The 57,671-nt window shown below is 60.1% G+C and carries 49 protein-coding genes, 2 tRNA genes and 1 pseudogene; 18 read left to right on the top strand and 34 right to left on the bottom strand.

Going from position 1 to position 57,671, the window contains the following annotated elements:
• Positions 1–202 precede the first annotated feature (202 nt).
• The 5 genes from QWU43_RS06705 to QWU43_RS06685 all read right to left on the bottom strand — a co-directional run bounded on the left by QWU43_RS06705 (position 203) and on the right by QWU43_RS06685 (position 4,326).
• Positions 203–580: a hypothetical protein gene (locus tag QWU43_RS06705; protein ID WP_370917450.1), complete on the bottom strand. Its 378-nt coding sequence runs from the start codon at positions 578–580 to the stop codon at positions 203–205.
• A complete protein-coding gene (locus QWU43_RS06700) occupies positions 577–1,476 on the bottom strand; it encodes an ATP-binding cassette domain-containing protein (protein ID WP_370917449.1) in 900 nt (299 codons plus the stop codon). The genes QWU43_RS06705 and QWU43_RS06700 overlap by 4 nt, the downstream gene beginning before the upstream one ends.
• Complete coding sequence (locus tag QWU43_RS06695) at positions 1,473–2,051, bottom strand: hypothetical protein (protein WP_370917448.1); 579 nt, start codon at positions 2,049–2,051, stop codon at positions 1,473–1,475. The genes QWU43_RS06700 and QWU43_RS06695 overlap by 4 nt, the downstream gene beginning before the upstream one ends.
• An 869-nt stretch (positions 2,052–2,920) precedes the next feature.
• Positions 2,921–2,996: transfer RNA gene (locus tag QWU43_RS06690), tRNA-Thr, on the bottom strand.
• Positions 2,997–3,069: 73 nt separating this feature from the next.
• Positions 3,070–4,326 carry a DNA polymerase III subunit delta' gene (locus QWU43_RS06685; protein WP_370917626.1) on the bottom strand — a complete coding sequence of 419 codons (1,257 nt, stop codon included), beginning with the start codon at positions 4,324–4,326 and terminating at the stop codon, positions 3,070–3,072.
• Positions 4,327–4,427: 101 nt separating this feature from the next.
• On the opposite strand from QWU43_RS06685, the gene QWU43_RS06680 reads away from it, so the two are divergent.
• Positions 4,428–5,957: an adenylate/guanylate cyclase domain-containing protein gene (locus tag QWU43_RS06680; RefSeq protein ID WP_370914656.1), complete on the top strand. Its 1,530-nt coding sequence runs from the start codon at positions 4,428–4,430 to the stop codon at positions 5,955–5,957.
• A gap of 11 nt (positions 5,958–5,968) precedes the next feature.
• Here QWU43_RS06680 and QWU43_RS06675 read toward each other — a convergent pair whose 3' ends face one another.
• The 3 genes from QWU43_RS06675 to QWU43_RS06665 form a co-directional block, all read right to left on the bottom strand.
• Entirely contained in the window at positions 5,969–6,949 is a 981-nt protein-coding gene (locus QWU43_RS06675; RefSeq protein ID WP_370917447.1) for a transglycosylase domain-containing protein, read from the bottom strand.
• Positions 6,950–7,090: 141 nt separating this feature from the next.
• Positions 7,091–10,030 (bottom strand): type I DNA topoisomerase, encoded by a 2,940-nt coding sequence (gene topA / locus QWU43_RS06670; protein ID WP_370917446.1) that lies wholly within the window; start codon positions 10,028–10,030, stop codon positions 7,091–7,093.
• Between the two features lie 386 nt (positions 10,031–10,416).
• Positions 10,417–10,620: a cold-shock protein gene (locus tag QWU43_RS06665; protein ID WP_370917445.1), complete on the bottom strand. Its 204-nt coding sequence runs from the start codon at positions 10,618–10,620 to the stop codon at positions 10,417–10,419.
• Between the two features lie 277 nt (positions 10,621–10,897).
• Here QWU43_RS06665 and QWU43_RS06660 point away from each other — a divergent pair, with 277 nt between their 5' ends.
• Complete coding sequence (locus QWU43_RS06660; protein WP_370917444.1) at positions 10,898–13,291, top strand: DEAD/DEAH box helicase; 2,394 nt, start codon at positions 10,898–10,900, stop codon at positions 13,289–13,291.
• A gap of 2 nt (positions 13,292–13,293) precedes the next feature.
• Here QWU43_RS06660 and QWU43_RS06655 read toward each other — a convergent pair whose 3' ends face one another.
• The 7 genes from QWU43_RS06655 to ssd form a co-directional block, all read right to left on the bottom strand.
• Positions 13,294–13,611 carry an Rv3654c family TadE-like protein gene (locus QWU43_RS06655; protein ID WP_370914661.1) on the bottom strand — a complete coding sequence of 106 codons (318 nt, stop codon included), beginning with the start codon at positions 13,609–13,611 and terminating at the stop codon, positions 13,294–13,296.
• A complete protein-coding gene (locus QWU43_RS06650; RefSeq protein ID WP_370917443.1) occupies positions 13,598–13,921 on the bottom strand; it encodes a hypothetical protein in 324 nt (107 codons plus the stop codon). Before QWU43_RS06650 ends, QWU43_RS06655 begins: the two co-directional genes overlap by 14 nt.
• A complete protein-coding gene (locus tag QWU43_RS06645) occupies positions 13,921–14,103 on the bottom strand; it encodes a DUF4244 domain-containing protein (RefSeq protein ID WP_370914913.1) in 183 nt (60 codons plus the stop codon). Before QWU43_RS06645 ends, QWU43_RS06650 begins: the two co-directional genes overlap by 1 nt.
• Positions 14,104–14,256: 153 nt before the next feature.
• Positions 14,257–14,835 (bottom strand): type II secretion system F family protein, encoded by a 579-nt coding sequence (locus tag QWU43_RS06640; RefSeq protein WP_370914663.1) that lies wholly within the window; start codon positions 14,833–14,835, stop codon positions 14,257–14,259.
• Positions 14,832–15,542, bottom strand: coding sequence for a type II secretion system F family protein (locus QWU43_RS06635; RefSeq protein ID WP_370917442.1), 711 nt, complete (start codon positions 15,540–15,542; stop codon positions 14,832–14,834). Before QWU43_RS06635 ends, QWU43_RS06640 begins: the two co-directional genes overlap by 4 nt.
• Before the next feature lie 77 nt (positions 15,543–15,619).
• Positions 15,620–16,774 carry a TadA family conjugal transfer-associated ATPase gene (locus QWU43_RS06630; protein WP_370914665.1) on the bottom strand — a complete coding sequence of 385 codons (1,155 nt, stop codon included), beginning with the start codon at positions 16,772–16,774 and terminating at the stop codon, positions 15,620–15,622.
• Complete coding sequence (gene ssd, locus QWU43_RS06625; RefSeq protein WP_370917441.1) at positions 16,774–17,823, bottom strand: septum site-determining protein Ssd; 1,050 nt, start codon at positions 17,821–17,823, stop codon at positions 16,774–16,776. Before ssd ends, QWU43_RS06630 begins: the two co-directional genes overlap by 1 nt.
• Positions 17,824–18,278: 455 nt before the next feature.
• Here ssd and QWU43_RS06620 point away from each other — a divergent pair, with 455 nt between their 5' ends.
• The gene (locus tag QWU43_RS06620; RefSeq protein ID WP_370914914.1) at positions 18,279–19,103 is read left to right on the top strand and encodes an HAD family hydrolase; all 825 of its coding nucleotides are present in this window, start codon (positions 18,279–18,281) and stop codon (positions 19,101–19,103) included.
• A gap of 36 nt (positions 19,104–19,139) precedes the next feature.
• Here QWU43_RS06620 and QWU43_RS06615 read toward each other — a convergent pair whose 3' ends face one another.
• A complete protein-coding gene (locus QWU43_RS06615; RefSeq protein ID WP_370917440.1) occupies positions 19,140–19,952 on the bottom strand; it encodes a hypothetical protein in 813 nt (270 codons plus the stop codon).
• A gap of 109 nt (positions 19,953–20,061) precedes the next feature.
• On the opposite strand from QWU43_RS06615, the gene QWU43_RS06610 reads away from it, so the two are divergent.
• Both QWU43_RS06610 and QWU43_RS06605 read left to right on the top strand, forming a co-directional pair.
• On the top strand, positions 20,062–20,571 hold the full coding sequence (locus QWU43_RS06610; RefSeq protein WP_370914668.1) for a phage holin family protein: 510 nt from the start codon (positions 20,062–20,064) through the stop codon (positions 20,569–20,571).
• A 101-nt stretch (positions 20,572–20,672) separates the two neighbouring features.
• Positions 20,673–21,599, top strand: coding sequence for an alpha/beta fold hydrolase (locus QWU43_RS06605; RefSeq protein ID WP_370917439.1), 927 nt, complete (start codon positions 20,673–20,675; stop codon positions 21,597–21,599).
• A 9-nt stretch (positions 21,600–21,608) separates the two neighbouring features.
• Here the strand turns inward: QWU43_RS06605 and QWU43_RS06600 are convergent.
• The 4 genes and pseudogenes from QWU43_RS06600 to nth all read right to left on the bottom strand — a co-directional run bounded on the left by QWU43_RS06600 (position 21,609) and on the right by nth (position 25,031).
• Positions 21,609–22,806: pseudogene (locus QWU43_RS06600) on the bottom strand (MarP family serine protease).
• 70 nt (positions 22,807–22,876) lie between these two features.
• Positions 22,877–23,641 carry a CoA pyrophosphatase gene (locus QWU43_RS06595; protein ID WP_370917438.1) on the bottom strand — a complete coding sequence of 255 codons (765 nt, stop codon included), beginning with the start codon at positions 23,639–23,641 and terminating at the stop codon, positions 22,877–22,879.
• Positions 23,638–24,234 carry a TlpA family protein disulfide reductase gene (locus tag QWU43_RS06590; RefSeq protein WP_370917437.1) on the bottom strand — a complete coding sequence of 199 codons (597 nt, stop codon included), beginning with the start codon at positions 24,232–24,234 and terminating at the stop codon, positions 23,638–23,640. Before QWU43_RS06590 ends, QWU43_RS06595 begins: the two co-directional genes overlap by 4 nt.
• Positions 24,231–25,031, bottom strand: coding sequence for an endonuclease III (gene nth / locus QWU43_RS06585; protein WP_370917436.1), 801 nt, complete (start codon positions 25,029–25,031; stop codon positions 24,231–24,233). The genes QWU43_RS06590 and nth overlap by 4 nt, the downstream gene beginning before the upstream one ends.
• A 116-nt stretch (positions 25,032–25,147) precedes the next feature.
• Here nth and QWU43_RS06580 point away from each other — a divergent pair, with 116 nt between their 5' ends.
• The 3 genes from QWU43_RS06580 (at position 25,148) to QWU43_RS06570 (ending at position 29,973) form a co-directional block, all read left to right on the top strand.
• Positions 25,148–25,273: a hypothetical protein gene (locus QWU43_RS06580; RefSeq protein ID WP_370914674.1), complete on the top strand. Its 126-nt coding sequence runs from the start codon at positions 25,148–25,150 to the stop codon at positions 25,271–25,273.
• A 274-nt stretch (positions 25,274–25,547) separates the two neighbouring features.
• Positions 25,548–26,231 carry a CRP-like cAMP-activated global transcriptional regulator GlxR gene (glxR, locus tag QWU43_RS06575; RefSeq protein WP_370914675.1) on the top strand — a complete coding sequence of 228 codons (684 nt, stop codon included), beginning with the start codon at positions 25,548–25,550 and terminating at the stop codon, positions 26,229–26,231.
• A gap of 556 nt (positions 26,232–26,787) precedes the next feature.
• On the top strand, positions 26,788–29,973 hold the full coding sequence (locus QWU43_RS06570; protein WP_370917435.1) for a leucine-rich repeat domain-containing protein: 3,186 nt from the start codon (positions 26,788–26,790) through the stop codon (positions 29,971–29,973).
• Between the two features lie 143 nt (positions 29,974–30,116).
• On the opposite strand, the gene QWU43_RS06565 is transcribed toward QWU43_RS06570, so the two are convergent.
• The 4 genes from QWU43_RS06565 to QWU43_RS06550 all read right to left on the bottom strand — a co-directional run bounded on the left by QWU43_RS06565 (position 30,117) and on the right by QWU43_RS06550 (position 32,108).
• On the bottom strand, positions 30,117–30,932 hold the full coding sequence (locus tag QWU43_RS06565; RefSeq protein WP_198735066.1) for an MBL fold metallo-hydrolase: 816 nt from the start codon (positions 30,930–30,932) through the stop codon (positions 30,117–30,119).
• A gap of 39 nt (positions 30,933–30,971) precedes the next feature.
• Positions 30,972–31,430 (bottom strand): RidA family protein, encoded by a 459-nt coding sequence (locus QWU43_RS06560; RefSeq protein WP_370917434.1) that lies wholly within the window; start codon positions 31,428–31,430, stop codon positions 30,972–30,974.
• Between the two features lies 1 nt (position 31,431).
• Complete coding sequence (locus QWU43_RS06555) at positions 31,432–31,593, bottom strand: hypothetical protein (RefSeq protein WP_370914678.1); 162 nt, start codon at positions 31,591–31,593, stop codon at positions 31,432–31,434.
• 155 nt (positions 31,594–31,748) lie between these two features.
• Positions 31,749–32,108, bottom strand: coding sequence for a WhiB family transcriptional regulator (locus QWU43_RS06550; RefSeq protein WP_370917433.1), 360 nt, complete (start codon positions 32,106–32,108; stop codon positions 31,749–31,751).
• A 136-nt stretch (positions 32,109–32,244) separates the two neighbouring features.
• On the opposite strand from QWU43_RS06550, the gene QWU43_RS06545 reads away from it, so the two are divergent.
• Positions 32,245–34,638: a transglycosylase domain-containing protein gene (locus QWU43_RS06545; RefSeq protein ID WP_370917432.1), complete on the top strand. Its 2,394-nt coding sequence runs from the start codon at positions 32,245–32,247 to the stop codon at positions 34,636–34,638.
• Positions 34,639–34,644: 6 nt separating this feature from the next.
• On the opposite strand, the gene QWU43_RS06540 is transcribed toward QWU43_RS06545, so the two are convergent.
• Positions 34,645–35,115: a GatB/YqeY domain-containing protein gene (locus QWU43_RS06540; RefSeq protein ID WP_370914681.1), complete on the bottom strand. Its 471-nt coding sequence runs from the start codon at positions 35,113–35,115 to the stop codon at positions 34,645–34,647.
• 29 nt (positions 35,116–35,144) lie between these two features.
• Between QWU43_RS06540 and QWU43_RS06535 the strand changes: the two genes are divergently transcribed.
• Both QWU43_RS06535 and QWU43_RS06530 read left to right on the top strand, forming a co-directional pair.
• Complete coding sequence (locus tag QWU43_RS06535) at positions 35,145–36,056, top strand: metallophosphoesterase (RefSeq protein ID WP_370917625.1); 912 nt, start codon at positions 35,145–35,147, stop codon at positions 36,054–36,056.
• Between the two features lie 90 nt (positions 36,057–36,146).
• Positions 36,147–36,223, top strand: a tRNA-Pro gene (locus tag QWU43_RS06530).
• A 99-nt stretch (positions 36,224–36,322) separates the two neighbouring features.
• Here QWU43_RS06530 and QWU43_RS06525 read toward each other — a convergent pair.
• Complete coding sequence (locus QWU43_RS06525; RefSeq protein ID WP_370917431.1) at positions 36,323–37,927, bottom strand: hypothetical protein; 1,605 nt, start codon at positions 37,925–37,927, stop codon at positions 36,323–36,325.
• Between the two features lie 243 nt (positions 37,928–38,170).
• On the opposite strand from QWU43_RS06525, the gene QWU43_RS06520 reads away from it, so the two are divergent.
• Genes QWU43_RS06520 through QWU43_RS06495 form a run of 6 tightly spaced genes read left to right on the top strand, consistent with a single transcriptional unit; the run spans position 38,171 to position 44,166 of the window.
• Positions 38,171–41,137 (top strand): DUF4040 family protein, encoded by a 2,967-nt coding sequence (locus QWU43_RS06520; RefSeq protein ID WP_370917430.1) that lies wholly within the window; start codon positions 38,171–38,173, stop codon positions 41,135–41,137.
• The gene (locus QWU43_RS06515) at positions 41,134–41,553 is read left to right on the top strand and encodes a cation:proton antiporter subunit C (protein WP_370914684.1); all 420 of its coding nucleotides are present in this window, start codon (positions 41,134–41,136) and stop codon (positions 41,551–41,553) included. Before QWU43_RS06520 ends, QWU43_RS06515 begins: the two co-directional genes overlap by 4 nt.
• A gap of 3 nt (positions 41,554–41,556) precedes the next feature.
• Complete coding sequence (locus tag QWU43_RS06510; protein ID WP_370914685.1) at positions 41,557–43,125, top strand: monovalent cation/H+ antiporter subunit D family protein; 1,569 nt, start codon at positions 41,557–41,559, stop codon at positions 43,123–43,125.
• On the top strand, positions 43,125–43,511 hold the full coding sequence (locus tag QWU43_RS06505; RefSeq protein ID WP_370914686.1) for a monovalent cation/H+ antiporter subunit E: 387 nt from the start codon (positions 43,125–43,127) through the stop codon (positions 43,509–43,511). Before QWU43_RS06510 ends, QWU43_RS06505 begins: the two co-directional genes overlap by 1 nt.
• Complete coding sequence (locus tag QWU43_RS06500; protein WP_370914687.1) at positions 43,511–43,780, top strand: cation:proton antiporter; 270 nt, start codon at positions 43,511–43,513, stop codon at positions 43,778–43,780. The genes QWU43_RS06505 and QWU43_RS06500 overlap by 1 nt, the downstream gene beginning before the upstream one ends.
• Complete coding sequence (locus QWU43_RS06495) at positions 43,780–44,166, top strand: Na+/H+ antiporter subunit G (RefSeq protein WP_370914688.1); 387 nt, start codon at positions 43,780–43,782, stop codon at positions 44,164–44,166. Before QWU43_RS06500 ends, QWU43_RS06495 begins: the two co-directional genes overlap by 1 nt.
• Before the next feature lie 61 nt (positions 44,167–44,227).
• Here QWU43_RS06495 and QWU43_RS06490 read toward each other — a convergent pair whose 3' ends face one another.
• Positions 44,228–44,803 carry a DM13 domain-containing protein gene (locus tag QWU43_RS06490; RefSeq protein ID WP_370917429.1) on the bottom strand — a complete coding sequence of 192 codons (576 nt, stop codon included), beginning with the start codon at positions 44,801–44,803 and terminating at the stop codon, positions 44,228–44,230.
• Between the two features lie 118 nt (positions 44,804–44,921).
• A complete protein-coding gene (locus tag QWU43_RS06485; protein WP_370914690.1) occupies positions 44,922–46,484 on the bottom strand; it encodes a catalase in 1,563 nt (520 codons plus the stop codon).
• 228 nt (positions 46,485–46,712) lie between these two features.
• Between QWU43_RS06485 and QWU43_RS06480 the strand changes: the two genes are divergently transcribed.
• On the top strand, positions 46,713–47,306 hold the full coding sequence (locus tag QWU43_RS06480) for an RNA polymerase sigma factor (protein WP_370917428.1): 594 nt from the start codon (positions 46,713–46,715) through the stop codon (positions 47,304–47,306).
• Positions 47,307–47,442: 136 nt separating this feature from the next.
• Here the strand turns inward: QWU43_RS06480 and QWU43_RS06475 are convergent, their stop codons facing one another.
• The 6 genes from QWU43_RS06475 to QWU43_RS06450 form a co-directional block, all read right to left on the bottom strand.
• Positions 47,443–48,393, bottom strand: coding sequence for a class C sortase (locus QWU43_RS06475; RefSeq protein ID WP_370917427.1), 951 nt, complete (start codon positions 48,391–48,393; stop codon positions 47,443–47,445).
• Between the two features lie 94 nt (positions 48,394–48,487).
• Positions 48,488–50,245 carry a SpaH/EbpB family LPXTG-anchored major pilin gene (locus QWU43_RS06470; protein ID WP_370917426.1) on the bottom strand — a complete coding sequence of 586 codons (1,758 nt, stop codon included), beginning with the start codon at positions 50,243–50,245 and terminating at the stop codon, positions 48,488–48,490.
• A gap of 140 nt (positions 50,246–50,385) precedes the next feature.
• Complete coding sequence (locus tag QWU43_RS06465) at positions 50,386–50,907, bottom strand: SpaA isopeptide-forming pilin-related protein (RefSeq protein WP_370917425.1); 522 nt, start codon at positions 50,905–50,907, stop codon at positions 50,386–50,388.
• Complete coding sequence (locus QWU43_RS06460) at positions 50,879–55,255, bottom strand: hypothetical protein (RefSeq protein WP_370917424.1); 4,377 nt, start codon at positions 55,253–55,255, stop codon at positions 50,879–50,881. The genes QWU43_RS06465 and QWU43_RS06460 overlap by 29 nt, the downstream gene beginning before the upstream one ends.
• 75 nt (positions 55,256–55,330) lie before the next feature.
• Complete coding sequence (locus QWU43_RS06455; protein ID WP_370917423.1) at positions 55,331–56,143, bottom strand: pilin N-terminal domain-containing protein; 813 nt, start codon at positions 56,141–56,143, stop codon at positions 55,331–55,333.
• Positions 56,140–57,099 (bottom strand): class C sortase, encoded by a 960-nt coding sequence (locus tag QWU43_RS06450; protein WP_370917422.1) that lies wholly within the window; start codon positions 57,097–57,099, stop codon positions 56,140–56,142. Before QWU43_RS06450 ends, QWU43_RS06455 begins: the two co-directional genes overlap by 4 nt.
• Positions 57,100–57,671 lie beyond the last annotated feature (572 nt).

The following is a 57,671-nucleotide window of genomic DNA, read 5'->3' as shown; positions in this document are numbered from 1 at the left end:
ACCTACGTGCATTTCTGACCTTGATGCCATAAGTCGCTCAGTAAGCCACGAAGGCGGACAAGAAAGCGAAGACGAGACGACCGACTGGAAACAAGCAGCTACAAAACGACCCATCTACTCAAAAAAGTCTTATTGTTCATCTCGCGGCATCTGACCTAAAAACAAAGCGCTCATTTTTCACCGAATAACCCCAAGCCATGAGTTATTTTCCGTCAAAATCACACGTGCCAAAGGCAACCGATCGCAGTGGCCCCACACTGCCACTTGCACGGTCCTCTATCGGAGTTAGACCATCGTTCGCACCAACGGCATTAAGGGCATATTCTGTACCGTCGGGTAACTCTGCCCTCAGGATGACAACGTCTCCGTCCGGCTTACACGACACTGAAATATCCGAAATATCGTCAAAAGGCCAAGAGTGGCCGAGATCTTCCTTCGTCACTTTCATCGGGTTTGCAGTTGCTTTGAATAATGGGCCATCAGTCGGAAAATCTTCTTGATGGAATGCGCCACAAGCTGTTACCTGCGACGCCAGCACACCACAGAGGCACGTTCCCAAAAGCACTCTTACAAATTTCATGATATTTCACCTTTCATCTTGAGTAAGTAGACATCATCTAAAGTGGGGGTGGCGTCGACGAAGCCGGGCGCCGGATTGTTACCAACGACACGATAACGGGTCCCATCTATTCCCGGTTCCTCAGCAACGATCTCATATTCGCTACCAAGAGCTCGGGATGACGATAGAGGGGGCGTGATCCAGACGTGCCCTGTAGCCTTCCTCACTACGTCTGAAAGAATTCCACTATCAATGATAGTTCCCGATTGCATAAACATTACGTGATCACAGGTACTAGATACGTCATCGAGGATATGCGTTGATAGCAGGACAGTGCGGTTAGCAGCAAACCGTGCCAAAAGCCTCCGGAACCGCAATCGTTCTTCGGGGTCCAGTCCGGCGGTAGGCTCATCCACAACGAGTACACTTGGATCGCCTATGAGAGCTTGCGCAATACCAAGCCTTCGGGTCATCCCTCCAGACAGCGACCCTGCCCTCTGGTTTCTTGAATCTAGTAGTGAAACTTCCTCCAGAAGGGATTCAAGATAAGATTCGGACTTCCCGAGATCGTTTCGGTTTTTGATGTGACACATATATCGCAGTGATTCGATCACGGTTAGGTGTTTGCTGAATCCTATATTTTGTGGAAGATAACCTAGCACTGATTTGAAACGAGCACTGCCTTTCTTATCGTCAATTCGATCATCACCGTACGTGAGATAACCAGAGCTGGGCATGTAGATTCCACACAGTAAACGCATAAGGGTAGTTTTCCCTGCCCCGTTAGGTCCCAAAAGACCAACGATTCCATGAGGAATCACTGCGCTGATGTTATGGATAACTTCGCCCCGATCCGGGAAACTTTTAGAAACTTCGTGAAGGGCAATCATCCGATCAGAAACTTTGCTATTACTCATTTAAGAACCTTCCCCTTGATCAGCGTTGACGCCGCTCCAAACAGCAAGATATGGACGAATAACGTCATTATTACTACCGCGAGTAAAACTAACGAGGAACCACCCATATATGAGCCTTCGAATATCGGAGTGACAGCAAAGAGGCGAGTGCAGTACTGGTCACCCAAGAGGCTGAAAACGCTACCATTTAGAGTTGGTATGCCAAATGAATTTGGTACAAAAATCAAATATCCCCAAAAAGCTATACCGGCTATGAGACCGAGGGATTTCGGCAATAGAGAACTAATGAAGAAAGCCATCAGCACAGCCGAATTGAGGCCGAAAAGCCCAATCAAAACAATTGCACCTGCAGTGATCGCCACATCTGCCGTGCCGGAAATCAGTTGCCCCCCTGTAAGCAGGGCACAAAATACCACAGGCCAAAAAATGACATTAATCATGACCGCAAGGAAACGCGCACCAAGAGTTATGAAATATGGAGTAGGTGCCGCGAGTTCAATTTCAGTCGAATCGAAGCTTCCCGCAGTTTTTGCCAATAAAGCACCATTGACGATTCCCAAGAATCCACCCAACATAACAAATGTCTGTAGGTATCGTACAGCGAATCGCGGGTCCGTTAATGGGTAAGAACGTGGCGAGGTCAATGCGATTGCCACCGCAATAAGCGCAACTGCGAAAAAACATATACTAAGGACTCTTTGCCGGTTCAACTTCCGGAGCTCAAGTAGAAGCAAGAACCTTAGACTTGATATAATTCGCATTTATTCCTCCATTCCGACTAAAAGTTTTCCGTCTTCGAGACGTCGGAATGCTATGAAAGCAAGGAAAAACAGCAATACGAGTGGGGTGATACGAGCAATCAGAAACGATAAGATATAGGGGTCAACAACGAATGTTAACCCTATCCAGGAAATGACAACTGCAAGAAGGGCTACCTTTGGCGGCTGAGCTAGGAGAATCGCGAGAAGCCCACAAAGAGCCACGATGACTACGCCTAAGACGTAAGAAACAAGGGTGCTAATACCATCATTACGGGGCCAACCCTTGAATAGCGATAGCACGGAATACATCAAGATAATCATGATGATTCCGACTGTCAGGAGAGACGCAAAGCGCCTGGTTAATTCCCCCTTCAACCCTCTCACACTAGTCGCTATAATTTCCGCAGACTCTATCCTGCTAGCTCCACCGACAGTAAGTATGCCTATGATAAGTGGAAGGAAGGATACGAGCGCGAGAGTCACCATAAAGGCGATGGATCGAGACCCTGCGGAATAAAACGTAGTCGTGATGATAGAGCAAAGCAGCACAACAGCAACTTCTAGAGCGATAGCTGTTCGTACTGGCTTTAAGTCTAGAAAGAATGCATGCAATGGAATCACCTTCGCTCTCTAACACAACGCGCGCGATAAAATAGCGTAGAAAACAAAAGCGCCACAAGGGGTGGAGCCGCCTGCGAGAATCGAACTCGCGACCTTTTCATTACGAGTGAAATGCTCTACCGACTGAGCTAAGGCGGCATGGTACTGGTACCGATCACTTACTTTAGCGCATGAACGGTGCTGACACGAAAGCCCAGTGCAAGGCCTCTTTTCAGGACACTCCGCATGCTTTGCGGAGCCGTCCGACGAGCGCGTCCATGGCCACGACGGGCCGTACACTCTGTCCGAGGGATTCCCGGCAGAGGGTAATTGCGTCGAGGCACGCCACCAGAGCTTCAGCGGTGTTGCGTTCCGCGAGTTTGTCGACGATTTCCGCCATGTCCGGATGAATGCGTTGCACCTCCTGCGCCCCGGATGAGGTGAGCAGGGCGTCCCTGTAGAGTCCCGCGAGATCCACTAGGGAGAGGTCGAGGGCGTCCCGCAGGTAGCGGGTGCGGCGCCGTTTCTGTTTCTCCTCCAGGTCTTTGATCTCCGTGCGGGTGCCGCGCAGGGCTTTCACCGTTCCCTTGCCCTTCGCCCCCATTCCGAGCGCGACGGCCAGTTTCTCGGTCTCCCTCTCGTCGAGGGCATCGAGGGTTTCCCCGGCTTCCGTCTCGATGGTGCGGATGAGGTTGGTCACCTCCCGGAATGCGAGGTCACCCTCGTACACCAGTCTGGCGAGCCCCAGCACTTGTGCACGTCGTTGCTGCGCCGCAGTGCTGCGCACAAGATTCCTCGCACGCCCGATGTGCCCGGCCGATGCTGCGGCGGCGAGGTTCGCGTCCCCTTCCGCGACTCCGAGTTCACGGACGAGAATGCGGGCGACGTCGGGGATCGCTGGTGTCGGGATGTAGACGTGTCGGCACCGCGAGCGCAGCGTGATGGCGATGTCCCGGGGGTCCGTCGACGGGGCGCATAGGATGATCACCGTCCGTTCCGGGGGCTCCTCCACCGTTTTCAGTAGTGCGTTGGCCGCCGCGTCACTCAACCGGTCAGCATCCTCGATGACCACGACCCTCCAGTCGGCGGTGGTGGGGCGTTTGGAGGCGTCCCGGATCACGTCGCGCATCCGACTGACACTGATGCTCAGCTCGTGTGGCACCACGTGGATGACGTCGGCGTGTGTCCCGGCGAGCGCCGTTCGGCAGGCGGTGCATCTCCCGCATCCCGTACTATTCGAATCTCCGCACACGAGGGCTGCCGCGAAGGCGAGGGCGGCCACCGAACGACCGGAGCCTGGAGGCCCGGTGAACAACCATGAGTGGGTCATGCCCGCTTCCGTGGCTCCGGTCGATTCTGTGTCGTCCCTGCCTCTCCGCGCTGCGCGGGTGCGTGCCGACGCCGCTGCGGACGTTAGCGTGCGGCGGACGGCCGGGGAACCCGCGACCCGATCAAAGACATCGTTTCCGTCCCGGTCCGGTCCGGTCACCGGGACGTCGGCAGGGTTCTGGGGGGCCTTCGGCGTGCTCACTCCCCCAGCTTATAAGCAACGCCACGCACGTGTCCGGCGGGCCGGATAAGGTGAAGGTCATGAGTCGTGTCGCACAAATCATCAGGTGGCTGTGGGGTACCTCGTGGCCACTGTATGCCGCGACGGTGCTCGGCTCGAATGTACTCGGCGCCGTGGGTGTCATGCTATTTCTGAAGTTCCTCGTTCCGCTGCCCGCCACATCCGAGGTGACGCACCGCGCGGAGTATCTCCCGGTACTCGCTGTCGGGTACCTCTTGTTCGCCATCGTCGTGGGCGTCATCGCGACGGCAGCGCTGTTCCTTCCGGTACTCCGCTGGCAGCGGCACCCGGAGGCGCATGACCCGAATATGGTGCGCAATCTGGTCATGCGAATACCGGTGTACCAGTCCGCGCTCGCGGGGGCCGTGTGGATGATCGGTATCGGCATCATCACCACCGTCGCGGGGGTGGAGGAGTCTCCCAGACACGCTCTGGTCGTGGGGCTGACGAGTTTCCTCGGAGGATCAGTCATCGTCCTGCTGACCTATCTTGAAGCGGCGCGGCTCGTCCGCCCGGTCGCGGTGATTGCTCTCGCCCGCCGTTTCGAGGACTCCACTCTGGAACCTCCGGTACAGCGACGTCTCCAGCTCACCTGGTTATCCACGACCGGCATCCCGGCCATCGGCATTCTTCTGCTCATCGCTGGACAGAAGAGCGGTTATTTCACGGCGGATCCCGAAGACATTCTGCCCGCCGTGATCGCGCTCGCGCTCGCGGCCCTCGTGACGGGATTCGCGGCTACAGCGCTCGTGATCATGAGCGTCGTTGACCCTATCCGTGAACTACAGGACGCGATCAACAAGGTTCGACGAGGGGAGACCTCCACCCAGGTAGACATTTACGACGGTTCCGAAATCGGGGTGCTCCAGGCCGGGTTCAACGAGATGATGCGCGGTCTCCGGGAGCGTCAACGTGTCCGTGAGCTCTTCGGCCGTTACGTCGGTACGGAGGTCGCGCACAGGGCTATGGAGGAACGCCCAACCCTCGGGGGCGAGGATCGAAAGGTGGCGGTTCTGTTCGTCGATGTCATCGGCTCAACGGGATTCGCGGTGAATCACACCCCTGAGGAGGTCGTGGCGGCACTCAACCAGTTCTTCGAGCACGTCGTGGATGTGGTGCACCGGCACAAGGGCATCATCAACAAGTTCCAGGGGGACGCAGCTCTCGCTGTCTTCGGTGCGCCGCTTCAACTCGCCGACGCCACCGGGCATGCTCTCGCAGCCGCCCGTGAGCTACGTCAGGAGCTCAAAGGCATGGAGTTATCCTGCGGCATCGGTGTCTCTGCAGGACACGTCGTTGCCGGGCACATCGGTGGGCATGACCGTTTCGAGTACACCGTCATCGGGGACGCCGTGAATCAGGCCGCGAGGCTGACTGAACTGGCCAAGAACACCCCTGGGCAGGTGCTCACCTCCGCCGCCACCCTGCGTGACGCGAACGAGGCCGAGCGCGCCCGGTGGACGCTGCTGAAGTCCGTGGAACTGCGGGGGCGCCATGAGTTGACCCAACTGGCACGCCCTATCCGCGCGACACTCGCCGAGCGGGCATAGCTCCGTGTCCGTCAGGGCCACCGGGATCTGAATCCCGGGTCCTCCCGCGACAGCCGGGCACGGATGCCCTCCGGCATCACCGAACATGACGTCGGGGAGGGCCTGGAATCCGAGTGATCACCGGCCGAGTCGTGGATTCCGATGCTCTCCATGACGTTTTCCCACCCTCCCCATGCTCGGAGGCGCTGCGGGATGTCAACGTTCAATGCACCGTTGATGTGGTAAGCGGCGCTGGGATATTCGGCGGTGGCGGGGTGTGACACCCCGCCACCCTGCAGCCGGACGACGTCCTTGGGGTTCGGTAGCATTCCGGCGAGCTGGGCGGCTTCGGATTCAGAGACAAACCACGGTGGAGTGTCGAAGTAGTACCAGGACGCTGCGCATACCCCGTAGATACCGTCCCCGAATTCCGCATAGTTCGCGTACAGCTCGATAATCCTGGAATCGGGCAGGGAGAAGGCGAGAAACGACGCCGGGTACACCTCCACCGCCTTGCGCACTGCACTGGGTTCCGGGGAAAAGAACAGGTTTTTGGCCAATTGCTGGGGAATTGTCGAATAGGTCTCTTGTTTGGTTCCTGTCACATATGCCCGAGCCCGCCCCAGAAAATCTCCCCAGTCAAAAGCCTGAACCCGGGGACCGAGCTGATCATCCTCATGCAGGATCATGGCGGCCAGCACATTCCGACTGATGTGGTCGACCGGAACGTACTCGTATACGTAGGGTCCCTCATGGTTCCTCATGAATGCCGTCGACGGCGGCGTCCAGAAGCGGAGTGACCCGAATCCGATGGTCGAGATGAGACAGAAGAAGAGCAGCGCGGTGGCGGTCTTGAAGAGAAAACCGCGTTGCCGACGTTTCGGCGGCGTCGGGCTAAGAAAGTCGCAGGATTGTTCCCCATCCGGGGCCGGTTGAATTGTACGGCAGTGCGGGCACACCACGGGACCCGACGAATACGCCGGTATCCACCTGCTACACGTTGAGCAGAACATGCCGCGAACATCCTCCCTGCGGCTCCGGGATTGTCCCGCAGCGGTCGACCTCGAATCCGCACTGTACATGGACCATCATCAGGGCCGGGACCGCTGGCCCATGCGGATTACCGCCCGGACCCGCCGCAGTCCGATTCAGAGCTATTTCTTCTTCGTTCCCGCTTTGACCACACGCTTCGTGGTCTTCTTCACCGTTTTTTTCGCGGCTTTCTTGGTCGCTTTCTTCCGAGTCTTCTTCGCCGGGGATGGGTTCGCGGCTTCCTTGGCGCGCCGCTCGGAGAGCAGTTCACACGCCCGAACGTCAGTCATCGTCTCGGGGGTGTCTCCCTTCCGCAGCGACGCATTGGTTTCGCCGTCGGTGACATAAGGGCCGAAGCGGCCATCCTTGACCACCATCGGCTTACCCGACACATCATTGTCACCCAGTGTCTTCAATGGCGGAGCCGCCTGCGCACGACCACGACGTTTCGGTTCTGCGTAGATGCGGCGCGCCTCGTCGAGAGTGACAGTGAAGATCTGCTCTTCGTCCGCGAGCGACCGGGAATCGTTGCCCTTCTTCAGGTAGGGACCGTAACGACCGTTCTGGGCCGTGATCAGTTCACCGTCCGTTGGGTCGGTTCCGACCTCACGCGGCAGAGACAACAGCCGCAGCGCATCCTCCAGCGTCACCGTCGCCGGCTCCATGGAAGAAAAGAGTGATGCGGTTCCCGGTTTGAGGGTCTCCTCGATGATCTGGTTGACCCGCTTCTCCTTCTGGTTCGCGGCGGTTTTGGTCTCCCAATTCTTCGCCCGCTTCCCCTCGGCGGCACGCTGCGCGTCCTCGGCAGCACGCTCCTCGGCGACAACCTTCTCTGCAATCCCCAGAGCACCCTCACGTTCCGCATCCGTGACCAGTTCGGTCACGTACGGGCCGTAACGCCCCTCCTTGGCCACGATGATCCGCCCATTGGCAGGATTGACTCCCAGTTCCCGCCCACCCTGCGGCGTAGCGAAAAGCTTCTCTGCCGCTGCAAGGTTCAGTTCGTCCGGAGTCATCGAATCCGGCAAATTCGCCCGCTGATGTTCCGGGGAACCGTCCTCTGCGGTACCTACCTGCCGCTCAAGGTACGGGCCGTAGCGTCCGACCCGGACGAAGATACCCCGGCCTTCCTCGTCATCGAACAGATGCAGGGAGTTCACGCTGCGGGCATCGATGTGTTCGAGGTTGTCACCGACGAGCGCTTTCAGACCACCGAGCCGGGCCACCGTCTCCGCCATCGCGTCGGATGCCTCCACGTTGCCGAAGTAGAACCCGTTGAGCCAGTGCGTACGGTTCTCCGTCCCCGCCGCTATCTCATCAAGCTCATCCTCCATCGAGGACGTGAAATCGTAGTCCACCAGCGATGAGAACGACGCCTCCAACAGCCCGACGACCGCGAAAGCGACCCAACTGGGTACCAGCGCACTACCTCGCGGATAGACGTACCCGCGATCCTGGATCGTCTTGATGATCGACGCATACGTCGACGGACGCCCGATACCCAGATCCTCCATCTTCTTCACCAACGACGCCTCTGTGTACCTGGCGGGTGGATTGGTGGTGTGGCCTTCTGCCGTGACGTCGGAGATCGTCAGGGCATCACCCTCGTTGAGGCGCGGAAGCTGCTTCTCCGCGTTGTCCGCCACATCGCGGCCATCCGCTTGTCGGGACACCTCGACATATGCTTTGAGGAAACCAGGGAACGTGATTGTGCGCCCCGTCGCAGCGAACTCACAGGCCGACCCGTCATCAGCGTTACCCGCGATGGTCACCTTCATGGAGGTGCCCCTGGCATCGGCCATTTGGGACGCCACGGTGCGCTGCCAGATCAGTTCGTAGAGCTTGAACTCCTCGGCATCGAGCTGACTGTGCAGCTCACCCGGGGTGGCGAAGGTCTCTCCTGCCGGACGGATCGCCTCGTGCGCCTCCTGGGAGTTCTTCGCCTTACGGGTGTACTGGCGGGGAGCATCAGAGACATAGTCCCGTCCGTAGAGTTCGACAGCCTGGGTCCGGGCCGCTTCAATGCCCGACGCGGACAGCGTCGTGGAGTCGGTGCGCATGTACGTGATGTGGCCGTTCTCGTACAGCCGCTGTGCGATACGCATCGTGCGGTCCGAGGTGTAGTGGAGTTTCCGGCCGGCCTCCTGCTGCAATGTCGACGTCATGAACGGCGGGTACGGGCGGCGGGTGTACGGCTTCTCCTCGACACCCACAACAGCCATCGTCGACTGTGCGAGGCCATCCGCGAGCTGACGTGCCCGCTGTTCGTCGATGACGACGACAGAATCGGTCTTGAGAACACCTCGGTCGTTGAAGTCCCGACCCGCTGCGACACGTGCCCCATCGACAGCCGTCAGGCGTGCAGAGAAGACTCGCGGGTTGGTCGCGTCCGCGGACGGGTTACCGGTGTCGAACTCAGCCGCAATATCCCAGTAGTGCGCCGAAATGAACGCCATCCGTTCACGTTCCCGCTCGACGATCACCCGGGTTGCCACGGACTGGACACGACCGGCCGACAAGCGAGGCATGACCTTCTTCCACAGCACCGGGGAGATCTCGTAACCGTAGAGCCTGTCCAGGATGCGGCGGGCCTCCTGGGCGTCGACGAGATTGGCGTCCAGTTCGCGGGTATTTTCCGCAGCCGCAAGGATCGCGGGTTTGGTGATCTCGTTGAACACCATACGCCGGACCGGAACCTTCGGCTTCAGCACCTCGAGCAGATGCCAGGCGATGGCTTCGCCCTCACGGTCAGGGTCGGTGGCGAGGTAAAGCTCATCGACATCCTTGAGTTTGGCCTTGAGGTCCGAGACCTTCTTCTTCTTGTCCGCGCTGACCACGTACAGCGGAGCAAAGCCATGCTCGACATCCACCCCGAGACGTGCCCAAGGTTCCTTCTTATACTTCGCCGGTACATCAGCGGCACCGCGCGGCAGGTCACGGATGTGCCCGACGGATGCCTCGACGATATAGTCGCTTCCCAGATAGGGGGCGATCTTCTTCGCCTTCGTCTGCGACTCGACAATGACCAGTCGTTTCGTGCCTGACCGCTTAGCTGCTGCCACTTGGGTTACGTACCTCTCGAACAGTGGGTGTTCTTCATCTTCGACTACCGTACACAGTTGTATATGTCTCCACTGCACGGCATCACCGGGGATACTCCTCGTTCAGATGCACCTGCGGTACACCGTTCACGCCGGACAAACCCACTTTCCCGCCATACAGTTAGCACCTGGGAATTACCCCCACCCGGGTCTAGCCGCCTAAGTTTCTTTACCTTCCAAATGCACCATCACGAACCACAGTGACAGGTGGCACCCCTCACGCTGGGTATACGGATACACTCGCCACACTTCAGGAAGCCGCTAAAAATCCGCCCAGAGATGCAGAAAACCCGGCTTCCACCGCATCACTGCGGGAAATCCGGGTTTTCAAGTCAGGTGGTGAGACCTTAGAGGGCGTGAACCTGCTGGGCCTGCGGGCCCTTAGCGCCTTCACCGATCTCGAACTCGACCTGCTGGTCCTCCTCGAGGGTACGGAAACCGTTGCCCTGAATCTCGGAGTAGTGAACGAAGACATCATCGGATCCATCGGCCGGGGCAATGAAACCAAAGCCCTTTTCAGCGTTGAACCACTTCACAGTTCCCTGTGCCATACTTTTAACCTTTTTCTTAACTTTAGGATGCGGTTGAACTTCACCTGACGAAGAACACCGGGCCGTCACGGATACCTCCTGACAGGCTTCAAACAGAATCCTAAGAAACTGTTGGATGAAACCTGGGTTCCGTGACACTATCCTCTGCGTGTACCGAAGTACCCCGCATGAAAATCTGCGACCGAGTACCAGTGTGTCATGTTTGCGCGCTGAGCGATAGTCTGAATCGGAAATTAGTTTATTCTCGCAGGTCAAAAGGATTAATAAAGGGAGTGCGATGGCGGCCATCAGGTCATTAGGCGATGAAATAGGAGCAATTCTTGCTACCCGGCTCCCCGAATCGCACTGCACCTTCTCCATCACCACCCCACCACGACCCGCGCGACACGGCCATTGGCCGGAATGGGTTCACCCACCACTGCAGAGGCACCTGTCCGAGGAAGAAGACATCCAGCGCCTGTTCATCCACCAGGAGCAGTGCGCACGGCTGGCCTGGGAAGGCCGCCACGTCGTGGTCTCCACAGGCACCTCATCGGGCAAGTCCCTCGGTTATCTCCTACCGATCCTGTCCACGCTCGCCACCGACACCGTCGCATGTGCGCTCTATCTCACACCAACGAAAGCACTGGGGAGCGACCAGCTCGCCACCGCCAGCCGACTATCCCGGAACGTCGACGGACTCGGCGGCATCCATCCCGCGCCCTACGACGGCGACACCCCACACGAGGTCCGCCACCACATCCGGGACACCAGCCGCATGATCTTTACCAACCCGGACATGTGCCACACATCAATCCTGGCCAACCATGCCCGATGGGCCCGGGTTCTGCGACACCTGGCCTTCGTGGTCATCGACGAATGTCACACCTACCGGGGCATCTTCGGGGCAAATGTCGCCCTAGTCCTCCGCAGACTACGCAGGATCTGCTCCCGCTACGGCAGTTCCCCGGTGTTCATCCTCACATCGGCGACCATCGCGGACCCAGGTGGCCACGCGAGCAGACTGGTGGGCCTCCCCATGGAAACCGTGACCGATGACGGGGCACCCACGGGATCGAGGACGGTGCTGCTCTGGGAACCCGGATTCATCGCTCCTCCGGATGATACGCCCACGCCCCCATCACGACGGGCCGCGTCAGCAGAGGCCGCACTGATCATGGCGAGTTCGGTATCAGAGGGGGCACGGACCCTGACCTTCGTGCATTCCCGTCGTGGTGCGGAGGCAGTTGCCCTACGCTGTGCCGACGAACTCTCCAAAATGGGGCGTCGGGATCTGGCCGAGCGAATTGCGGCGTACCGGGCGGGATATCTCGCCGCAGACCGGCGACGACTGGAGCGGCAGTTGGACGATGGCACACTCCTGGGGGTCGCCTCCACAAATGCACTGGAACTCGGTATCGACGTCGGCGGTCTCGATGCCGTCATCACCGCAGGATTCCCCGGGACAGTCGCATCATTCCGGCAGCAGGCCGGTCGTGCCGGTAGACGCGGTCAGGAGTCCATCGTGGTATTCATCGCCAGGGATGATCCGATGGACACGTATCTGGTGCATCACCCCGAAGCTCTGCTGGGATCCCCCATCGAGCAGAGCGTCTTCGACCCGTCGAACCCCTATGTCCTACGAGGTCACCTCTACTGCGCGGCCGTGGAGTTTCCGTTGACGGAAGCGGACCTCAAGCTTTTCGAGCCACACTCCGGAGGCTCCCCGAGCTCCATACGCGACACCATCGACACGTTGACAACGGAGGGGTTTCTGCGGAAACGCCCCCGAGGATGGTTTGCGGTAGACCGCTTGACCGATGACGAAATAGGAGTACCGCAACCACACACCGCTCACGCATCAGTATCCCTTCGGGGTGGTGCAAATGGGGAGATCACCATCGTGGATTCAGAGGACGGTCGACTACTCGGGACAGTCGACGCGACACGGGCGGTGTCCCAGGTACATCCCGGCGCGGTCTATCTCCACCAGGGCGAATCCTTCGTCGTGGACGACCTGCTGCTAGATGATCACCTCGCCCTCGCCCACACGGAGATACCCGATTACACGACCTTCGCACGGAGCACCACCGATATCCGCATCACCGGGGATCCCACCGAAGGGGAACTGCACAATCCTTTCCCGGGGTTGTGGGTCGCGAACGTCGATGTGGAGGTGACGGAGCAGGTGACCGGGTATGTCATGCGGTTGATGGACGGAACAGTGCTCGATCAGGTTCCCCTCGATTATCCGGCGCAGCAATTGAAAACACGAGCGGTCGCCTACACCATCGATCCGGCGACACTGGCTGCGATGGGTCTTACCCCGGCTGATCTCCCGGGTACCCTGCACGCCGCAGAACACGCCGCGATCGGCATGCTGCCGCTGATCGCGACATGTGACCGGTGGGACATCGGGGGTGTCTCCACGGCGCTGCACCCGGATACCGGTCTCCCCACCGTCTTTGTCTATGACGGGCATCCCGGTGGCGCAGGGTTCGCGGACTGTGGCTTCACCCGTTTCCGGGAGTGGATCACAGCCACCTTCGAGGCGGTCCGTGCCTGTCCGTGCGAGGACGGATGTCCTTCGTGTGTGCAGTCCCCGAAATGCGGGAACGGTAACTCACCACTGGATAAACAGGGCGCACTGAAGCTACTCGGGGCGATGGTGACGATGCTCTCCGGGCACTGATCTCACAGGGGACCAGCCCGGGCACGCCCCGTCGCACCCGACACCGCGACAAGTACCGTGACATCCATTCCGTCGACATTGCACTCCTGGAGTTCTCCTCCCGCGTTGAGCGCTGCGGTCCCGGCAGCCGCGACGCACGGATCATCACCGAACCACAGTGCCGTCGCCGCGGTAACGGCCGAGAGATCCGCAGAGACCCATGCGCGGTGTCTGGCCAGAAGTTCACCGGTGGCATCGAACACGATCAACGCGAGCACCATGAATGCGGCGGCGGCGGTTGCGGCGATGAGTGTCGTCGATCCTCTCTCACTCTGTCGCACCGGGGTACTCCACGGGATAGAAAGCTCTGGCCGTGGCCACCCCGAACGGAGCGGGAACGGAAACTGTTGCGGTGACTGTCCCTGCATGCTCCGTGACGGCGATTCTGGTTCCAGGGCCTGGGTGGATCTCCTTTCCCACCGCGTGTGCACGGGCCACGGCACCCGCCAGATCGATTGCGGCGACATGCGCCGAAAGAGTCACGACGCCCGCTGCGATGACGGCACAGACCACGATCAGCGCACTGATGGAGATGGCGGCCTCAATGGTCACCGATCCGTGCTCGTGCGTGCGCGTCGATGTTTCCGGCATCACGCACCGGGTCCGCCGGACAGGGCATCGAGAACGATGCCACGGATCGCGTCAACGACGTCAGATCCCGTGATCACCGTGTACAGCACCGCAGCCAGCGCCGCTGCCGCGATGCTTCCCATGGCGTATTCGATCGTGCTCATGCCGTCGTCGTTGTACAGCGAATGGAAGGGCGTAGCCACCTTGCCGACCTCAGTCGGCCCGGAGTACGGGCTCTCAGATGCAACCGGGTGTGCGGAGTGCGTGGGGGGCGTGGTTTCAGGGGTCATGGTATTTTCCTCAACTTTTCTTTCTGAGATTCTGGATGATGGTGATGATGGGGTCCATGTCCGGCCTCAGCCGAGCAATTGACCGCCGAGACTGATCACGATCGGGACCAACCCGAGGAGAATGAACGCGGGCAGGAAACAGAGGGTCAGGGGCAAAGCGATAAGCACTCCCGCACGTTCCGCCGCACCTACAGCTTCATCTGCGGCATCCTCGCGTAACCGACGGGCAATGCGCTCACATCCTGCGGATACGGTCGCTCCGGATTCCCCGGAGTGTAGGGCGATACGCGCGAGTTCATCGAGCCCCCGGACTCTCGTGAGCACCTGCCAGGCATCAGCGCCGGGTGCACCGACTGCGATCAGGGCCCCCGCTGTCCGCCATGCGTCCACGGTCGTGGGACCGGCGGCGGCAGCGACTGCGGTGATGACTGTTTCGGTGGGGAGTCCGGCGGCAGTGCATGCTGCGAACAACTCAATGTCTGCGGCGACGTCGAGTGGCGAGGCCTGAGCTGGGTGATCACGAGGCTGTTTGGGTTCGTGTCCGGTCGCCACACGAATCCGGTGGAACGGGGAAGGTGGTGCGCAGAGAGCGGCGGCGGCGAGAATGAGCAACGTCGCTGCGCCCCAGAGGGCCGTATCTGTCATGGTGCACCCCCTGCAGCACGAAGAACGATGATCCTCGACGAGACAATTCCCGCGCAGGTGAGCAGCACTCCACCGAGTAACAGCAGACCTCCGGCGCCACCACCGGTCAGCAGTTCGATCGGATGCGCCCCCATCAGTATTCCCATCAGCATCCCGAAGGGAGGAAGGAGCGTGAGCACGAGGGCGCTCGCCTGTGGCCCCTGGAGCGCGGCTTGTGTGCGACTCCGGTGACGGATCCGAGCGTCGGTACGGCTCCTCGCCTGGTCAAGAAGCGTGGCCAGGGGAATCCCGTAACTTTCGGATAGTTCCCATAACCGGCCGGCGGCGGCGAGATCAGGCAGATCACCGGCCTCAGCTAGAGTCATGGCCGCTCCCGACCCCGTGGCGGCACGCCGGGCTGCGGTACACAGCACTTCCGTGATCGACGCCGGGACTTGCCCGCGCTCCCCCAAACTCTCTGATATGGATCTCACGGCATCCGGCATGGCGGTTCCGGCGTGGAGATCGGCCACGAGCCGACTGATTATGTCTGCGGTGGCATCTGCGACGCGTGCCCGCTGCCGGTATCGTCGCGCACTGAAGACCCACCAGGTGCATGTTATGACCGCAACAATCAGGGACAGGGAGACGGTCAGCGGTGTGAGAAAGACAAAGGGGACAGCGAGGACAAGGAGGAAGATACCGGGCATGACGCGGGTGGATCTCACGGGGCAACCCCGTGAGATCCGGGTTCCCGGAGCGGGTGGGCCGAACAGACAGGCGACCGCCAGAATGAGGAGCGGAATCATCGGGAAACCATCTCCCGTAGGTCAGCGAAACCAGCTAGTTCGCCCGCATCTGCATCCCAGACCGGTAACACCCTGATCGGATTGTCACGCAAGACCCCGATCTGGTGGACCCGTCGGTCACCGGCCGGGGAACGGTGTACTGACACCACCACCCGGAGTGCCGCGGTGAGCTGGGAATGCAGTGCGGTCCGCTGCAGACCTCCGAGCGCCGCGAGCGCTTCAAATCGTGCAGGCACCTCGGTCAGGCTGTTCGCGTGTACGGTTCCCGCGCCTCCATCGTGGCCGGTGTTTAGCGCGGTTAGGAGATCAACGACTTCCGCACCTCGAATCTCTCCCACGACGATCCGATCGGGACGCATTCTCAGTGCCTGCCGCAGCAGACTGGACATGGTAATCTCACCGGCCCCCTCGGTGTTCGCTGGGCGGGCCACAAGGTTGACCACATGAGGATGGGGCGGATGGAGTTCCGCTGTGTCTTCGATGCACACAATACGTTCGTGGTGGGGTACCTCGGCGAGCAGTGCTGATAGGAGCGTGGTTTTACCGGAGCCTGTCCCACCGACCACCAGCAGTGAGTGCCGGGAACGCACCACATAACGCAACAGTTCGGCGATTTCGGAGGGCATCGCTCCCCCTGCGGCAAGGGCCTCCAGGCGCATCGTTGCCTGCCGCAGTACCCGGAGGCTGATGCAGGTCCCGTTCTCGGCGGGAGGTGAAAGTAGTGCATGGACCCGGACCGCGGTACCGTCAGCCCGGTGCATCCTTCCGTCAGCGAACGGGTGGGCGTCATCGAGGCGCCTGCCGCAGAGAGCCGCGAGCCGTGTCGCCAGACGGCGGACCTCCGCGTCGGAGGTGAAGCTGCTCTCCGCACGCTGCATGCCTTCGCCACTGTCGTACCAGACTTCGTCGGGGCCATTGACCACGACATCAGTGACACCTTCCACCGAGAGCACAGGTTCGAGTGGCCCAGCGCCCGTGGAGTCGTACCGCAGTTGACGGAGCACCTCGAGTACCTCGACGTCACTGATCACGCCGGCTTCCTGCCGGATGACCTGGGCTGTGTGGCGCTGATCCAGAATGGCTCCCGCGTGACTGGATTCCTCGGCAAGGCGCCGACGTACCCGCTCCACGAGGGATTCTCTGCGTGTCATCACAGATCCCGGAATTCGGCGACGGCGGCACGAGCAACAACCGCCAGAGCCTTCGGCGGTCTCATCGGGAGCCCGTGGATCTCACATGACTTAGCCAGGCCCGCGATCTGTCCGAGTTCCGCGAGACAGTCCGTCGCCGTGAAACGTTCCATTTCCGCAACGTCGATGCCGGACCATCCCCGGTGCCGGAGCACAGTGCACACCGGTGTCTTCCGCGCCGCGAATTTCGCGGTAAGTGAAGCTGCGGCAGCCACCGCCCGAACCTCCGCCGGTACCAGGAGTATCACGAGGTCGCAGCACTCGACGGCGAGGTCGGCGCCACGGGCTCCGGCGGGTAGGTCGAGCACGGCAGTGCCGGAACCCGATCGGACGCAGGTCAGTGCCGCAGCCAGTGTTCCGGAATCCAAGGTGAAGGGGTCGGTGATCCTGCTCCGGGCGGCGGACAGGACGGTGATGCCATCAGCACTTCGGGGAAGCGCATTGCGAAGATCATCGAGTTCCACACGCCCACGCCCCAGGGTGACCTCCGGCCACCGGGCCCCGGGTGTGTCCTCCATGCAGAGCAGTAGATCCAGGCCGCCGGACTTGTCCACAGCGTCAATGAGAAGTGGACGATCGTCAGCGAGTTCGCGGGCAACCGCCGCAGCGAGAGTGCTGGTACCGGCCCCTCCAACGGCACCGAGTATCCCGAGCACTCTGCCACGGGTGTCCGTCGTGGTCTGATCCCCCAGTGCCGCCAGCAGTTCCGGTGACTGCGCGGGAAGCACGAAAGCCGCCTCCGCATGACAGCTCATCGCCGTTCTCCAGTCGACCGGCCCCGGGTCCGCTGCAAGGAGGTAAAGGTGCGGGTGGCGGGCCCCGGAACGGAAGCAACCAGCACCATCAGAATCCACGAGGACTGCGTGTGCCCGACGGGCGTGTCGGTTGACCTCCTCGGGGTCGGGCATATCGATGACCGGACGACCAGTGACAGTGGCCACGTGGATGGCCTCAGGATGGAGAACCGGGTCCGTGACCGCGACGAGGATGGGTTTGTCCGCTGTGCTCATACACCAGAGCCTCACGTATCCGATGATCCCGTCGCACGAGCGTTCCACTGTGCTGTGGAGAACCATCCCGAAACCGGAAAATTCAACAGCCTCGGTGGACTATCCCCGGGTCGTGAACATAGGGAGGACATGGGGACGGCCCGCGTATCGGGGGGGTGTTACGCGGGCCGTCGTAACCCGGTCTCGGGGGGGTGTGACCGGGGCGGGCCGCACAGTATATCGGGGCCCAGCAGTGGCAATTATGTCATAGACATTCGACAGGTTCAACAATCCCCCCGTGCATGGACTCATGCATGTAACCGCATCACGCCCTCCACCGATATACGAGCCAGAGACCGCGGCACCGAACCGCGAGGGCCGGGCCGCGAAAGGAGCACCCCATTAACCACATTGATTCACACCAGCCCCACAAGCTTCATGCCACCTGTGGGTTTTCACCGGGGAATGAAGCTACACTGGTTCCCGTGTCTGAACAGCTCCCGACCCAAGACGTCACCACTGCACCAGTGGCGGCATTCTTCGATCTGGACAAGACAGTGATCGCCAGATCATCCGCCTATGCGTATGGCCGCGAGTTCATGAACAACGGCTTGATCACCCCCGCAGAAGCCCTCAAGATGACTCTGGCGCAGTCCACGTACATGCTCGCCGGGCATTCATCCGAACAGATGGACTCCACTCGGGATCACCTGGCGTCGATGGTCGCGGGATGGGATGTCGAACAGGTCCGCGGCATCGTCGAGGAGACACTTCATTCAGTGGTGACCCCCGCGATCTACGCTGAGGCACGCGCACTCATAGAACAGCACCGAGCGCGCGGACATGACGTGATCATTATCTCCGCATCCGCCGCTGAACTGGTCGAACCGATCGCACGGGAACTGGGAGTCCACCGCATCGTCACGACGCGACTGGGTACGGAACACGGAAAATTCACGGGAGAAGTCCTCTTCTACTGTAAGGGTGCCGCCAAACGGCAGGCGCTCCTCGACCTTGCCCGCGAACACTCCTACAATCTGGACCGCAGCTTCGCCTACTCAGACTCCGCCACCGACATTCCGATGCTTGAGGCCGTGGGTACCGCCGTCGCCGTCAACCCTGACCGGCCGCTGAAGAAGACAGCACTGCAGCGCGGCTGGGAAATTCGGACGTTCAAGAACCCGGAGCCACTGTTCCAGATGCCGAGCAGCCGCGATGTCGGGATTGGTACGGGCATCGCCGCGGGAATCGCCGCTGTGACGGTGGGAGGCTTCTGGCTCGCCCGGCGTGCCCGCGCCTGATCCGCAACCTGATGACGGGTGTGCCGCCTGCACCACTCACAGAAGAGCGGCGATCCCCTCCGCTTCCGCCGCCCCCGCCACATACGAGCGCAGATGCAGATCAAGGAATCGTCCCACTCCGATTGCTCCCGTACCGAACTCCTTTCCGGCAGCCAGGTATTCCGCTCGGTGACGGTTGAGCCAGGGCTCAGGCACCGCCAGACCCCGCGGATCAAAACCGCCGGCCACGGCAGCCAGTCGGGATATGGCCCGCGCAATGACACCACTACGTTCACCGAATGGGACGGTAGAGAGTATCTGGCCGTGCATGACCCCGGGCAGGAGATCCGGATCTGCACCGGCGGTCACGGTGGTTGCCAGCACCGCCAGTTCGGCTGAGGCCCTGACGGGACGCCCGGTGCCACCCGCGAGTACGTCCATTCGCGCCAGCACTTGCAGCGGAGAACGCAAGAACACGCGTGCGGTTTCCTGAACGAGGTCAGGGGCCAGGATGCTGTAGACGTCCAGTGCACGGGTGAGGATCTCCGGGTCTTCGCCCGTGGCCCGGTCGATCATTGCTCCTGCACGCGCCCCTCGCAATACGGATTCTGCACCGGTGATCTCCGGACGACGTAGATTGACCGGTCTGCGGTGCACGGCGGCGAGTGCTGCTCGGGCTTGAGAAGCGGATTCCGACACTCCGGGCAGGTCCCGCAGTGGTGCCAGTGGATCTCGTCTGGGTTTCACGGCACCAGGGTAACCGTCCTTCAGGGTGTTCCCCGCAGTCAGCACATCGACCGTTCGGGGCTCCTGCCCCGGCAGATCCGGGCACTCCATAGCTCCTGCGGTTCGCACAAAGCCCGTGTTCATGGCACGATTGACTGTATTGAACTGACAGTGCCCCCGCAGTGTTCATCCCGTACTCTCAATCAGTACTGTCGCACACACCATATTTCACCCACGTGGAGGACAACCTACCGTGAGCAACTCCGATGGCCTTTTCACAGACGGAAAAGACTCATTCACCCCCAAAGTGAGCAGCATCCCTCTGTCCGATGTCGATACCCGTGCAGCCGGCCAGGGTTCCATCGGCGACCTGGTCTCTGATGCCACCGCGCAGATGTCCACTCTGATCCGTGGTGAAATTGAGCTCGCCAAGACCGAGCTAGCGCAGGAAGCCAAGAAGGGTGCCGTCGGTGGCGGCATGTTCGCGGTCGCCGGTACCATCGCTCTTTACAGTTCTTTCTTCTTTTTCTTCTTCCTGGCAGAACTGCTCGCCACCTGGCTGGACCGCTGGGCCGCTTTCCTCATCGTATTCCTGTTCATGGTCGTCCTCGCCGCCGTGGTCGCCTTCATCGGATACAAGAAGGTGAAGAAGGTCGGTGCCCCGAAGAAGACCATTGATTCGGTCCAGAAACTCAAGACCCTGGTTCCCGGTCAGGCCGAGAAGAAGCTCGAGACGTCATCCCGCAAAGGCATGCTTACCTAAGACACACTGTTTGTCTGTCTCTCTCCTTCGCCCCGCCCCGACGTCTTACGCCGGGGCGGGCTTGTCATTCTGCCCCGTTTCACGGCCCCCACGGAAAGGATGTGAAACGCTTGTTCCGCAAGAAGGGAAAACCGAATCCGCCGTCCGTCGTCGCTCTCGACGGTCCGTGGAGCCACGAGCGTGTCTATGCTCGCGGCATGCGCTTCCATGTGGCGACGATCGGTCATCCCACCGCACCATTGATCGTGCTCCTGCACGGTGCGTTCGGCGGCTGGTTCGATTACCGGGAGGTGATGGAGCCGCTGGCTGCCGCCGGTTTCCGCGTCGCAGCCGTCGACATGCGCGGATACGGCATGTCTGACAAACCTCCCCGGGAGTATGAGTTGCGCTACGCCGTGGGTGACATCTCCGATGTGATCGACGCCCTCGGTGATTCCGGCGCCATCGTCATCGGTTCCGGTACCGGCGGAGCGGTCGCATGGACGCTGGCAGCGAACTATCCACAGTGCGTCAATGCACTCATCTCCGTGTCAGCTTCCCACCCTATCGAGATGAACCGCGTCATCGCCGCGCGATTTTGGCAGCACACTGTTCCGCTGACCCGCGCATTGGCAGTACGTCTCCCTGCACGGTTGGCTCCGGATCCCGTGAAACTGGCGCGCCTCGACCTGGCAACGAACACGGCGGTTCCCTTCCATCGAACCAGTCGCTTCGCTGATTACCTGGAACTTCGGATTCAGGCCGCCAGAATCGATAACGCGGGGCCTGCGATGATGCGGAACGCCCGACTTGAGACGGCGCAGCTTCCCGCCAAGTGGGTCTCCACGAAGGTTGAGGCTCCTGTGCTCTGGATCAGTGGGGCGAACAGTACCTGGCGGGCTCTCGCCGCGCGGAACGCTCGCCGTTCAGTCGGGCACTGGGTTCAGACAACCGTCCCCGGGACCAAGAACCTCCCCCATATCGAGGACCCGAAGACTTTCACGAGACTCGCCACAGGTTTCCTCGCTGATCAACTCCCCCGGCAGTGACCGCCCGGATCAGCGGACCACGCATTCTCGGGTGTCCACCGGTTCGGTGAGCTGAGTGATGTCGCCGATCCTGCCCTGCACCTCATCCGCAGTAAGGGTGTACCCCACATCGGTGTTCTCGGTGGCTGCGCCGAAGACGACTCCGAGGACCTCTCCCCGATCATTGACCATGGGGCCCCCCGAGTTACCCTGACGGATCGTGCCGCGCACCGTGTACGCCTCACGTTCGACACGTCCGGTGGCGTAAATGTCGGGGCCGTTGATGGTAAGGCGTTCACGAATCCGGGCGGGCGCAGCCTCGAAGGGACCGGACTTGGGATAGCCCATGACGATGGCTTCCACACCGCTGGGTGCTGGTTCAGGTGCCCATTTCAGTGCAGGTAGGTCGAGGTTTTCGGCGCGGAGAACCGCGATGTCCTCCTCGGGATCGTAGAGGACGACACGGGCTTCCTTGACGCCGAGTACGGTGTCGAGGAGCACCTCATCTGTCCCAGCGACGACATGTGCGTTGGTGATGACGAGATCGGGGGCAGCGACGAAACCGGAACCCATGAGCCGACGACGGCACTGGTGGGCGTCGCCGAGCACATGGATGACGCTGGGGCGCAGTGCCTCGACAAGGGCGGGGTCACTGACTTCCGGGGCTGGCGCATCCACGTGTTTGACCCTGCCGTCGAAGGGGGAGACCATAGGCGGGAGTCCGGTGTCGTTGAGCATCGCGGAAATTTTGTCGGGCAGGGTGTCCAGTACGTCCGGGGTGGACTTGTCGACAATCCCGAGCACCACTGAATTGCGGATTCCCCGCGCTATGGGTCCGGTGATCCCACTTGCGAGGGTACTGGCGACGAGCCAGGTGACGATAAGGGTGGCTAACGCCTGGAAGATCGCCCCGATGACGGAATCGATGATCAGGGTGCGCCGAAAACGGACAGATTCGCGGAGCCCAGAACCCGTGACTCCACCGATGAGGTTGCCGAAAGCGACGAGGGCGAGGACGGTACCGAGGGCGTAAAGGTATCGGAGTGCGGTCGAGTCGGTGTAGCTCATCACAGCAGGCGCGAGTGCTGCGCCGCAGATCAGACCTGCAAGCACTCCGACAGTGGACAGTACCGAGGCAAACGCTCCCTGCCGCCAGCCCCCCCCAGAAAGAAAGGAGCACGGCGGTGACGAGTATGCCGTCGACAATAAGCTGCGGGGACTCTGTCACTTCGTTGGATCTTCCTTACTTTGTCCCTTGGGCGGGGTGGGGCGGTCCGGGATCATATTCTGGCCGCGAGTTACAGCAGCCCTTCATTATTGCGCGAGCGTGCGAGGGCGTCGTGGAGGTTGTGCACCGTGTCGCGATCCCAGGGGCGTTCCCAGCCAGCCTGATGGAATGCGGCGTCGAGCAGTCCGGCGGTGAATCCCCAGATGAGGAAACCATCGATGGTGAACGCTGTTCCACGCCAGTTGTTCCAGCCGACGGTGAGTCTGTTCGCCGGGTCCGTGAGGTGCATGAGAGGAACCTCGAACACCTCGTCTGCCTCATCGGGGCTGACCACTCCGACCGGTGTACGGGTGTGCCAGTAGGCGACGATCGGGTGCACCGGATACCCAGATGCACGAATGTGCACATCATCGAGCTGGGCGAGTGGTGTGGTGCTGGTGCGGTCGAGGCCAGTTTCCTCCCACGCTTCACGGAGTGCGCAGTCGACGGCGTTAGCGTCTCCGGGGTCAACCCTTCCACCGGGGAACGCTATCTGTCCCGAATGGGAGCGCATCGTCGACGAGCGGTGGGTCAGGAGAATCCCGGCGTCATTGGGAAGTTCCGCGGACACTTCCGTCCCGGAGAAGAGCATCAGTACGGCGGCGCGCCGGGCGCGGTCACCACCTGAGCGGGAATGTGCAGGTAGGCGGCGGTGCAGTTCTCCCGAGGTCACACTGTCGACGAGCCTGCGCATCCACACTGGTGCAGCGTGCGGCAGTAGGTCGGTGTTCTCACCGGGCCGGTCGACGACGGTGTGTCTGTCACCCCGCCCGATTCCTGCGTCACGGTCGGTCATGACAGTGCTCCGTCCACTGCCGCACGGATTTCCTCGACACTGGTGAACGTCCGGGGGAACGTTCCACGGACCGCGCCATCAGCATCCGTGACCACGGTGACCGGAACGACACCGGGTAATCCGAGTGTTCCCGCGAATATTCCGTGGGGGTCAGCGTAACTGGGCAACCCAATGCCCCAGTCATTGAGCTTGTCGACGCCTGCTTCCGTGGTTGCATCCGCATGGACCGCGACCACGGTGTACTCCGGGTGCTGCTTCGCGAAACTGTCGAAGAGCGGCATCTCCTCGCGGCAGGGCGCACACCACCACGCCCAGACGACGGCGATCGTGGGACGGGCAGCGGGGGCCTCCGCAGTGTGCCCGAGGCAGTCCAGTTCCACTCCGGCGACGGCAGGGCCGGGACAGTCTGGGCGCCCCTCTGCACTATCGGGGAGAACGGATGTCCGGTCCACGGCGCTCTCCACCGGCACCGGGTGGGTGCCGGGTTCAGGGGAGTCTTCGTTGACGGCACGGAGCATCGCGGGCACAGCGAGGATGACAAGAACAGTGAACACGAGGGCAGCGGCGATACCCCAACCGAGACTCCGGTTCATGCAACCACTCCCGCGAGTTCGAGGAGGTGTTCACGGTCGTCGCTGGTTATCAGGCGGGCAGCTTCGGCGGGTTCCGTGGGGCCTGCAGCGCCGAAAGAGGGGCAGTCAGCCGCCAGGAAGCAGGCTCCGCAGGCAGGTTTTCGGGAGTGACAGACGCGACGACCATGCCAGATCATGCGGTGCGAAAAGATCGTCCACTCGCGGCGTTCGATGAGTTCGCACAAGTCACGTTCCACCTTGACCGGATCGTCGTTGAGTGTCAGGCCCATTCTGCGGGAGAGCCGACCGAGATGCGTGTCGACAGTGATCCCCGGGACACCGAAGGCGTCGCCGAGGACGACGTTCGCGGTTTTTCGGCCGACTCCGGGGAGTTTCACGAGTTCTTCCAAGCTATCGGGGACTTCTCCGCCGTGATCGTCGACGAGGGCTCGGCCGATACCGATGAGGCTCCGGGACTTGGCCCGGAAGAAACCTGTCGGCCGGATGATCTCCTCAATCCCCTCCTGGTCCGCGTGGGCGTAGTCCACGGCGGTGGGATAAGCGGCGAAGAGCGCGGGAGTTACCTGGTTGACCCGGACATCAGTGGTCTGGGCACTGAGTACGGTGGCGACGAGAAGTTCGAGGGGGGATGAGAAGTCGAGGTCGCAGCGAGCTTCCGGGTAGCCGACGGCGAGAGTCCGGTTAATTCTTCGGGCCCGACGTGTGCGCCCGAGCGGCGTCTCCCGACCGGAAGCTGCCGGGTGCGATCCCACCCGGGGGCGGTTCCGGCTGGTGAGTGTGGAGGGAGAGGCTGACATGACAACCACTGTAGTCGGCAGTAGGACGGACACCGGAACGTCCTTCGACGTCGGGTTTCGGGACAACTCCGAAATCCGATGCCGTGAAACCCTGAAGGGGGCTAGACTATGGAAATATGACCCTCATCGCCGTAATTCTCGTTCCCATGGTTCTCGCCGTGTTCGCGATGCAGATGGAACGCTTCGAGGCTTATTCCACACGATGCACCACCGCTGCACCCGTGGAGGTCTTCACCGAGTAGCGGCACAATGCACCGACTGCAGCAGGGTTGGTTGATGGTCAGCGACACACGAACGCGGGGAAACACTCCGGGGACTACCACGGGGGTTCGAAACGGTCACACAAGGCGTGCGTTCGTGACATAAAACATAGTAGAGTGTTGGGGAACAGCGTTATATTTCTACCGCACAAGTTTTTCCGTCACATGCCCACGGGCGAAGTAAGTGAGCTGGAGAATCTGCGGACCCAGCCTGTCCCTTACATGCGGACCTGCTTCATCTGATTAGGAGAAACGAGTGGAAGCCGTACAGGAGATTCTGTCCCGCGCAGGTATCTTTCAGGGCGTCGATCCCGTCGCCGTCACCAACCTCATCCAGGAACTTGATACGGTGCGCTACCCGCGCGGCACCACGATCTTCGACGAGGGTGAGCCCGGGGACCGGCTCTACATCATCACCTCCGGCAAGGTGAAACTCGCCCGGCACGCCGCGGATGGGCGTGAGAACCTCCTCACCGTCATGGGCCCCTCGGACATGTTCGGTGAACTCTCCATCTTCGATCCCGGCCCCCGCACCTCTTCGGCCGTGTGCGTCACCGAGGTTCAGGCCGCAACGATGAACTCCGAGATGCTCCGCAAGTGGATCAGCGACCACCCGGAGATCTCCGAGCAGCTTCTCCGGGTACTGGCCCGCCGCCTCCGCCGGACAAACGCCTCCCTCGCCGACCTCATCTTCACCGATGTGCCCGGCCGAGTGGCCAAGACCCTGCTGCAACTCGCGAACCGCTTCGGCACCCAGGAGGGCGGGGCACTGCGGGTCAACCACGACCTCACCCAGGAAGAGATCGCCCAACTCGTCGGCGCCTCCCGCGAAACCGTGAACAAAGCCCTGGCCACGTTCGCACACCGCGGCTGGATCCGCCTCGAAGGCAAGAGCGTCCTGATCTGCGACACCGAGCACCTTGCCAAGCGAGCACGCTAGTTCAAGCCACATACAACCCGCCCCACGCCGACCGTGAGGCGGGTTTTCACGTGCCCACCGGATGTCTCTCACCCACACCGGACCCAGCCCTCTCGGACGACGGTCACCCGTCGGGGACGCGCCCCCCCCCGGAACGGACCGACGGTCCCACCGCAGACATCCGGGCGCCCGGTACCGGCCCCTAACACGGGGAGTAGCCCACCCCATCCCCGGAGGTACCGGCGACACGGGGAATCCCCGGTCATTGCCCCTCCTACCCCGGGCCATGCCGACCCAGGGAGAGCGTGGGGACGTGAAAAACAGCTTTTCGCCCCCCTCCCCCAAAAATCGCCCCCAGGTTGATGCTACTTATTCGGTTTTTCATGCAAAATTAGCGCCTTTAACATGCACTTTAGCTGAGGCCATGATAATTGATGGGTGATTTTCCCCTAATTTATATTGGTTCCGCTGGTTTACTTCACTTAACAGGCGGTGCAGCCCGGTCTCCACACCCCGGCCCCTCCGGTGTCCGGAAACAGGCTGCACCCACCACTTTTCCAGGAAGAGGACAATCGACGTGTTCCAGAACAGACCAGGGAGAACGCTGCTAGCCGCCATTGTCTCAGCCAGCCTTCTCGTGACCCTCGCGCAACCGGCGGGCGCCGTTCCCACCGTGAATGACCCGGCACCGGGCATCTCCATCACGCAGAACATCAACGACGGTCCCGCGGAGTTCTCCGACACCAGGGTGGAAGCGGTCCCCGTCGCCGAACCCCCACTGCCCCCGGCACTCGCGGGCCTACCACTGCCCCCGGGTTTCTCACCACAGCAGTTCGCCATACTGGGTGGGGCGCTGGCCATTCTCGTGGCTCTCGGCGCAGTGCTCTTCGGACTGTTCTCCGGGGGCGGCTCCTCCGGAAAGACGAAGGACGACCCGACGGAGACAACCACTCCCCCGGAGACCTCGACGACACCGGCACCGGTACCGACAACACCCAGTTCGACGCCGTCGCCGACACCAACGCCGACAACGACGTCATCTAGTTCGACCACGACGACCTCTCCGACGGTGACGGAGCCGAGCACCAGCGAAACCTCCACCACCCCGGAGCCCACGCCAGACCCGTCCCCAGAGCCCACGACCCCGGCACCAGAGCCCGGCAACCTTCCGACGCAGACCGAGGAGGTCAAACCCAGCCCGGACGAGGCGATCGAGCAAGTTCAGGTTAACCCGATGGCCCGCGGCGCCGATGAAGCCGAGGCCATGGCGATCCTCGCCACCGACGACGGTGAAGTGACCGTCGAGGGAACCCATGTCATCCCGGACAGCGTCGTCGCTGAATCCAAACTCCTCCCGGGCACGGTCCTCTCCATCCCTCCGTCACCGGGCGCACCGACCGGCGCCATCGTCAAGATCGAGTCGGTCACCGATGATCCCTCGAACCCGGATGCGGAGATCGTCGTCACGAGCGAGGGAACGCTGAGCGACATCGTCAAGGAGACCCCTGGTTCCATCACCATCGAAGGCACCTTCGCCGATGACACCCTCATCCCCGCAGAAGGCGTCACCCCACTGACTGTTAAGGAACGGGCCTTCAACAAGACCTTCGACGGCCCATCACTGCCTTTTACCGCAGATCTCAAACGATATGCCCCCGACATGGATACCGCGAAACTCTCCGGAAACCTGAAGTCGCGCGCCTTCCTCACCCTGGACGCCGGACTGTTCAAGGGCGTCCAAGAGTTCTCCATGACCGCCGAGGTGTCCATGAACGCACGGCTCGACTTGGAGAAGCACGTCGCCTACGACAAGGAGTTCGATTTCCCGCTCATCGTTCCCCACGCGTACCCCGTCACCTTCACGGTGGGGCCCGTCCCGATCCACGGAACCGTGACCCCGAAGGCGAACTTCCAGGCCTCCATCCATGCGACGGGTGACTTCAACTACCACCCGAGCTTCACCACCGGCATGCAGACCGGCGTCCGCTACCAGAACAACAACTTCGGCCCCGTGGATCACCGGTGGTTCACCCCGTCCGGTGTCGACGACATCTCGATCAAGGGCAAGGCGACCATCACCGCCGGCATCATCGCCGGCGTGGACATCTCCCTGTACCAGACGCTCTCCAGCAACGGCGACGCCACCATCGAGGCCATTCTCACCGTCACCCTGAACAACACCGACCTGCAGTGTGACCTGGTGGCCAACTTCCGTCCGAGTCTCTCCCTGCACGCCCAGGTCCCGTTGACGAACCTGAAGTGGGATCGGCGGATCGGCGGCTTCAGCGCGGTGCTCTGGTCCAATGACCGCAACCTGTGCAGCTTCTCCACCGACCCGGGTGGCGGTTCCGGCGACGGCACCGGAGACGGATCGGGAGATGGCTCAGATCCGGGTTCCGATCCAGGCGGCGATACCGGGGACACCCCCGGCTACGACAGGAACAACGTCATCCCCGATGAAGCGCTGCGCGTGTTCATCAACAAAAGACTGGGCAAAGAGGACCTGACCTCTCCGGTGACCCAGGATGAGCTGGACGGGGCACTGATCCGGTCACTGGACATTGACAGCGGGACGAATATGCCCGACGGGAGCTACAGATCCTACGAGACACTCGAGGGGATCCAATACATCAGGAGTCTCGAGGAACTCAAGATCGGCTATATTTTCACAGGGTCAATGGACTACAACGCGCATATTCCCGATCTGTCGATCCTCCCGCACCTCTCCGAACTCAAGATCTACGGTGCGTCCCAGCACGATTTCGACGAGGCTGCGGGAACCTTCCCGGCACTCGCATCCGTGACTCTGAGGCACGGCAATTTCAGACATCTCCCCTCGGCGATGTTCGAGCACCCGGCTAATGCCACCTACGCCCCACCGCTGCGCCGCATCTCGATCAGCAATCTGCCCTACCTCGCGGCCCTTCCGGAGAGCCTGGGCCAGCAGACCACGCTGGACAGTATCTACATACACCGCACCGCGATCTCCACCCTCCCGGCCAGTATCGGGAACATCACGTCACTCAAAAGCCTGTACCTCGAATACAACGCGAATCTTCGCTCTCTTCCGGACAGCATCGGCAACTCACCCTCACTCAGCAGTCTGACAGTCACCCATTCCCCGGCGCTCACCTCACTCCCGGAGAGCCTGTTTGACGTGATATCCCTGCGCTCGGTTGAAATCAGTAATACAGGCCTGTCGACGCTCCCCGACAACCTGGGAAATGCGGAGTTCCTCAACTCACTCAATGTGTCAGACAACCGCCTGAAAACCCTCCCCGATTCCATCGGAAACCTGCACACCTTGAGTACCCTGGACGTTTCCGGGAATGCGCTCAGCGCGCTACCCGAATCGGTGACCACACTGTATTCCCTCTCGACGCTGTACGCGGGCGGGAACCGCCTCGAGTCCCTTCCCGACAGCTGGGAGAACATGGGGACCCTGTACTACCTCAGCCTTTCCGACAATCTCCTGCGGGACAACATCCCGGAATCCTTCGGCGAGATGCCCAGTCTCAAATATCTGCATCTGTCCGGCAACGGCATCACTCAGATGCCGGAGTTCCTGAAACACAGACTCCACCCGACCGGGGTCAGGGCCCACGTCTACCTGGAACGAAACCCGATCACGACGGTCCCGGAATTCGTTCTCACCTCCCATGCCGACATCTATCTCTACGGGACGGGAATCCGTCCGGATGACCCGGTTGTCCTGAAGGCAGGTGAAGACGGCAACGACGTGGGATTCAGCTTCTCCGGCTAGTAGGAGTCCAGTTCGCTCCATCCCCGCCGACACGACCGAAAGCCCCGCCCCCATTCCGCATCGCGCGGGAAAGGGGCGGGGCTTTCCACCGCCACCAGGGTTTACCCTGACGGTGTACCGGCGGGAACGACCCGGAGTTTCTCTTACTCGCCGTTGGCTTCCAGGTACCGCAGGGTGACGCGGGTCGACTGCTCAGCCGCGCCCCGGAGCACCGGGTCTACGTCGGTATAGATCTCGTCGACGATGGTCTTCAGCGGAATGTCCTTGCCGAGGCGGGCGCGCACCTCGCGGACCTGGCGGAGGCGCTGCTCGCGGCGGTCGATGTACTTGCGGGCCATCTGCGCGGTGCTCGGCAGATCGGGGCCGTGGGCGGGGAGCAGGCGGATGCCGTCGCCCTCTTTCTCCAGCATGTGGAGGGTGTCGAGGTAGAGGCCCAGGTCGCCATCGGTCTCGGAGATCATGGTGGTGTGCCGGCCCGCGATGGTGTCACCGGTGACGATGCCCTCGAGAGTGGACTCGTGGGGGACGCCGCTCCAGATGAAGAAGCAGGCGGAATCGGAAGTGTGCCCCGGGGTGTGGCGGACCTCGATCTGCGGGGTGACGCCCTCGAGTGAGATGATCTCCCGATCCTCCAGCGGGTCGCCCTCGCGGCAGTAGGTCTTGTCGAAGGCCCGGACGGGCGCACCGGTGAGCTGGCGGAACCGGCCGGTGGAGTCGGCGTGGTCGTGGTGCCGGTGGGTGATCAGGATCAGCGCGACCTCGCTGGCCTTGCTGTTGAGGACGTTGAGGTGGCCCTCGTCCTCCGGTCCCGGGTCGATGACGATGCTCCGTGGATCACCCTCCGCACGGATCACCCAAGAGTTGGTTCCCTCCAGGGACGCGTAGGACGGGTTCGGACTGAGGACAACTGCAGCTGACGGTGTGACCGGACGCAGCTGGCTGTAGGCGGGGTGCTCCATGCCCACTAGCTTAACCGCCAGTCGCGCCCACGTACGGTGTTACTCCTTGATTTCCACCACAATCTCCACCTCAACGGGTGAACCGAGCGGTAGTTCGTACACCCCGACGGCGGATCGCGCATGCCGTCCCGCGTTCCCGAAAATCTCGGCGAGGGTGTCGGAGGCACCGTTGAGTACTGCGGCCTGGGCGTTGAACCCTTCGGCGGAGGCGACGAAACCGGTCACCTTGAGCACCCGGGAGACGTTGTCGATGCCGACGAGCGAATCTACTGCGGCGAGTGCGTTGAGCGCGCAGGTGCGTGCCAGGTGCGCGGCATCGTCGACGCTGACGTCCGCACCGACCTTGCCGGTCGCGACAAGTGCGCCGTCGACGATGGGAAGTTGACCAGAGGTCCACACCTGGTCACCCACCCGAATCGCCGGCTGGTAGGACCCTGCGGGAGCCGCGACTGAGGGGAGAGTGATTCCGAGTTCCTGCAGACGTTGTGAGTTCCCCATATCAGTCCTTCGGGCGCTTCATGTAGGCGACGACGTTCTCCGGGTTCGGCCCCGGGACAACGGTGACGAGTTCCCAGCCATCCTCGCCCCAGGTGTCGAGGATTTGCTTGGTGGCGTGCGTGAGCAGTGGAACAGTGGCATATTCCCAGGTGGTTTTAGTCATGCCTCACACTGTAGGCGACGGGCATCGCAGGGGAAAGCACCACGATCCGCGCACGGATCGGAGTTCGCGCAGTCTCTCTCGGCGAGTGCACCTGAAATCCGGGACGCTGACCGGGCTTTGGGCGCAGATGCCGATAACGTCGATACGGGCTATGGCTAGATGCCGACCAATTCACCACCGGAGGCGAGATACTCGGCCCAGTTACTGATGTGCGGGTTCTTACGCAAGAGGGCCCGGCGCTGGCGTTCCGTCAGCCCACCCCAGACACCGAATTCAACTCGGTTGTCCAGGGCATCGGCGCGACATTCCGTGAGAACCGGGCAGCGGCGGCAGATCACTGCGGCCTTCCGCTGTGCGGCGCCGCGGACGAACAGAGCATCCGGGTCGCCTTCGCGGCACTTGGCCCGGGTGACCCAGTCACCGCGACTCGGGGAGGTGGAGACGTTCGGTGCGGTGCCTGCGCCGCCGGCGAAGTAGGGGTTCGTGCGCGGATCCTGGATAAGTGATGCGGTCATCGCTGATCTCTCCTACTGCATGCCTTCACTGACGCATGTAAGTGTATTCACACTGCACACCCGATGTCGAATGCGTCACATCGGTGGGTGGAGTGGACTTTTCCACGGGCGCGCAATTGTTACGTAAGGTAAAAGGGTGTCTCTCGTGAAATCCCTCTCCAAGACCGTCGGCGCAATCGTGGCCGTCGGAGTCCTCGGCGCAGCCGTCGTCGCCCCGGTTGCCGGAGTCTCCGGGCTTGCCGTTGCCCGGACGCAGGAGGCGATGGAATCCAACCTCGCTGACCTGACCAATGGCGAGGCTCCCGGCGTGACCGAAATGGTGGATGCCCACGGTAACCACATGGCGTGGCTGTATAAACAGCGTCGTTTCGAAGTCAACGGTGACCAGATCGCCCCCTCAATGAAGCAGGCGATCGTCAGTGTTGAGGATCGTCGTTTCTACGAGCACGAGGGCGTCGACTGGCAGGGAACCATCCGGGCCATGGTCACCAACATCTTCTCCGGGTCCGTGCAACAGGGCGCATCCACACTCGACCAGCAGTATGTGAAGAATTATCTGCTGCTTGTCGACGCCGAGGATGCGGCGGAACAGGCCGCTGCCACCGAAACCAGCTACGCACGCAAGCTCCGCGAGATGCGCATGGCCTCCGATCTGGAGCAGCTCCTGACCAAGGACGAGATACTCACGCGCTACCTCAACATCGTCCCCTTCGGAAACGGTGCCTACGGTATCGAGGCAGCCGCCCAGACCTACTTTGGAATCCCCGCCAGTGACCTCAACGTCGCACAGTCCGCGATGCTCGCGGGCATCGTCCAGTCGTCGTCCATCCTCAACCCATACACCAATGAGGAGGGCGTAACTCTGCGGCGAAACACCGTCCTGGACACGATGGTCGCGACTGGGGCGATCACCCCGGAGGGGGCAGCGGAAATTAAGCAGCAACCCCTCGGCGTACTCCCGAAACCCAACGAGCTGCCCCGCGGATGCATAGCCGCAGGAAACCGGGGTTTCTTCTGCGATCATGTCCTTCGCTATCTAGCAGAGAAGGGCATCAGCCTCGATGAACTCGAGAAGGGGGCATACCGGGTGGAGACCACCCTGGACCCCAACATCCAGGACATCACACACAGTGCGGTCGTTAGCCAGGTCAATCCCATGGCCGACGGTGTCGCCGGTGTGATGGATGTCATCGAGCCCGGGGAGAATGACCGACCCATCCGCGCCATGGTGTCCTCCCGAAACTACGGCCTGAACCTGGAGGCCGGAGAGACCGTGCTCCCGCAGACCTCGACCCGTGTGGGTAGCGGCGCTGGCTCTGTGTTCAAGATCTTCACTGCGGCTGCGGCACTCGAAAAGGGTATCGGCGTGGACACGGTCCTCGATGTTCCCACCCGCTACGAAGCTAGGAATCTCGGTACCGGTGGTGCGCAGAACTGCCCACCGAACACCTACTGCGTCGAAAACGCCGGGGTTTACAAACCGAAGATGACCCTCAAGGATGCACTCGCCCACTCCCCCAACACGACGTTCGTGAAGCTCATCGAGACGGTTGGGGTGAAACCCACCGTCGACATGGCGGTGAAACTGGGTCTCCGGGACTACACGGACCCGGGGAGCTTCGATGGTGAGTCCTCCATCGCGGAGTACATGAAGGACAAGAACCTGGGTTCCTTCACTCTCGGCCCCACCGCGGTCAACCCACTCGAGCTGTCCAATGTCGCAGCGACAATCGCCTCCGGCGGCGTTTGGTGTGAGCCGAACCCAATCGTGCGCGTCACCGACCGTCACGGTAAAGAAATCGCTCTGGATCAACCGGAGTGCGAACGCGTCCTTGACCAAGGCATCGCGTACGCACTCGAGGAGGGTCTCTCGCAGGACGTCATCTCTGGTACAGCGGCCGATGCCGCCCGGGCGGCTGGATGGTCGGCGCCCACTGCTGCGAAGACCGGCACGACCGAATCTCACCAGTCCGCCGCCTTCATGGGACTGAACAGTGGTTTCGCCGCAGCACCCTACATCTACAACGACGGAACCACGATCTCCCCACTGTGTACCTCCCCACTACGCCAGTGCCCAAACGGGGATCTTTACGGTGGTATGGAGGCTGCCCGCACCTGGTTTAGTGCGGCTTCCCAGATCCCCGCCGCAACTGGCGGAGGACTCGGCATGGTCGACGGCCGCTACCGACAAGGCACCGCCGTCGCCGACCTCCCGCAGGTATCCGGCCTGAGTGAGGATGACGCACGGAAGAAGATCACCGCCGAGGGCTACGCAATCCGGACGCAGTATGTACCAGGAAATGGGATACCGCTCGGGCGTGCCGTCAACGTGGTTCCCGCACAGGAACCCCTGTTCGAGGGTGGCGAGGTCATCCTGCAGCTATCCGATGGGTCCCGCCCTGTCTCCGTCCCCTCGGTTCCGGCGCCCGAGTCCCAGCCACGCGACCGTCGACAAGCGCCCGATCCCGGGGAGACCGTGGAGAGCCTGCAGAACGCACTCAACAATCTTCTCCGGGAGAACGGATTCTGAACGTAGTCAGGCCCGCTGCAGCCGCTCCCTGACCGCAGCGGAGAGCCGTTTCCCGTCTGCTCGTCCCGCCGCTGCAGCCTGGGCTGCTTTCATGACCTGCCCCATCTGTTTCATCGTGACCGGGACCCCGGTTCCTGCTTCGACTTCTGCAACGGCAGCGTCAACAACCTTCGTGAGTTCCGAATCATCGAGTTGCGCAGGTTGGTAGCGCGACAGGATCTCGGCCTCGGTCTCCTCTGCGTCGGCGAGTTCCGTGCGCCCGGCCTCCCGGTAGATCTCCGCGGACTCGCGACGCTTCTTGATCTCCCTGGCTATCAACCGGAGAACGTCCTCGTCCCCGACCTCATGTTTGGCACCTGAGACAGCCTCGGTCTGGATCGCCGCGAGAAGACTACGCAACGTACGCTTGGTGTCTTCATCACGCGACTTCATGGCTGCGGTCAGGTCTGCACGGACGGCATCAGTCAACTCACTCATGCCGTCCACGATACGCTGGACGGGTGCAACTGAACACGAACCTCATCCTCCGATACACCCTCACCGCCGCTGGTACAGCCGCCGCGGGTGGGGCCGCCCTCGCCGCCTGGGGAACCCAGGAACTGGTGAACTTCCGGCTCCACGAGGTCACGGTCCCGGTACTGCCGCCCGGTACACTGCGCGGCGGCAGTGACTTCCGGATTCTGCACATCAGCGACTTACACATGCTCCCCGGCCAGGAGGCGAAAAGCGCATGGGTGAACACCCTCGTGGATACGGATCCAGACCTGGTGGTCAACACCGGGGACAATCTCGGGGACCCAAAATCCGTTCCTGACGTGCTCCGGGCACTCAGCCCGCTGATGGAGCGGCCCGGGCTTTTCGTGTTCGGGAGCAACGACTACTGGGCCCCCCGCCCGGTCAACCCACTCGGCTACCTCGTCAACCGGAGGCGTCCGGTCAGTGACGTGGAACTGCCGTGGCGGGGAATGCGTGCCGCCTTCATCGAACACGGATGGCTCGACGCAACCCACGCCCGGAGAGAGTTCAAGGCCGGGCATGTGCGGATCGCCGCCGCAGGTGTCGACGATCCGCACCACGATCTCGACAATTACGACACGATAGCGGGTCCGCCACACCGGGACTGTGATCTCGCACTCGCACTGTCACACGCCCCGGAACCCCGAATTCTCCGGCGCTTCGCCGATGATGGCTACCATCTCGCTCTGTGCGGTCATACCCACGGCGGCCAGATCTGCCTCCCCGGAGGTCACCCCATCGTCACCAACTGCGGCATCAATCCCGAGCGCGCCAAGGGACTCAGCAGGTTCGGGCCGATGTACCTCCACGTATCCGAGGGGCTGGGTACCTCCCGCTACGCTCCGATACGGCTGTTCTGCCCTCCCGCAGCAACACTCCTCCGCATCACCGAGCTTCCCTGACACAGACCGTGAACCAGCATCCATCTGCGGTTTTGCCCGGAACGCGACCGTAGGATAAAGTGTTCCGGGTAGCAGATAGTTTCTACACACCGGGATATGGCGCAGCTTGGTAGCGTGCCTCGTTCGGGACGAGGAGGTCGCAGGTTCAAATCCTGTTATCCCGACCATCACTTGTGGGCGGCGAACTTGAACAGTTCGCCGCCCACAGGTTTTTCTTTCCCCGGTTACACCCGCCACCGTATCCGGTGCATGCCTTGGCACGGCGATCAGCCACCTGTGGTACCGAACGAGGTGGCCTGCTCTTCGGAGGGGACCAGCCCAGCGCATCCCTCCGGAACCCCCGACCCCGGGGCAGATTCGGGGGCCGTGTCCGCGACGGGGCCGATTCTCGCGATGATGACGGCCCCGAAGACCACGAGGGCACCGAGTACAGCGACAGTCACCCACAGCACGGGTCCTGCGGTCCCGGAACCGAGTTCGCTCAGTGCGGCTGCCGGATATCCGGACGGAGTCAGAGCAGTGAGCACCCGCCAGAAGGTCGACACCTCCGCACCGTTCACGGTGTTCGACCAGACATGCCCGAGGACGCCCACCTGGGCCGCCAACCCGGTGATGAGGACGATCCGGCCGGTCATCGGCCCCAGTAGAGTCATCAGCGCCCGCCCGAGAATGGATCCCGCCACCGCAGTGAGAGTGACGACGAGCAGCACCGCACCGAGTAAAACACTGTCTGAGGGGCGCGCCGCAGTGGCCACAAAGGCTGCGCCAGTCACAGCGACACCGAGAATCGCGGTGACCGGCGCGCTGAATACCACGCGGAACGCTGTTCCGCTGGTGGTACCAGAACTGTTCCCCACCCGCCGGGGCACCGGTTTGCCGACCAGCCACAGGCAGGTCGCCGCGAGCCACACGAGTATTGCGGTGAACAATGCGTTCATCGGGTTCATGCCTGTGTCAATGCTATTTCCGACGTCCGTCGGGGAGTTACCGGGGCTACCGGTGCGTCCGGATGTCAGTCCAGCATGGATCGCATTGACCTTGTTTTCGTTCGCCTCCGCCATGGTACGGATGCGTTCGGCACCCGCCCGGAGTTCGTCGGCGCCGCTCTGTAGAGCACGGCTCCCTTCATCGAGTTCGTGGAGGCCATCACTCAGTGACCGGGAACCTGTAACCGCACTGTAGACACCGTCGTGAAACGGCTGCCCGGGAGTGGAGAGCTGTTCAGCCACCTGACGAGAACCACTCCGCAGTTCATTCAACTGGCCGAGCATCTGCGGATCGACGCGGAAATTGACCACCTCAACCCGGAGCTTGACCAGTTCCATCCGCAGTCGCGGCGATTCCGGGTGTTTCGATGTGGCGAGGGTGGCATCCAGTTCATCGAGGACTCCGAGGAGCTGATCTCGGGCAAGGGGCATCGCTTCTATCTGTTCGACGGCGCGGGCGACTCCGTCGGCGACCTGTGTGGCACCGACCCCGAGCTGCCCGGTACCCGCCTGCAGTTTGACCAGTCCGTCGGTGAGCTGCTGCGCCCCTTCAGCCGCTTTCGCGGCCCCCTCCGAGAGTCGTTTGCTTCCGTCTGCGAGTTCCCCCGCGCCGACAGTGAGCTCTCTCGTACCGGTGACGAGAAAACCCGCCTGGGTATCCGCTTCACCGGCCGCGCGGCGCACTGCGACAAGATCGGCGCTCCCCGTGGCTGAAGAAACTGCCACCCCTGTTCCGTTACTCTCCCTCCCGTCATCGGGTCTGGGGCTGCCCGCTGTGGTCAGATCCGTATCCGTTACCGTGCTGTACACAGCTCCGGCAGCCACCGGCAGGAGCAGTAGCAGGCTCAGCAGGGCACGGGTGACGGTCATTCCGGTTCGTCTCATACCTTGAAATCTATCGTCAACGCAGGTGCCCGGATGTCACGGCGCACCGGACAGTTGTCCGTTCGGGTTTCTGCCCGGCGCATGACCTTCCCCGACGACCACGGCTGACAGCATTCCCGTGACCTCCGACCAGGCTCTCCGACGGTGCTGACCGGCTGGTATCGTCTACAAGGGTATGTCTGACTCCAGCATGACACGAATCTCCTCACGACTCTCATCCAGAAACGCAGGTGTGATGCCCAAGTGACGCTGTTCATCGTCCTCGCGTTGGCGGCGGCCGCTCTCGGGCTCGCCCCCTTCGCTGTCCGCGTGTTCGATCGCCGCGCCGGATGGCCACTGGCGGCGGTATTCCTCTTCGCCGCAGGACTCCTGGCACGGCATATCCCCCAGCTCATGGACGGGGAGGTGATCACCTACCGGCACATCTGGGCGCGTGATTTCATCGCCACGGGCCAGCACGCGACCTTCGCGTTACGGGGGGATGCACTGAGTGTCTTCTTCGCACTCCTGGCTCTCGTGATCGGCGCGGTCGTCTTCATTTATTCGGCGTCCTATCTGCACAACAAGCAGTCCAATGGCAGTTTCTACGTCATCATGTCGGCGTTCATGCTTGCGGTTCTGCTGCTCGTACTCTCGGACGACGTGATCCTGCTGTTCATCGCCTGGGAGCTGGTGTCCATCGGTTCCTTCCTGCTCATCGCCCGGGCAGGCTCGGCCGGGGAGGCCGGTTCGGTGCGTACCCTGATCCTCACGTTCACCGGTGGCCTGACGTTGCTCGCGGCGTTGACCATAGCGGCGACGCAGGCGGGCACCACGGATCTCTCCCTCATCCTCGCGTCCGGATTCTGGTCGGAGAATCCACGGTTGGGTACTACGGTGGGCGTTCTGATCGCGGTGTCCGCATTCACGAAGTCCGCGCAGTTCCCCTTCCATTTCTGGCTCCCGGAAGCAATGGCGGCAGCGACTCCGGTGTCGGCGTTCCTGCACGCTGCGGCGGTGGTCAAGGCCGGTATCTACCTGCTGCTGCGGTTCTCCACCGTGATGCACGACAACCATGTGTGGAACCTCCTGCTCATCACCGTCGGTATGTTCACCGCCGTGATGGCGTCCCTCTTCGCCATCCAGAAAACGGATCTGAAGCGACTGACGGCCTATTCAACGGTGTCCCATCTGGGGTGGATCGTCGCCACGATCGGTATCGGCACCCCCTTCGCACTGGCTGCTGCAGTACTGCACACTCTGACTCACGCGCTGTTCAAGTCGTCATTGTTCATGCTCATCGGCGTGGTGGACCACGAGGCCGGATCACGTGACGTGCGTCGTCTCGGCCCGCTGTGGAACAAGATGCCGTTCACGTTCACCGGTGTACTCGTCGGTTCACTATCCATGGCTGCGGTGCCGCCGATGATGGGATTCATCTCCAAGGAGAGCATGCTGGAGGCGTTCACTGAGGCACCCCTGGATGCCGCCGGTGTGTGGCTACTTCTCGGGGCGGCCGGGGTGGGTGCGGTGTTCACATTCACATACTCTGCCCGGCTCGTACTGGGTGCTTTCGTCGACGGCCCCCGCGACATGTCTTCGGTCCACGAGGCTCCGGCCCAGTTGTGGCTCCCTGCGGCTCTGCCCGGGTTGGTGTCCCTCCCGTTGGCGTTCGTCGTGGCCTCTCTGGACGCACCGTTGGACGCCGTCGTCGGGTCGATCACCGCTGAACCACATCTGCACCTCGGACTCTGGCACGGCTTGACCGTTCCGCTGGGAATCTCCGTAGCAGTCATGGTTGTCGGCGTCATCGGGGTAGTTGCACGGAAACGGATTCTCCCGGCTTTCGACGGTCGTTCCCTGTTGCCGTTCACCGGAAACATCGTGCTGCGCCGTGTCGTGGAGCTGTGCGGTCGCTGGGGAAGAACTGCGGGCAGCATGGCGGATTCGTACTCCCCTGCCCGGCATCTACTGTTCCCACTGCTAGTGCTCCTTGGTTTCGCCACGGTGGTACTGGCCACGCCGGGTATCGACGGGGTTACTCCCGCGCCGCGGATCGGCGGAATTGATCGCCCCATCGACCTACTTCCTCTGCTCATCGTGGTGGTGTCGGTGTTTGGTCTTACCCGTGCACGCACCCGCCTCTCCGGCGCGGTGCTCCTCGGCACCACCGGTGTTGGTGTGACACTGCAGGTTCTGGTGCTCGGCGCCCCGGACGTTGCGCTAACGCAGTTCCTCGTTGAGACGCTCATCGTCGTCATCGTCATGATGGTCATCCGGCAGCAGCCGGAGGAGTTCCATGCCACGTCAGGGAAGCGCCGCACCTCGGCTGCGGTGCTCGGGGTCGCTACCGGTACCGCGGCGTTCGCCGCCGTGATGGGGTTGCTCGGCAGGCATCCCCGGTCGGATATTGGCCTGTACTACCTGAATGAAGGACCGGGGATCACCGGGGGCGACAACATCGTCAACACGATCCTCGTCGAGTTCCGTGCTTTCGATACCCTGGGCGAGTTGGCGGTGCTGGGCATGGCGGGCGTCGTCATCGCCGCAGTCGTCGGCTCTATACCCAGGCACCCTTTCCAGCATGGAACCCAACCGTTGTTCCTCGCCGCACCAGCACGCAACGTTGTCCCTTTGGAGCAGGTGCGGAAGTATCTCCTCCCGGTTCTCGGTGTCCTCTCGTTCCTCATTTTCATGCGCGGACACAATTCCCCCGGAGGAGGCTTCATTGCCGCACTGGTGGCAGGAGGGGCGATCATGGTCGTTTATCTGGCCTACGGCACCGACAAGCCTGTTGTTCGCCCGAACACCCCATATCTGTTGACCGGTATCGGGATTCTCACCGCCGTCGGCTCCGGTTTCCTCGGGTTCTTCGAGGGGTCATTCCTCTATCCCCTGCACGGCCACATAGGCCCGGAGCATGTGAGTACATCGATGATCTTCGATGTCGGCGTGTTCCTGGCGGTGCTGGGTATGCTCACCCTCGCGATCAACGCGCTCGGCGGATACCTGCGCCCCGGTGCCGACAAGAAACTTCTGCCGTTCCATAGAGGCGGCGATCATCCCCTGTCCACGACCCCCGATGTCAGTCCCGAATCACGGCTCGACGCCCCACAACAACCACGGAGGTCGAGCGGGTCGAAAACCATCCCGGTCGGTGCAGAACACGGCACCGACCGGGACCACCGATCCTCCGGGACCACCGACGAGCAGAAGGGAGACAAACAGTGATTCTCGCACTGACCATCGCGTTCCTGCTCGGCGGCGGCGTCTACCTGATCATGCAGCGGGGTATGGTGCGCATCGTGTTCGGCATGGGCCTCGTGAGCCATGCCGCGAATCTCATCATCCTCGCCACCGGCGTCAACGCCTGGCGTGGTGAGCCGTTCGGTGGACGCACCCCCCTTGATGAGGCGGCGGATCCGCTGCCGCAGGCATTCGTGTTGACCGCCATCGTCATCACCATGGCGACCACCGCGTTCATGCTCGCACTGGCCGCGCTGGGACGCTCGGATGACACCCGTTCCGCGGAAGATCCTGATGAGGAGTCACCGCTGGAGACACGTGGCCGAACGGCCGCACCAGTTCGCCCCGGTTCCCACCGTGCGGCCCGTGTCGCCGACCGGCTGGCCAAGGAGGAGAAGTAAACCGTGAACACTGATCTTTCCTGGGTTCTCCCCCTTTTCGTCGCTGTCCCATTGGTGGCTACCGCTCTCGCTGTGATCACGCCGTGGCGGGTCGTCCGTGATTCCATGATGGTGGCGGTCCCCGGTGCGGGGGTCATCGCCGGTGGATGGTTGTTCGGGCACACGGAGGCGCAAGGCACGGTCGCGCACTCGGTCGGTCTCTATGCGGGTGGTATAGCAATTCCCTTCGCCGCCGACCCATTCTCGGCAGTGATGATTCTGACCACCTGCGTGGTCGCCCTTGCTTCCAATCTGTTCGCTCTGGTTGCCGGTGAGACACGCGCCCGGTTCTACCCGGCCCTCGCCCTGATGCTCACAGCGGGTGTCAATGGTGCTCTGCTCACCGCCGACCTGTTCAACCTCTTTGTGTTCATCGAGGTCATGCTGCTTCCCTCCTACGGTCTGATCGCCATGACGGGAACCTGGTCCCGGCTCGCCGGTGGTCGGATGTTCGTACTGGTCAACCTGACCACCTCGACGGTTCTGCTCATCGGTGTCGCCCTGGTGTACGGGGTCGCCGGTACGGTGAACATGGCTGCACTCGCGGGGGCTGCCGCGGGAAACGGTCCACTCACCGTGGCGATGGGCGTCGTGGTGATCGCGCTGTGCGTGAAGGCCGGTGTCTTCCCCGTGCATACCTGGCTACCCCGAACCTATCCGGGTACCTCACCATCGGTGATGGGACTGTTCTCGGGGCTGCACACGAAGGTTGCGGTGTATGCGCTATTCCGGATCTACACGGTCGTCTTCGACCTTGATGCCCGCTGGTCGTGGCTGATCGCCATCGTCTGCGTCGTCTCAATGCTGGTGGGTGGTTTCGCGGGCCTCGCCGAGCACACCATGCGCCGGGTCATCGCCTACCAGATGGTCAACGGCATGCCGTTTATCCTGGTTGTACTGGCGTTTGCGGCGCTCGATCCGGTTCGGGCACTCGCCGCCGGCATCCTCTACGCTCTGCACCACATGGTGACGGTCGGTTCCCTCGTTCTCACGGTCGGAGCCGTGGAGGAGACCTACGGCACGGGCATGCTGACCCGGTTGTCGGGTCTGATGCGTCGTGAACCGCTCGTATCCGCGGTGTTCGTGATGGGCGCATTCTCCGTCATCGGTTTCCCACCGTTTTCAGGTGTGTGGGGCAAACTGTATGTCACTCTGGCTGTCGCCCGCGCCGGGGATGTCCAGGCGTGGCTCGTCATCGCCGCTATTCTGCTGGCGAGTTTCGGTGCACTGTTGTCCATGCTCCGCCTGTGGCGCAGTGTGTTCTGGGGCAAGGACATGAAGGAGAAGGATTTCCCCGCCACGCTTCTGGTGTCCGGATCCAAACTCGCCCCGGGTGCGGCGCTCGCTGTTCTGAGTGTGGCGATGTTCGTTGGTGCCGGGGTCTTGACTTCGGTGACGACCACTGCGGCAGAGGGGCTTCTCGATGTCGATGGCTACCAGCACGCTGTACTCGGCGATGTACCTTCCGCCATCGGTGTTGTCCCGGAGGACTCGCCCGTTCTTGGGGCTGATACGGCAGAGGAGAGCCACTGATGTTCCATGTGATCCGATTCGGTGTCTGGCTCATCGGCCAGGTGTTCGCTGGCGCGTTCACCGTCGCCCGTGACGTGGTGCGCCGCCACTCATTGATGCACCCGATCGTGGTGGCTTATCCGCTGCGGGTGACCAAGGACTGGCAGATCGCCGCGTTCTCGACCTGCATCACGATGACGCCCGGCACTCTGGCACTGGGTCTGCGTCCGGCGGGGCTCGACGGTGGGGATGAGAACGGCCCGGAGATTCTTCTCGTGCAGGCCGTGTACGGGGCCGATGCCATGGAGGTGTTCAAGGGTCTGGCTGACATGGAGGAACGCATGGTTCCCTCCGTCCGAGGGATTGATCATGGTGCGCCTGGACAGGGTACCGGAGAGGGGAAGTGATGAGCGCTCTGACCATCGTCGTCGCGGTATCCATCGTGATGATGACGCTGGCTCTGCTGGCGAGCCTGGTGCTGCTGCTGAAGCATCGTGAGGACACCACACGGATCGTCCTCGCGGACAAGGTCTTCTACACCATGATCGCCGCGTTCGTGACGTGGACATTTGTCAATCCGACATCGATTTCCTACGAGATTCCACTGCTCGCAGGCTTGCTCGGACTGTTGACCACCATCTCCCTTGCCCGGATTCTGTCGAAGGGACGCCGCTAGTGACCGTTATAGAGATCATTATCAGTCTGACCCTGTTGTTCGCCGCCTCCATGACGTTGGTGACCGCGGCTGCCCTCTGGCGATCACCGGATGCGTTGTCCCGGGCGAATCTGCTGGGACCGACGATCGGTGTGGCGATCCCACTGATCCTCGCCGCACATCTGCTCCATGATTTTTCCACTGCCGGGTTCAGCGCCGCTGATCTCGTCCGTGCGTGCATCGCCATCACCGCACTCCTCGTCATCTCCAACATTTCCACCTACTATCTCGGCCGGTCCATCTACGCGTTCGAGAAACCCGACGTGATCACCGTCGACTCCGTGTGCAGCGGCAGCCCTCCGGCTTCCACGGACGTCACGGACGGGAACACCACCTCCACACGCTAAAACGACGTGAACTCCCCCACCGGCCGTGTCTGGTGGGGGAGTTCACGTGTTGGGGGCAGAATCAGGAGGCGGTGAGTTCTGCTGCACCGAAGGGGGAGGTGAAGCGTTCGCACCAGATGACCACACTGTTGACGTCGGCAAGATCAACATCCTGCGGGATGGTGTAGTTCTGGTTGCCGTGGGTCGCCTTGAGCGCACCGAGACTGGTGTAGCTGGAGGCGTCGAGGTCAGCATAGTTTCCGGTCTGAGATGTGAGTACGACCTTCAGGTCCGGACCGTCGAGGCTGGCGAGGTTCTCCAATCTAAGGACGCGAGAACCGTCAGGTAGCTCAGCGATGAATGCGGTACCGGAGGTGTCATGGTCGAGAGAGATGAACTGTCCTCCCTTGATTTCGATGGGCGCCACAGGAGCTACGGTTTCATCACTACCTACGGTGGCTTCAGGATTGTGTATCGGCGGCTCTTTACCAGAGTCAGATACGGGGGCTACCGAAGGGAAAGCTTCGTCGACGGTGGATGAGGTGAAGGCCCGCCACGGCTGCGTGAGCGCGAGTACGACACCGATAACGATGATCAGGATCGCAGCGACCACTGCAATATAGATGGACTTTCTGGGATTGTTCTTCTGCGTGGGCATATTCCATTCAACACTAGATGACGCGTCCACATTCCCACATGTGAAGCTCTTATTCTCCGAAGGACACGACAAAGCCCCACGAACAGTGTCCGTGGGGCTTTGGGTGGTGTGAAACTAACTACTTGGCAGCGTCGGAGCGGAGCTCACGGACGCGGTTCCCCAACCACTCGTCAACGTTGGTCCAGTACTGGTAGACGTTCTTCTCGACCTCACTGGTCAGGCCATCCATGGTGCGCGCGATGTTTCCGGCGAGACGCTCACGGGCCGCATCATCCAGAACCTCACGGACAAGGATTCCGGCCTGGACGAAGTCACCGTCCTCGGCGTGCTGCACGTAGGCACCACGAGTGAAGTCCGTGCCATGGGTGTCCCACAGACCCAGGTCACCGGCGATACCGACGGTAACACCGGAACCAGAGGTCTGACCGTCATCCAGATAACCACCCTCACGCTGAGTCTGGTTCGGAGTGTAGACCGGCTGCTCCGGGGCGGAGAACTGGTAGGTCATCGAGCCATCCTGCGAGTAGCTGTTGACCGGGCAGACCGGGCGGTTGACCGGAAGCTGCTCACTGTTCGCCCCGACGCGGTAGCGGTGGGCGTCAGCGTAAGCGAAACCACGGGCGATGAGCATCTTGTCCGGAGAGAAACCGATGCCGCGCACCAGGTTCGACGGAGCGAAGGTAGCCTGCTCAACCTGCGCGAAGAAGTTACGCGGGTTACGGTTCAGGGTGAAGTGACCGACGTGGATCAGCGGGTAATCCTTCTGCGACCAGGTCTTCGTCAGGTCGAAGGGGTTGTAGCGGTAGCCTTCCGCCTCGTCGACGGGCATGATCTGCACCTTGACATCCCAGGTGGGGAAGTCGCCGCGCTCGATGGCCTCGTAGAGGTCCTGGCGGTCAGCGTCGGGATTCGCTGCCACGACCTCAGCGGCCTCCGCGTCAGTGAGGGTCTCCCAGCCCTGACGGGTCTTGAAATGGTACTTGACCCAGAAGCGCTCGCCCGCTTCATTGACCCACTGGTAGGTGTGTGAGCCAAATCCGTCCATGTGCCGGAAGCTCTTCGGGATACCGCGATCACCGAGGAGGTAGGTCACCTGGTGGGAGGACTCGGGGGTACGGGACCAGAAATCCCACCGCATGTTCCAGTCCTGGAGACCGGTGCCGGGCATACGCTTCTGCGAATGGATGAAATCCGGGAACTTGATGCCGTCACGGATGAAGAAGATCGGGGTGTTGTTACCGACGAGATCGTAGTTACCCTCAGTGGTGTAGAACTTCAGGGAGAAACCGCGCACGTCACGCAACGTGTCAGCGGAACCCTGCTCACCGGCAACGGTGGAAAAACGCGCGAGCATCGGGGTGACGGTGCCCGGCTGGAACAGTGCGGCGCAGGTGTACTTAGATACGTCCTCGGTGACGGTCAGTTCACCGAACGCACCGGACCCCTTGGCATGGACGACGCGCTCCGGGACACGCTCACGGTTGAAGTGGGCGAGCTTCTCGATGAGGTGGAAGTCGCGCAGGTCGACGCTTCCCTGCTGCCCCTGGGTGACCGAGTGGTTCTCGCTCGGAACCGGAGCTCCGGCAAGGCTGGTGGTGGAACCGTGGGCAACAGGGCACTGGCCGGCGGCGACGATATCGTCGACGCTCGGAGTGCGGGGGGTTTTATTCTGATTGGTCATGCAGGTGAATCTCCTCGAACGGGCTGGGTGAGGTAAAGGTGAAGCAACCCTAAGTTTTACTTATCGGTTGCCGGTGACTCAAAGTCTATGCCATTCAATCATGGGATGCCAGCGGCGCAAAAAAATACCAACTTTCGACGGATACACCGCCCACCCCCTACCCAAGAGGCGCAGGAACAAACCATCTCGCAACCCCGGACCCCCGGTCACGCTGGTATATTTCTTGAGGTGAAGTCACCTGGTGAGAGCGAGCGGGCACAGGTTGATGCGCGCGTCACCGCACTGGCCCTCAAAGCTGGACGGGGCGACCGTGACGCCCTCGCAGAGTTCGTCGCCGCCACGCAGGGCGATGTATGGCGCCTATTGGCACATCTCGGCGACCGTGATATCGCGGATGATCTGACCCAGGAAACGTACCTCCGCGTGATGAGCGCTCTCCCACGGTTCGCCGCACGATCATCAGCCCGGACATGGATACTGTCACTGGCACGCAGAGTCTGGGTGGACAATATTCGCCACGACATGGCACGCCCACGGAAATCGGTGGTGGAGTATGAGGATGCAGCAGCATCGTCGGCTACATCGGATTCGTGGGCGGAGTGGGTCGACGCCCGCATGTTGATCGACGCCCTTCCGGAGGATCGTCGGGAGGCCCTGATTTTGACGCAGGTACTCGGCTATACCTATGAGGAGGCCGCTCGGATCGCTGGGGTCCGGACGGGGACGATCCGATCCCGGGTGGCGCGGGCGCGGGCGGATATCGTGGCCGCAACGAAAGACGGCAGGGCCACGGGGAGGGAAGGGAACCCGTTATCCGGGTAGACCGAGTCAGGCCGGGGTTATCAGGGTATGTGGCCTGCAGGCATCGACGTGAGTTGGAACAGGAAACGGGCCCCGGTTCACTGTCCGGGGCCCGTTTCGTGGAGAAGTCCTACCGCTGATGAGTCAGAGGTTTGCCTCATCGCGCATGGTGTCTACCTTTCGACGCTGCGCTTTCAGCGCGGCGAGAGAGGATAATCAGCCGGATGATGAGTCCACCGACCCCGATGAGAGCGGCAATCCCGATAACGAGGATCGAGATCATCCACCAGGTCCAGGATGCTTTGACGGGTTCTTCACGCTTGATGATCGCTTCGTCTGCGGGGTCGAGTGGTACGCGTTCACCTGTGACGAGGAGTCGGTGACTGTTAATCCCGTAGGGGGTGCAGGTGATCAAGGTGACCAGATCTCGGCCGGGTACGCGGTTGAGGCTGTCGATCTCTGAGGGTTCGACAACGGTAATCTCCTTGACCACATATTTCAGTTCGCGCCCGAGGGTGTTGAGGTAAATGGCGTCGCCTTCTTTGACATCCGAGAGGTGGTCGAAGAGTGTCGCATTGGGGAGTGCCGTGTGTCCGGTCATCACGGAGTGCGTACCAGGGCCACCGACGGGTAGGGATGACCCGAAGAGGTGTCCGACGCCATTCTTGAGTACTTCATCGCTCGTGCCGTGATAGACGGGCAGGTTTATCTCGGCGCTCGGAACTTTCACGACCGCCATCGCATCGGTGACGGCAAGTTGTTCCAGATAATGCTGGTATTCCGCCGTGTCGGGGACGAGGTCTTCCAGGAACGGGTCGAGGATCAGTCCCTGGGAGAGATCAGAGTTGTAGGCGTCAGCTTGTTGGAGGGATCGTTCCAGTTCAGCGGGATCGGCGTTGTTCACGCTCACCGTGAATTTGTTTGCGTTGATCTGGTGCTGGACATCATTGTGCCGCGTCGCGAAGACGGGGTACACCATGATGGCTATTCCGATGAGGGCGACAGCGAGCGCGACGAATGGCGCGTAGCGTTGCCTACGGGACCGTGGATGACTGTCTTGCTGGTCCTGGTCCGGGGCTGGACTGGGCTCGACGACTGCGGTGGACATGCTTCTCCTGAGAGTGAATGTAGCGATTCCCGCCCGGGATTAACCGAGCGGGAATCGCCGTTACCTTGAGCGGCTAGTGCTTTTCAAGGGGGTGTTACTGGTTGTTCTTGCGCTCACGACGTGCCGAGCTTGCTGCATAAGCGCCGGCACCGGCGACGAGCAGGCCACCAACGGCAATGATCGGGATGATGCCGTTACCACCGGTCAGCGGCAGGTCGAAACCACTGTTCGACGGGACGTTCAGGACTTCCAGGCTTTCCTTGAAGTCGGGGTCAGCCTGAACCAACTGGAATTGAAGAAGTTCCGGAAGAAGCTCATAGGTCTTTCCGTCCTTCTCCGGTGCCTTCGTTTCCTTCAGGCAGTAGTGTTCCGTAGGATTCGCAATCGACTTGCCGTCTTTGAAGTCATTCAGTTGAATACCCTTGATGACGATCCGACCGTTGTCATCGGTAGTCCACTTATCCTTATCATTGACCGACACCTGATCGATGATGGTCTTCGACGCATCACAAGTGTAGAGCTCGAACTCTGCACCTGGAAGCAGGACTGACTTGTCTTCCTTGTCTTTCTTATCGATGACAAGGGTTCCGTACTTGGACTCGACCTCAGTTGAGGGAGTTCCGGGGGGAGTATCAGTGCCGGGAACGGTATCCCTGTCAGTATCCCAGGCCGGGAGCCCATCGTTGGGAACCAGGTATGCCTGGTTGGGAATCGTGATCGCCGTGTTGTTATCTGCATCATCGAGACCGGCGTATTCCGGCTTCTTCAATGTCGCATCGAAGGTCCACTTGACGCTGCTTCCCTTGTTGCTGTTGAGCAACGCTCGACCAGTCTCGTTGAATGTCACAGTTACATACTGACCAACTGCGGCAGTATTTCCGGCCGTGGGCGCCGGATCAACGCTCTGGACGGCGATGTTGTAATTCGACGGATCAATTGACGTCTCTGCACCCGAGCTATCGACGAGCACGAGCGCGTCGTCCGAGAAAGCAGAATCATAGTTCAACCGGTGATCGATCGGGTCAATGATCTGGTAGCGGTTGATATTCCGCCCCTTCGGGATCTCGGTCTTTACGGAGTACCGGACCTCGGATTTCCCCTGCGATCCAGCAACGCTACCCGAAGTAACACCCGTGGAGGTACCGGCATCAACAACGGTCTTCGTAATGCTCGAAAGACCGTTCTTCGGGTAAACGTTCACGACCTCGAGCCACTTGTTCAGTTCAGTCGGGTGCGTCAGCGGGACCGAGACGATGAAAGGCTCTGCCTTGTTCACCGAAGTTGCGGGAACTGTTTTCTCGTCATCGGTACCCTCAGCGACTACTACCTCTTGAGTTACCGACTCAAAAACGACATAAAGAGCTGCCGGAAGATCAGGGAATTCCGCCACACCATCAGCGTTGGTATTAACCGCACCATTCGGGCTGACGTCAACGAAATTATAAGTACCCGCGTAGTCACCCGACGCGATAGTGATCCCAGTGGCATTTGCCTTGTTTTCGGTATTTTTCCATTCCTCGACCAGAGCATTTGCACGACGCCAACCGTCATTGGTGGTCAGGTCGACACCATCAACTTTTTTGATGGTGAAGGTGACGTCCTTGATCGGCTTCGCAGATGAATCCGGAGTCTGTTCGGTACCATTATTAGCCGGACGGTTGGCTCCATCTTCAGGCTCAGTGAACTTGTTGACCTTCAGAGTTGCGGTCGCAGGCATCTTCGGGGGCTTCTGGGTGTCCGCGGCAGAGGCCGGAGCTGCGAGAAGAATACCGGGGCCTGCACTCAGCAAGGACATGCCGGCGACCGACATTCCGGCAATCATGACTTTGGTGAACTTGCGGTTTTGACTCATTGAGTCACTCCTTTATGTTGGGAAACGGTATCCGCTGATTGGAAAACCGTTGGTATTGCATGGTGGTTTTAGATGGGTGGGTCAACTCCACACTTGGGGTGGAGATCTCGACCAACAATTGACGTAGGGAGCGGGGCCCATTAGCTTCGCCGCCCCCTAACGGACTGCATTGTAAAGAACGCAGCGCCCAAGAGGAGGATCATCAACCCAACCAAGAACTGTGGAAGGTTGCCATGCCCACCCGCTTTGGGTAATTCCGCAGTGCGACTATCGTGAACGTTGATTACGTCACCTTTGATCTTGAAGGTGCCGCCATCTACCACGATTTCTTTATCCGAATTTGGACTGACGGCATTTCCCTGGCCTTTATTGTAAGCTTCAATACCACTGGAAGTCAATTTGAACTTGAGCGGTTTTGCGAGAAGCTGGACAGCCCCCTTACCCGCCTTCTCCGAATAGGGAGCTTTCGTTTCCACAAGCCAATAAGTTTCACCGATAGTTAACTCTTCAGACGTGAAATCATTGACTGCCGGAGTTGACAGATCCTCCGTTACAATCGCTGCAACTTCATCCGAGGGACCACTGCCATCTGTTTTAGATCGGTAAATCTTAAACTCGGCACCCGAGAGTGGGTTATTCGCTCCATCGAACTTCTGAATCACGACCGGTCGACCCGGGGGGGGCAACGGGAACACAAGCATTATTATCCGAGCCATCATCACCGAACTGCGCATCGATGCTTACGGAGTTTGCCAACCCTTGCTCAAAGCCACTAGCAGACGATGAATTCTCACATACTTCTGCTTTACTACGATCCGGAGACCCACCCCCGACAGGTGCCGGGTTAAATCGGCCGCTTGCAGTCACTAAATACTCTTGAGCTTCACCCTTGTTTAGCCATTCACTACCTTGCGGAATGGTAAACGCCGGATTAGCTTCCCTGGGCGAGAGCTGTCGGGTGGGGATTACATTCGCCCCTTTCCCATCCTCCGAACTAGCATCATATTTATTGACTTCAATACTCTCGACTTCAAAGCCACCGTGGAACTTCAGCGAGTCAGTGATTTCGGGGTGATATCCGGGCTTAAAGCCCTTGTTCTCAATCTTTATCTTGTATTGAGCAACAACTTTTCCGTCCTGATCCGCCTTAACGGGACTACCGATGATATCGAACTGCCCGGGTTCACTAGTCTTAGCGAGCTTCGAAACGTCCCACAGATTTTTGAGGGTGACCGGAATACATGCGTAGTTATCACGTTCAGCGTGAGCCGTGGACGTTTGATCCTCGTTGAGGATACGACCTCCATTGATCGCACCACCTCCGGGTTCCTCACTCCTACTCGGATCCTCCGCATCTCTTTCAGCTTTCGACAAAATATAGCTGTCAAGAGGTCCTTTACTTACGCCCTCGATACATTGCCCAAGATCCTGTTCATGATCGTGAAATACGGAGGAATCGATTGAAGCACCAACCGAATTTGTTTTTTCCGTCCTTGTGATATCCGCAATAACGGGGATATCAATTTTCAGATAATAGGAAAAAGCTGGCTGACTACCATCTGCTTCCGGATCAGGTTTACCGTGCCTGCGAACATTACTGATATTTTCAACTATTTGAACCCCACTAGCGAGTTCATCCTCTGTTAGCGCGGTTCGCAGACCGGTGACCACGGGATCTGGATAGTCTGGATTTGTCGAGTCAGATACGGCATATTTAGTGCCCACTGAGACTTTGGCTTTTCCCCCGTTCCAGTCTTGATCCCATTTAAGGCCTTCAGGCAGAACAAAATGATCGAAAATGGGCCCACTATTTGCAAGATGACCGGCCGGCATAGCACTACGAACGCGAATAGTGTAACGTAACGTACCCTTTCCTGTTTGTGGATCAAGCTCCACATTCGCACCCGAATGTGGATTCTTATAGCGGCCACCATTAGCAAACTTCAGGATATAGACGCTATTGATCGTGTTTTTAACCGTACAGGTTATGTTATCACCCGGTTTGACAGCAACCGTGTTCGCATTTTCCGAGTCGCTTAAAACGCGTTCCTTGTTCGCGGAATCGAGACAGGACCATTTTTTATACTGTTGATATTGTGAAGCCTTCTTTGCAGTATCGGGATCGTCGTAGTCAGGAAACTCAGATAGCGAATAAATCAAACCTTCCCCCTCAGCAGCCAGGACAGTTTCCGAGACTCCAGTATGTCCCTTGACCAACGAAGTACCCTCATAGGTTCCAGCGGAAGGAGCATTAGCGCCCGCGATTAGTAAGAAATTATCCCGAACTGCATCTGATTCGACATCACCAATTTCGCGATCATTAACATTCACGATCTTCTTTTTCAAGGTCAAGGTCGCAGTTTTCGGTTCGGTAACCGGGATACAGGCTCTGTTGTTATCAGTGCCGTCGGCATCATCAACCATATCGACGCTATTGAAAAGGCCTTTGTCGGAAGGCAAGGGAGTACCGGATGCACATTCCCTCACATCCGACCAGGAAACATCCTGGTACTTGTCAAACGATAGTTTGACCTGGATCCGGAAACTGCGCGATGATCCTTTTTCCGGGGCGGGCTTGAGTGATCCGCTAGTCAGTGTGAAATTACCGTTCGCGCCCTGAGTTTCACCATCGACGGTTACATCGCGGATGGTGAATCCGCTCGGTGCCGTAAATGAATCTTGAATCGTGGGAGGTACGCCCTCCGAAGAACCTGTATTGGCAACGGTGACGAGGAACTCTACATCAGCCGTCTTATCCGCACCGAACTTGACCTTGTTCGGACTCGCTTGACCAGCCGGGACCACTGCACCAGTCACTGGATCAATAGCAGATTTCTGAACCTTGAACTTCGGGCCACTTCCCCCGGGCGTGGGGTTCGGGCCAAAGTTGCAGGAAGCATTGTCGTGGTGAATAGAAACAGCAGCGAAATTTCCTGAAACTTTTTCAGCGTTAATCGTCCCTTGCCCGGTACTAACACCACCTGAAGAATCAGCCGAAAGTGTCGCACGATAAAGGCTTCTTCCCGCTCCGTTACCCAGATAAAGCTTACCGTCAGACCCCCATGCAAGACCCCATATCTTTCGATCAACTGTACCAACAAGCTCATACGATAGTTCGGAGGTAGAATCGATACCCGGATTCGCTAGTTGCGCGGCATCAATGCGGTAAAGATCCGAAGTCCCATTCCGGTTATCTTTACTGATTATCATGTTTCCGGCAGAGTCAAAAACCAGGTCGGTAACTTGATCGTTATTGCCCCCGAATGGAAGGTTTCCATTCGTATTCCAACGCACACTATTCGCACCGGTATATGACGCAATATCTACAGAATACAAGCGACTGCCATTAGTATCCCCGGACTCAAATGACCACAGACGCCCATTTTGGTCAAATGCGGAGTTCGCGGAGGGTGCCGCTTTCGCCCCTGACGATGGCTGAGAAAGCTCATACAGTGTATAACGCGAATCATCGGACACAGGTACCGCGCCATCAGCGTAGCGGTAGGATAACAGATCCCAACTACTAGCTTTGAAGTTATTATCACGATTTCCCGCATTGTAAAAGATTTTGTCACTTAATTTTAGCGCACCGTCATCATACGAACTGACGGCTATCATTCCTGTCTCCGCCGCAACCCAATCATATCGCCTGAATTGATTGTATTCCGCTTTAATTTCTCCGAGATCGCGGGCCAACGCAAGGTCACCTTCAGTGTAGTTTGATATACGCCCAAAATGAGTCGGATTTTTCAAGGGTGACTTTCCAAAGGATGCGGAACTTTCCGTATAATAAATATCCTCACATGCTTTAACCACTGGAGGTTCGCCCGGTAAGGTGAAAGTATCTGCCGCACCTTCGCTCACGTCAACTGCTGGGCGACCAATCTGTATATTTACAATAAATTGCCTACTAGCGTCGAAGTCACTCGCAAATCCACCTGGTAGGCAATTGCCAAAGACAATATGTCGTTTGACGTTGATTGTGGTGCCGGCCGGCAGCCAGGTATCACCGGTGTATGTTGCCGGATCATAGTTCCAACTATAAGAATCTAGCCATTTCGCGTCAGGATTTTCGTTCAATATTTTTTCAGACTCAGCATAGACCGGCTTTGTCCCGTCACTTGACAAGAACCGCCCTTTCGCAAGAAGTTCATCTGAGGAGGGACCCGTGTAGCCATCAGGAAGAACAAACTCAATCGAATTCTTAGCCGTGGGATTAGTACTGCCATCAACGATTTCGTTATCACCGACGAATCCGACGAGACCATTGCCGTTAGCGTCAGCGAACTTAACGTCTACCAGCCATGCACCCCCCTTGAGCGTCTGGCTAAAGTATGCAGTACCCGAACATTCGCCAGAGTCAGGTACGAACTTCTGAGGTCCAGGGTTGAGAGCAACTTCGGGCAGCGCCTGCAGCTCAGCCTTGATACTTGCATTGACAGTCCACCCTTCAGGTGAATCCTGTTTTACAGTTGCAGGCAGAGTGATGGTAGCGGTGGTCTCCTCGGTAATATCTCCAATAGTCCAACGCCAACTATCGTCCTCCAGCTTCTCAAATCCCGTTACCGATGCTCCGGAAACGTTCAGCGAATTCTGGTCCGGCTCAGTATCGAAGGGGGCAAATGGATCCTGATTGATCGTTATGTGACCAATCTGGGTTTTTGCAGGTTTCAAGACATTGCGGAAAACGATCTCGCCTTTGTACTCGAATTTTCCTCCGGGCTGGGGCTCTTGGTCGCCCGGGGTGGTGTGATTAAGTACGGCACTAATTTCCGGGTCGCCTTGAGCGTTTGCCGGAAGATCTGCTGGCAGGTAAGCGGAAGCAGGTGGTACCGCAAGTACAGCGATAGCTGTCGAAAATACCAAAAGCGTGGATACAATGAAGCATTGCATCCTCTTCAACTCGAGATGAAAAGATCTAAATAGGGGAAACTTATCGGAGGGTTTCATTCCAACCTCTCTGCTTTTATTACTTGATGTCTTAATTTCGGACAATTCTTTATTTTTCATACCTTAAACTGACCAATTTCCTTATTATTCACTATTAAATCATCCTTAAAAACTGGTGGTCGTACAGTTTTTGGTTCATTTCTTATCTTTCCGCCGGTATCGAAGTAGGAAGATGCCTAGAACCATGAGTACGAGCCCTATCCCGATGACCCCGAACACACTGGCACCGGTGTCGGGAAGTCCCGGTATCCCTTTTTTCGGAGGGCCCTTCTTGATTACGGGAGGCTCAACCGGAGTATCCGGGGGCGGCGGGTTTTCCGACGTCTTTCCTGGTGGTACCGGCACCGGCACCGGTATCGGTACGATCAAGGTTCCCGTTCCGGAACTCCCGGTGGGTTCCGATCCAGGTTGCCCTTTCGCGGTGAGTTTCACCTCATATTGCCAGGCTCCGGTGTCGGGATCCCCCACCGGTAGGGTGAGGATCATCGGTTTTGATTTGCGGTGATTTCGGGGGGCATCACTCGGCAATTCCTCGGTGATGAAGTAGACACCAACCGGTAGTTCCTCGAAAGTGGCGAGGCCGTTGCCGTCTGTGACGGCAGTAAACGTGTGGGATTTTGATGCGGTCCGCGCCTGATTCTCCGTCAGGGCGACGGCACGGTCCCATCCTTCTTTCGTGGTGAGATCGATTCCGTCAATCCGCTCCACGATGTAGGTGACTCCTGCGAGGGGTGCGGTTGCCGCGTCCGGAGTCAGAATCTTGAGTCCGGCTTTTTGCCCGGCATCAATGGACTCAATAGTCAGGTCCGCTACCTCACCAGTGATGGTTCTCGCCTGGGCCACGATCATTCCACCGGGGGCCACCAGGGCCGTGCTCAGGAGTCCTGCGGCCACTAATTTCGTTATACGTTTCATCTGGTCCCCCATGTAGGTGGAGTGGTTCTTCATGATTTCGGTTCTTTCGTCTGTTGTCGGCCGCTACTGTGCCTCATCCGTCGGACAGCCGCTCGAATAAACAGGGCAAGGAGCAGTAATAGACAGCAACCGACGAATGCGAGTATCGCTTTCATCCACCACTGCCATTCCAGCGGCGGCGTTGAGTAGGCCTCCACTTCTTCTGCGGGATCCATGGGAACCCGGAATCCCCGGACAAGAAGACGATGATCGTTGATCCCGTATGGAGTGCACGTGATGAGGGTGACGAGGTCTTCTCCCGGTACAACAGCAAGCGAGTCAACCTCATCCGGTTTCACCACCGAGATGTCATCCACCTGGTATTTCATCTTCCTGCCGAAGGTATTCAGGTAAAAAACGCTGCCTTCCTTCATCTCCGTCAAATTGTCGAACATGGTGGCCCTGGTCAACCCGGTATGACCGGTTAGTACAGAGTGTGTCCCTGGCCCACCCACCGGCAACGAGGTACCCCAGAGGTGCCCAACGCCTCTGTCCAGCGAGCTGTGCCCGGTCCCGTGATAGATCGGCAGGTTAACCCCCGCAGCGGGAATAACGATCTGCGACATCGGACTGTCCACATCACCGATGCTCAGCATTTTCATATATGCGTCATATTCTTGTCCTCCGTTACCTTCAGCATCCCGCCAAGGATCGCGGAGCGTTCCTGAGACGCTGCTTCTGTTGTATTCCTCGGCAAGCATGAGCTGCTCAGTGAGCTCCCCTTCGGGTTTCTGCTGAAGCAACTGGGAATACTGTTCGGCCACCTCTCGCTGATGGAGATTGCTGAGCTGAGTCGCAACAACGGGGTAGAGCAGCACGCACAGCCCGATAATCAACAGTGCCAACGGCACGAGCAAGGAATGCCCTCTACCCTTGCGTGCAACCTCTCGCGATGGCACGTCCGGGGCTGACTGCCTCTGCGGCAGCGTGCCAACGGAGTGTCGACCCATAAAAACTCCTTATAAACTATCTAATGCATACCCAGAATAAAATTCACCTAATGGGAAGACCATTATTTTTCATTCAGTGTATCAGGGATTCTTCCCAGGTTTGCCCACGGTCGCCATGTACAACAGATGCAACTTCCCGTTTATCACGACTATCCGAACAGGCATGTCCACATGGATATTTGCCAAGGCATCCACTCCACCTGCACCACATTCACCACATAACCGCTGGTCCGTAGACATTTTCCAGCAGCCGGAGCTGCCGCGACGGCACAGCATAGCAAGAGTCCCGAACTTGAAGCCCATAAAGCAGCAGATGTACGTCAACCATCGCAATCATCCATTAGGTGTTTCTCGTAGTTTCTAGGTACTCGATCCTGACTCTAAGACGACATCGCAGATTTGGTGCGATGTGTTACCTAATTCACCACCAATAAGGTGTATTCGTTTTTCTGGACATTGCGGTTGACAGCGTTTCTGCATGTCAAGTGCCGCTCATGCACTGATAATATGGGGGGGGGGGGGGGGGGGGGGGGGGGGGGGGGGGGGGGGGGGGGGGGGGGGGGGGGGGGGGG

The organism is Corynebacterium sp. CCM 9204 (assembly GCF_041357695.1).
Taxonomy (GTDB): Bacteria; Actinomycetota; Actinomycetes; order Mycobacteriales; family Mycobacteriaceae; genus Corynebacterium.
The sequence above is the reverse complement of the archived record's forward strand: the minus strand, read 5'-3'. Positions and strand labels throughout refer to the sequence as shown.

Bases quoted from the DNA above. Each gene is read 5' to 3' on its own strand.
- QWU43_RS06705 (WP_370917450.1), bottom strand. From the start codon at position 580: ATGAAATTTGTAAGAGTGCTTTTGGGAACGTGCCTCTGTGGTGTGCTG.
- QWU43_RS06700 (WP_370917449.1), bottom strand. From the start codon at position 1,476: ATGAGTAATAGCAAAGTTTCTGATCGGATGATTGCCCTTCACGAAGTT.
- QWU43_RS06695 (WP_370917448.1), bottom strand. From the start codon at position 2,051: ATGTTGGGTGGATTCTTGGGAATCGTCAATGGTGCTTTATTGGCAAAA.
- QWU43_RS06680 (WP_370914656.1), top strand. From the start codon at position 4,428: ATGAGTCGTGTCGCACAAATCATCAGGTGGCTGTGGGGTACCTCGTGG.
- QWU43_RS06675 (WP_370917447.1), bottom strand. From the start codon at position 6,949: ATGTTCTGCTCAACGTGTAGCAGGTGGATACCGGCGTATTCGTCGGGT.
- QWU43_RS06665 (WP_370917445.1), bottom strand. From the start codon at position 10,620: ATGGCACAGGGAACTGTGAAGTGGTTCAACGCTGAAAAGGGCTTTGGT.
- QWU43_RS06660 (WP_370917444.1), top strand. From the start codon at position 10,898: ATGGCGGCCATCAGGTCATTAGGCGATGAAATAGGAGCAATTCTTGCT.
- QWU43_RS06650 (WP_370917443.1), bottom strand. From the start codon at position 13,921: ATGCCGGAAACATCGACGCGCACGCACGAGCACGGATCGGTGACCATT.
- QWU43_RS06640 (WP_370914663.1), bottom strand. From the start codon at position 14,835: ATGACAGATACGGCCCTCTGGGGCGCAGCGACGTTGCTCATTCTCGCC.
- QWU43_RS06630 (WP_370914665.1), bottom strand. From the start codon at position 16,774: ATGACACGCAGAGAATCCCTCGTGGAGCGGGTACGTCGGCGCCTTGCC.
- ssd (WP_370917441.1), bottom strand. From the start codon at position 17,823: ATGAGCACAGCGGACAAACCCATCCTCGTCGCGGTCACGGACCCGGTT.
- QWU43_RS06615 (WP_370917440.1), bottom strand. From the start codon at position 19,952: ATGAACACGGGCTTTGTGCGAACCGCAGGAGCTATGGAGTGCCCGGAT.
- QWU43_RS06595 (WP_370917438.1), bottom strand. From the start codon at position 23,641: ATGACCGACCGTGACGCAGGAATCGGGCGGGGTGACAGACACACCGTC.
- QWU43_RS06590 (WP_370917437.1), bottom strand. From the start codon at position 24,234: ATGAACCGGAGTCTCGGTTGGGGTATCGCCGCTGCCCTCGTGTTCACT.
- nth (WP_370917436.1), bottom strand. From the start codon at position 25,031: ATGTCAGCCTCTCCCTCCACACTCACCAGCCGGAACCGCCCCCGGGTG.
- QWU43_RS06580 (WP_370914674.1), top strand. From the start codon at position 25,148: ATGACCCTCATCGCCGTAATTCTCGTTCCCATGGTTCTCGCCGTGTTC.
- QWU43_RS06565 (WP_198735066.1), bottom strand. From the start codon at position 30,932: ATGGAGCACCCCGCCTACAGCCAGCTGCGTCCGGTCACACCGTCAGCT.
- QWU43_RS06560 (WP_370917434.1), bottom strand. From the start codon at position 31,430: ATGGGGAACTCACAACGTCTGCAGGAACTCGGAATCACTCTCCCCTCA.
- QWU43_RS06555 (WP_370914678.1), bottom strand. From the start codon at position 31,593: ATGACTAAAACCACCTGGGAATATGCCACTGTTCCACTGCTCACGCAC.
- QWU43_RS06550 (WP_370917433.1), bottom strand. From the start codon at position 32,108: ATGACCGCATCACTTATCCAGGATCCGCGCACGAACCCCTACTTCGCC.
- QWU43_RS06540 (WP_370914681.1), bottom strand. From the start codon at position 35,115: ATGAGTGAGTTGACTGATGCCGTCCGTGCAGACCTGACCGCAGCCATG.
- QWU43_RS06525 (WP_370917431.1), bottom strand. From the start codon at position 37,927: ATGAGACGAACCGGAATGACCGTCACCCGTGCCCTGCTGAGCCTGCTA.
- QWU43_RS06505 (WP_370914686.1), top strand. From the start codon at position 43,125: ATGTTCCATGTGATCCGATTCGGTGTCTGGCTCATCGGCCAGGTGTTC.
- QWU43_RS06500 (WP_370914687.1), top strand. From the start codon at position 43,511: ATGAGCGCTCTGACCATCGTCGTCGCGGTATCCATCGTGATGATGACG.
- QWU43_RS06490 (WP_370917429.1), bottom strand. From the start codon at position 44,803: ATGCCCACGCAGAAGAACAATCCCAGAAAGTCCATCTATATTGCAGTG.
- QWU43_RS06485 (WP_370914690.1), bottom strand. From the start codon at position 46,484: ATGACCAATCAGAATAAAACCCCCCGCACTCCGAGCGTCGACGATATC.
- QWU43_RS06475 (WP_370917427.1), bottom strand. From the start codon at position 48,393: ATGTCCACCGCAGTCGTCGAGCCCAGTCCAGCCCCGGACCAGGACCAG.
- QWU43_RS06470 (WP_370917426.1), bottom strand. From the start codon at position 50,245: ATGAGTCAAAACCGCAAGTTCACCAAAGTCATGATTGCCGGAATGTCG.
- QWU43_RS06460 (WP_370917424.1), bottom strand. From the start codon at position 55,255: ATGAAAAATAAAGAATTGTCCGAAATTAAGACATCAAGTAATAAAAGC.
- QWU43_RS06455 (WP_370917423.1), bottom strand. From the start codon at position 56,143: ATGAAGAACCACTCCACCTACATGGGGGACCAGATGAAACGTATAACG.
- QWU43_RS06450 (WP_370917422.1), bottom strand. From the start codon at position 57,099: ATGGGTCGACACTCCGTTGGCACGCTGCCGCAGAGGCAGTCAGCCCCG.